This is a genomic window from Actinoallomurus iriomotensis (genome assembly GCF_030269445.1).
GTDB lineage: Bacteria > Actinomycetota > Actinomycetes > Streptosporangiales > Streptosporangiaceae > Actinoallomurus > Actinoallomurus iriomotensis.
The window spans coordinates 315,914-372,080 of record NZ_BSTJ01000001.1 but is presented as its reverse complement, the minus strand read 5'-3'; the positions used below and the strand labels follow the sequence as shown (position 1 = coordinate 372,080).

55 protein-coding genes, 1 pseudogene and 1 riboswitch (1 of these 57 only partly in view) are annotated in these 56,167 nt (G+C 72.5%); of the genes and pseudogenes, 36 read left to right on the top strand and 20 right to left on the bottom strand.

Annotated elements, in window-relative coordinates:
• Positions 1-677, top strand: the 3' portion of a protein-coding gene (locus QSK37_RS01760) for an MmyB family transcriptional regulator (protein WP_432705514.1). It extends 16 nt beyond the left edge of the window; 677 of the gene's 693 nt are visible here — the last part of the coding sequence; the start codon falls outside the window, past its left edge; its stop codon occupies positions 675-677.
• A 55-nt stretch (positions 678-732) separates the two neighbouring features.
• On the opposite strand, the gene QSK37_RS01755 is transcribed toward QSK37_RS01760, so the two are convergent.
• On the bottom strand, positions 733-2,511 hold the full coding sequence (locus QSK37_RS01755; RefSeq protein WP_285617034.1) for an AMP-dependent synthetase/ligase: 1,779 nt from the start codon (positions 2,509-2,511) through the stop codon (positions 733-735).
• A gap of 255 nt (positions 2,512-2,766) precedes the next feature.
• On the opposite strand from QSK37_RS01755, the gene QSK37_RS01750 reads away from it, so the two are divergent.
• The 6 genes from QSK37_RS01750 to QSK37_RS01725 all read left to right on the top strand — a co-directional run bounded on the left by QSK37_RS01750 (position 2,767) and on the right by QSK37_RS01725 (position 6,920).
• Positions 2,767-3,453: a copper homeostasis protein CutC gene (locus QSK37_RS01750; RefSeq protein WP_285617031.1), complete on the top strand. Its 687-nt coding sequence runs from the start codon at positions 2,767-2,769 to the stop codon at positions 3,451-3,453.
• A 65-nt stretch (positions 3,454-3,518) separates the two neighbouring features.
• Positions 3,519-4,286, top strand: coding sequence for a metallophosphoesterase family protein (locus QSK37_RS01745; RefSeq protein WP_285617030.1), 768 nt, complete (start codon positions 3,519-3,521; stop codon positions 4,284-4,286).
• Positions 4,287-4,337: 51 nt separating this feature from the next.
• On the top strand, positions 4,338-4,772 hold the full coding sequence (locus QSK37_RS01740; protein WP_285617029.1) for an SRPBCC family protein: 435 nt from the start codon (positions 4,338-4,340) through the stop codon (positions 4,770-4,772).
• A gap of 154 nt (positions 4,773-4,926) precedes the next feature.
• Entirely contained in the window at positions 4,927-5,232 is a 306-nt protein-coding gene (locus tag QSK37_RS01735; RefSeq protein WP_285617027.1) for a hypothetical protein, read from the top strand.
• Positions 5,233-5,244: 12 nt separating this feature from the next.
• Entirely contained in the window at positions 5,245-6,192 is a 948-nt protein-coding gene (locus QSK37_RS01730) for an ROK family glucokinase (RefSeq protein ID WP_285566811.1), read from the top strand.
• A gap of 20 nt (positions 6,193-6,212) precedes the next feature.
• Positions 6,213-6,920, top strand: a complete 708-nt coding sequence (locus QSK37_RS01725) for an endonuclease/exonuclease/phosphatase family protein (RefSeq protein ID WP_285617025.1) — start codon at positions 6,213-6,215, stop codon at positions 6,918-6,920.
• Here QSK37_RS01725 and QSK37_RS01720 read toward each other — a convergent pair whose 3' ends face one another.
• The gene (locus QSK37_RS01720; RefSeq protein ID WP_285617023.1) at positions 6,921-7,637 is read right to left on the bottom strand and encodes a hypothetical protein; all 717 of its coding nucleotides are present in this window, start codon (positions 7,635-7,637) and stop codon (positions 6,921-6,923) included. It abuts the gene before it with no gap.
• A 556-nt stretch (positions 7,638-8,193) separates the two neighbouring features.
• Here QSK37_RS01720 and QSK37_RS01715 point away from each other — a divergent pair.
• Positions 8,194-9,219 (top strand): 6-phosphofructokinase, encoded by a 1,026-nt coding sequence (locus QSK37_RS01715; protein WP_285617022.1) that lies wholly within the window; start codon positions 8,194-8,196, stop codon positions 9,217-9,219.
• A 66-nt stretch (positions 9,220-9,285) separates the two neighbouring features.
• Here QSK37_RS01715 and QSK37_RS01710 read toward each other — a convergent pair whose 3' ends face one another.
• Complete coding sequence (locus QSK37_RS01710) at positions 9,286-10,548, bottom strand: APC family permease (RefSeq protein ID WP_285617020.1); 1,263 nt, start codon at positions 10,546-10,548, stop codon at positions 9,286-9,288.
• Positions 10,549-10,709: 161 nt separating this feature from the next.
• Between QSK37_RS01710 and QSK37_RS01705 the strand changes: the two genes are divergently transcribed.
• Entirely contained in the window at positions 10,710-11,018 is a 309-nt protein-coding gene (locus QSK37_RS01705) for a hypothetical protein (protein WP_285617019.1), read from the top strand.
• A 16-nt stretch (positions 11,019-11,034) separates the two neighbouring features.
• On the opposite strand, the gene QSK37_RS01700 is transcribed toward QSK37_RS01705, so the two are convergent.
• The gene (locus QSK37_RS01700) at positions 11,035-12,003 is read right to left on the bottom strand and encodes an ArsR/SmtB family transcription factor (RefSeq protein ID WP_285617018.1); all 969 of its coding nucleotides are present in this window, start codon (positions 12,001-12,003) and stop codon (positions 11,035-11,037) included.
• Between the two features lie 62 nt (positions 12,004-12,065).
• Here QSK37_RS01700 and QSK37_RS01695 point away from each other — a divergent pair, with 62 nt between their 5' ends.
• From QSK37_RS01695 to thiI, 3 genes are all read left to right on the top strand, one after another.
• Positions 12,066-13,262, top strand: coding sequence for an MFS transporter (locus QSK37_RS01695; RefSeq protein ID WP_285617017.1), 1,197 nt, complete (start codon positions 12,066-12,068; stop codon positions 13,260-13,262).
• A gap of 45 nt (positions 13,263-13,307) precedes the next feature.
• Positions 13,308-14,003, top strand: a complete 696-nt coding sequence (locus tag QSK37_RS01690; protein ID WP_285617016.1) for a class I SAM-dependent methyltransferase — start codon at positions 13,308-13,310, stop codon at positions 14,001-14,003.
• Between the two features lie 96 nt (positions 14,004-14,099).
• The gene (gene thiI / locus QSK37_RS01685; protein WP_285617015.1) at positions 14,100-15,350 is read left to right on the top strand and encodes a tRNA uracil 4-sulfurtransferase ThiI; all 1,251 of its coding nucleotides are present in this window, start codon (positions 14,100-14,102) and stop codon (positions 15,348-15,350) included.
• Positions 15,351-15,955: 605 nt separating this feature from the next.
• On the opposite strand, the gene QSK37_RS01680 is transcribed toward thiI, so the two are convergent.
• Both QSK37_RS01680 and QSK37_RS01675 read right to left on the bottom strand, forming a co-directional pair.
• On the bottom strand, positions 15,956-16,867 hold the full coding sequence (locus tag QSK37_RS01680) for a DMT family transporter (protein WP_285617014.1): 912 nt from the start codon (positions 16,865-16,867) through the stop codon (positions 15,956-15,958).
• A 481-nt stretch (positions 16,868-17,348) separates the two neighbouring features.
• Positions 17,349-17,984 carry a TetR/AcrR family transcriptional regulator gene (locus QSK37_RS01675; protein WP_285617013.1) on the bottom strand — a complete coding sequence of 212 codons (636 nt, stop codon included), beginning with the start codon at positions 17,982-17,984 and terminating at the stop codon, positions 17,349-17,351.
• 100 nt (positions 17,985-18,084) lie between these two features.
• Between QSK37_RS01675 and QSK37_RS01670 the strand changes: the two genes are divergently transcribed.
• Complete coding sequence (locus QSK37_RS01670; protein ID WP_285617012.1) at positions 18,085-19,185, top strand: Gfo/Idh/MocA family protein; 1,101 nt, start codon at positions 18,085-18,087, stop codon at positions 19,183-19,185.
• 25 nt (positions 19,186-19,210) lie between these two features.
• On the opposite strand, the gene aroF is transcribed toward QSK37_RS01670, so the two are convergent.
• A complete protein-coding gene (aroF, locus tag QSK37_RS01665; RefSeq protein WP_285617010.1) occupies positions 19,211-20,233 on the bottom strand; it encodes a 3-deoxy-7-phosphoheptulonate synthase in 1,023 nt (340 codons plus the stop codon).
• Between the two features lie 258 nt (positions 20,234-20,491).
• Here aroF and QSK37_RS01660 point away from each other — a divergent pair, with 258 nt between their 5' ends.
• From QSK37_RS01660 to QSK37_RS01640, 5 genes are all read left to right on the top strand, one after another.
• Positions 20,492-21,085, top strand: a complete 594-nt coding sequence (locus QSK37_RS01660; protein WP_285617009.1) for a molybdopterin-dependent oxidoreductase — start codon at positions 20,492-20,494, stop codon at positions 21,083-21,085.
• A 79-nt stretch (positions 21,086-21,164) separates the two neighbouring features.
• Positions 21,165-22,364 carry a histidine kinase gene (locus QSK37_RS01655; RefSeq protein ID WP_285566786.1) on the top strand — a complete coding sequence of 400 codons (1,200 nt, stop codon included), beginning with the start codon at positions 21,165-21,167 and terminating at the stop codon, positions 22,362-22,364.
• A gap of 62 nt (positions 22,365-22,426) precedes the next feature.
• Complete coding sequence (locus QSK37_RS01650) at positions 22,427-23,185, top strand: LytR/AlgR family response regulator transcription factor (protein ID WP_285566784.1); 759 nt, start codon at positions 22,427-22,429, stop codon at positions 23,183-23,185.
• A complete protein-coding gene (locus tag QSK37_RS01645; RefSeq protein ID WP_285566782.1) occupies positions 23,182-23,532 on the top strand; it encodes a hypothetical protein in 351 nt (116 codons plus the stop codon). The genes QSK37_RS01650 and QSK37_RS01645 overlap by 4 nt, the downstream gene beginning before the upstream one ends.
• Positions 23,533-23,569: 37 nt before the next feature.
• A complete protein-coding gene (locus tag QSK37_RS01640) occupies positions 23,570-25,246 on the top strand; it encodes a sodium/solute symporter (protein WP_285617007.1) in 1,677 nt (558 codons plus the stop codon).
• Between the two features lie 850 nt (positions 25,247-26,096).
• On the opposite strand, the gene QSK37_RS01635 is transcribed toward QSK37_RS01640, so the two are convergent.
• From QSK37_RS01635 to thiO, 5 genes are all read right to left on the bottom strand, one after another.
• Positions 26,097-26,960 (bottom strand): deoxyribonuclease IV, encoded by an 864-nt coding sequence (locus QSK37_RS01635; protein ID WP_285617005.1) that lies wholly within the window; start codon positions 26,958-26,960, stop codon positions 26,097-26,099.
• A gap of 68 nt (positions 26,961-27,028) precedes the next feature.
• Positions 27,029-29,002, bottom strand: coding sequence for a Stk1 family PASTA domain-containing Ser/Thr kinase (gene pknB, locus QSK37_RS01630; RefSeq protein ID WP_285617004.1), 1,974 nt, complete (start codon positions 29,000-29,002; stop codon positions 27,029-27,031).
• Positions 29,003-29,082: 80 nt separating this feature from the next.
• On the bottom strand, positions 29,083-29,856 hold the full coding sequence (locus QSK37_RS01625) for a thiazole synthase (protein WP_285617003.1): 774 nt from the start codon (positions 29,854-29,856) through the stop codon (positions 29,083-29,085).
• A gap of 2 nt (positions 29,857-29,858) precedes the next feature.
• Positions 29,859-30,059 carry a sulfur carrier protein ThiS gene (gene thiS, locus QSK37_RS01620; protein ID WP_285566773.1) on the bottom strand — a complete coding sequence of 67 codons (201 nt, stop codon included), beginning with the start codon at positions 30,057-30,059 and terminating at the stop codon, positions 29,859-29,861.
• A gap of 192 nt (positions 30,060-30,251) precedes the next feature.
• Positions 30,252-31,370: a glycine oxidase ThiO gene (gene thiO / locus QSK37_RS01615; protein ID WP_285617002.1), complete on the bottom strand. Its 1,119-nt coding sequence runs from the start codon at positions 31,368-31,370 to the stop codon at positions 30,252-30,254.
• A riboswitch (TPP riboswitch) is annotated at positions 31,360-31,471 on the bottom strand. Its footprint overlaps the gene before it by 11 nt.
• 77 nt (positions 31,472-31,548) lie before the next feature.
• On the opposite strand from thiO, the gene QSK37_RS01610 reads away from it, so the two are divergent.
• From QSK37_RS01610 to QSK37_RS01595, 4 genes are all read left to right on the top strand, one after another.
• Entirely contained in the window at positions 31,549-32,718 is a 1,170-nt protein-coding gene (locus QSK37_RS01610) for an NAD(P)/FAD-dependent oxidoreductase (RefSeq protein WP_285617000.1), read from the top strand.
• A 70-nt stretch (positions 32,719-32,788) separates the two neighbouring features.
• Positions 32,789-33,166: an Rv2175c family DNA-binding protein gene (locus QSK37_RS01605; RefSeq protein WP_285566769.1), complete on the top strand. Its 378-nt coding sequence runs from the start codon at positions 32,789-32,791 to the stop codon at positions 33,164-33,166.
• Between the two features lie 75 nt (positions 33,167-33,241).
• Positions 33,242-33,877 (top strand): thiamine phosphate synthase, encoded by a 636-nt coding sequence (gene thiE / locus QSK37_RS01600; protein WP_285618856.1) that lies wholly within the window; start codon positions 33,242-33,244, stop codon positions 33,875-33,877.
• A gap of 54 nt (positions 33,878-33,931) precedes the next feature.
• Entirely contained in the window at positions 33,932-34,096 is a 165-nt protein-coding gene (locus QSK37_RS01595) for a hypothetical protein (RefSeq protein ID WP_285616998.1), read from the top strand.
• A 6-nt stretch (positions 34,097-34,102) separates the two neighbouring features.
• Here QSK37_RS01595 and QSK37_RS01590 read toward each other — a convergent pair whose 3' ends face one another.
• On the bottom strand, positions 34,103-34,300 hold the full coding sequence (locus tag QSK37_RS01590) for a hypothetical protein (protein ID WP_285616996.1): 198 nt from the start codon (positions 34,298-34,300) through the stop codon (positions 34,103-34,105).
• A gap of 112 nt (positions 34,301-34,412) precedes the next feature.
• On the bottom strand, positions 34,413-35,474 hold the full coding sequence (locus QSK37_RS01585; RefSeq protein ID WP_285616994.1) for a polyprenyl synthetase family protein: 1,062 nt from the start codon (positions 35,472-35,474) through the stop codon (positions 34,413-34,415).
• 49 nt (positions 35,475-35,523) lie between these two features.
• On the opposite strand from QSK37_RS01585, the gene metF reads away from it, so the two are divergent.
• Positions 35,524-36,435, top strand: coding sequence for a methylenetetrahydrofolate reductase [NAD(P)H] (gene metF, locus QSK37_RS01580; RefSeq protein WP_285616993.1), 912 nt, complete (start codon positions 35,524-35,526; stop codon positions 36,433-36,435).
• On the opposite strand, the gene QSK37_RS01575 is transcribed toward metF, so the two are convergent.
• The 4 genes from QSK37_RS01575 to QSK37_RS01560 all read right to left on the bottom strand — a co-directional run bounded on the left by QSK37_RS01575 (position 36,387) and on the right by QSK37_RS01560 (position 39,173).
• Complete coding sequence (locus tag QSK37_RS01575; protein WP_285616991.1) at positions 36,387-36,974, bottom strand: GNAT family N-acetyltransferase; 588 nt, start codon at positions 36,972-36,974, stop codon at positions 36,387-36,389. The genes metF and QSK37_RS01575 overlap by 49 nt on opposite strands.
• A 5-nt stretch (positions 36,975-36,979) precedes the next feature.
• Entirely contained in the window at positions 36,980-37,297 is a 318-nt protein-coding gene (locus QSK37_RS01570; RefSeq protein WP_285566759.1) for a hypothetical protein, read from the bottom strand.
• A 155-nt stretch (positions 37,298-37,452) separates the two neighbouring features.
• The gene (locus tag QSK37_RS01565; RefSeq protein ID WP_285616989.1) at positions 37,453-38,499 is read right to left on the bottom strand and encodes a hypothetical protein; all 1,047 of its coding nucleotides are present in this window, start codon (positions 38,497-38,499) and stop codon (positions 37,453-37,455) included.
• A 152-nt stretch (positions 38,500-38,651) separates the two neighbouring features.
• Entirely contained in the window at positions 38,652-39,173 is a 522-nt protein-coding gene (locus tag QSK37_RS01560; protein ID WP_285616987.1) for a CGNR zinc finger domain-containing protein, read from the bottom strand.
• Between the two features lie 86 nt (positions 39,174-39,259).
• Here QSK37_RS01560 and QSK37_RS01555 point away from each other — a divergent pair, with 86 nt between their 5' ends.
• Positions 39,260-40,429, top strand: a complete 1,170-nt coding sequence (locus QSK37_RS01555; RefSeq protein ID WP_285616985.1) for an epoxide hydrolase family protein — start codon at positions 39,260-39,262, stop codon at positions 40,427-40,429.
• On the opposite strand, the gene QSK37_RS01550 is transcribed toward QSK37_RS01555, so the two are convergent.
• Positions 40,378-40,842 carry a YbaK/EbsC family protein gene (locus tag QSK37_RS01550; RefSeq protein WP_285616983.1) on the bottom strand — a complete coding sequence of 155 codons (465 nt, stop codon included), beginning with the start codon at positions 40,840-40,842 and terminating at the stop codon, positions 40,378-40,380. The two genes, QSK37_RS01555 and QSK37_RS01550, sit on opposite strands and share 52 nt — an antisense overlap.
• 344 nt (positions 40,843-41,186) lie before the next feature.
• On the opposite strand from QSK37_RS01550, the gene QSK37_RS01545 reads away from it, so the two are divergent.
• Positions 41,187-41,636: an SAV_6107 family HEPN domain-containing protein gene (locus tag QSK37_RS01545; protein ID WP_285616981.1), complete on the top strand. Its 450-nt coding sequence runs from the start codon at positions 41,187-41,189 to the stop codon at positions 41,634-41,636.
• Between the two features lie 1,533 nt (positions 41,637-43,169).
• On the opposite strand, the gene bldD is transcribed toward QSK37_RS01545, so the two are convergent.
• Positions 43,170-43,664, bottom strand: a complete 495-nt coding sequence (gene bldD, locus QSK37_RS01540; RefSeq protein WP_141961424.1) for a transcriptional regulator BldD — start codon at positions 43,662-43,664, stop codon at positions 43,170-43,172.
• 484 nt (positions 43,665-44,148) lie between these two features.
• Between bldD and pyrR the strand changes: the two genes are divergently transcribed.
• The 11 genes and pseudogenes from pyrR (at position 44,149) to QSK37_RS01485 (ending at position 55,536) form a co-directional block, all read left to right on the top strand.
• On the top strand, positions 44,149-44,685 hold the full coding sequence (pyrR, locus tag QSK37_RS01535; protein WP_285566747.1) for a bifunctional pyr operon transcriptional regulator/uracil phosphoribosyltransferase PyrR: 537 nt from the start codon (positions 44,149-44,151) through the stop codon (positions 44,683-44,685).
• The gene (locus QSK37_RS01530) at positions 44,682-45,629 is read left to right on the top strand and encodes an aspartate carbamoyltransferase catalytic subunit (RefSeq protein ID WP_285566745.1); all 948 of its coding nucleotides are present in this window, start codon (positions 44,682-44,684) and stop codon (positions 45,627-45,629) included. Before pyrR ends, QSK37_RS01530 begins: the two co-directional genes overlap by 4 nt.
• Positions 45,626-46,909, top strand: a complete 1,284-nt coding sequence (locus QSK37_RS01525; protein WP_285566743.1) for a dihydroorotase — start codon at positions 45,626-45,628, stop codon at positions 46,907-46,909. The genes QSK37_RS01530 and QSK37_RS01525 overlap by 4 nt, the downstream gene beginning before the upstream one ends.
• Positions 46,906-48,006 carry a glutamine-hydrolyzing carbamoyl-phosphate synthase small subunit gene (gene carA, locus QSK37_RS01520; RefSeq protein ID WP_285616979.1) on the top strand — a complete coding sequence of 367 codons (1,101 nt, stop codon included), beginning with the start codon at positions 46,906-46,908 and terminating at the stop codon, positions 48,004-48,006. Before QSK37_RS01525 ends, carA begins: the two co-directional genes overlap by 4 nt.
• Positions 48,003-48,200, top strand: a complete 198-nt coding sequence (locus QSK37_RS01515) for a hypothetical protein (RefSeq protein WP_285566739.1) — start codon at positions 48,003-48,005, stop codon at positions 48,198-48,200. The genes carA and QSK37_RS01515 overlap by 4 nt, the downstream gene beginning before the upstream one ends.
• Positions 48,200-51,535 carry a carbamoyl-phosphate synthase large subunit gene (carB, locus tag QSK37_RS01510; protein WP_285566736.1) on the top strand — a complete coding sequence of 1,112 codons (3,336 nt, stop codon included), beginning with the start codon at positions 48,200-48,202 and terminating at the stop codon, positions 51,533-51,535. The genes QSK37_RS01515 and carB overlap by 1 nt, the downstream gene beginning before the upstream one ends.
• Positions 51,536-51,548: 13 nt before the next feature.
• Entirely contained in the window at positions 51,549-52,421 is an 873-nt protein-coding gene (locus QSK37_RS01505) for a dihydroorotate dehydrogenase electron transfer subunit (protein ID WP_285566734.1), read from the top strand.
• A gap of 133 nt (positions 52,422-52,554) precedes the next feature.
• A complete protein-coding gene (locus QSK37_RS01500; RefSeq protein ID WP_285616977.1) occupies positions 52,555-53,553 on the top strand; it encodes a dihydroorotate dehydrogenase in 999 nt (332 codons plus the stop codon).
• Positions 53,550-54,251, top strand: coding sequence for an orotidine-5'-phosphate decarboxylase (gene pyrF / locus QSK37_RS01495; RefSeq protein ID WP_285616975.1), 702 nt, complete (start codon positions 53,550-53,552; stop codon positions 54,249-54,251). The genes QSK37_RS01500 and pyrF overlap by 4 nt, the downstream gene beginning before the upstream one ends.
• A 43-nt stretch (positions 54,252-54,294) precedes the next feature.
• Positions 54,295-54,498 (top strand): annotated as a pseudogene (locus QSK37_RS01490) (orotidine-5'-phosphate decarboxylase); the annotation flags it as partial.
• A 738-nt stretch (positions 54,499-55,236) separates the two neighbouring features.
• Positions 55,237-55,536, top strand: a complete 300-nt coding sequence (locus tag QSK37_RS01485) for a hypothetical protein (protein WP_285616973.1) — start codon at positions 55,237-55,239, stop codon at positions 55,534-55,536.
• Positions 55,537-56,167: the final 631 nt, after the last annotated feature.

Here is a 56,167-nt window from a genome sequence, read left to right as displayed (position 1 = left end):
GGTTGGAGCAGGGGCAGAGCGTGAACGCCTCAGACGCCGTACTCGACGCGATCGGGCGGGCGCTGCGGCTGGACGACGAGGAGCAGGCCCACTTGCGCGGTCTGGCCGGGCCGCCGCGTAAGGGCGTGCGGCGGTACCGGCCCGAGCGCGTGCGGCCCGCCACGGTCGCCGTCCTGCGCTCGATGGACGTCAATCCGGCGCTCGTCCTCGGCAGGGCGGCCGACATCCTGGCCTGGAACCGCCCCGCTCATGCGCTGCCGGCTCCCCATCTCGCCCTGGACGCCCCGGACCGGCCAGGCGACCGTCCGAACATGGCTCGCCTGGTCTTCCTGGAGCCGCACACACGCGACCTGTACGCCGAGTGGCCGGCCAAGGCACGTGACACGGTGGCCTACCTCCGCAAGGCCGCCGGACAGTGGCCGGACGATCCGGCGCTGACGGAGCTGGTCGGGGAGCTGACGATGAACAGCGCGGAGTTCGCGGCCATGTGGGCGCGCCATCCCGTACGCGACTGCCACTCGGTCACGGTGACGTTCCGGCACCCGCTGGTGGGAGAGATGACCCTGGCGGAGGAGGTGTTCCGGCTGCAGGAGCAGCCCGGTCAGCGCCTTGCCGTCTTCGCCGCCGAGCCCGGCTCGGCGTCCGAGGCGGCCCTTCGCCTTCTCCTCGCCTCCTGACGGCGTCGCCTGGGCGCCGCGCAACAGGACGGCGGGCCTTCGCGACGGGCCCAAGCTAGGAGTAGAGCGCCTCGATCTCGTCCGCGAAGTCCTTGAGCACGACGTTGCGCTTGACCTTCAGGGTCGGCGTGAGGTGCCCGGTCTCCTCGGTGAAGTCGTTCGCCAGGATCCGGTACTTCTTGATCGCCTCGGCCCGCGACACCGACGCGTTGGTCTCGGCCACCGCGGCGTCGATCTCCCGTACGAGGTCGGGGTCCTCGGCCAGCTCGGCCGCCGACAGCGACGACTTGCCGTGCTCCTCCTTCCACGGCTCGATCGCCTCGGGGTCGAGCGTGATGAGGCAGCCGATGAACTTCCGGCCGTCGCCGACGACGAGGCACTGGCTGACGAGCGGGTGGGCGCGCAGCCGGTCCTCCAGCGGGCCGGGGGCGACGTTCTTGCCGCCGGCGGTGACGATGAGCTCCTTTTTCCGGCCGGTGATCTTCAGGTAGCCGTCGCCGTCGAGCTCGCCGATGTCGCCGGTGTGGAACCAGCCGTCCTCCAGGACCTGCTTGGTGGCCTCCTCGTTGTGCCAGTAGCCGGCGAAGATGTTCGGGCCCTTGGCCAGGACCTCGCCGTCGTCGGCGATGCGCACCGAGGTGCCGGGGATGGGCTTGCCGACCGTGCCGATGCGGTTGTCGCTCGGCAGGTTGACCGCGATCGGCGCGGTCGTCTCGGTCAGGCCGTACCCCTCGAGGATGGTGATGCCGACCCCGTTGAAGAAGTGGCCGAGGCGCTCGCCCAGGGCGGCGCCGCCGGACACGGCGTGGGTCACCCGGCCGCCGACCGCGGCCCGCAGCTTGGTGTACACGAGCCGGTCGAAGACCGCGTGCTTCAGCCGCAGGCCCAGGCCCGGGGAGGCGGCCCGGCTGTAGTCGATCGCGGTGTCGGCGGCGATGCGGAAGATCCTGCCCTTGCCGTCGGCGGCGGCCTTCTGCTCGGCCCCGTTGTAGACCTTCTCGAACACGCGAGGCACGGCGAGCAGGAAGGTCGGGCGGAACGACTCGAGGTCGCCGACGAGGTCGGTCAGGTCGGGGGTGTGGCCCAGGACCACGCCGGCCTCCACGCAGCCGACCTCGATGAGCCGGGCGAACACGTGGGCGAGCGGGAGGAACAGCAGCGTCGAGCCCTCGCTCAGGCCGAACACCTCCGTCAGGGCGCCCTCGATGGTGTTGCGCGCGGTCGCGAGGAGGTTCTCGTGGGTGATCTCACAGCCCTTCGGCCGGCCCGTCGTGCCCGAGGTGTAGATGACCGTGGCCAGGTCGCCGGAGGTACGGGAGGCACGCCGTTCGTCCAGGTCGGCGCCGACCGCCTCGTCGCCCTCGCCCGACGGCCGGGACGGCGGGGCATCGATCCGCCACACGTGGGCGAGCTCGGGCAGGTCGTCGCGTACGGACGCCACCGCCTTCTCGTGCTCGTCGCTCTCGACGAACATCGCCTTCGCGCCGGAGTCGCCGATGATCCACTGGATCTGCGAGGCGGAGGAGGTCTCATAGATCGGCACGGTCACCGCGCCGGCCGTCCAGATGGCGTAGTCGGCGACGGTCCACTCGTAGCGGGTGCGGGACATGAGGGCGACGCGGTCGCCGGGCTCGATGCCCGCCGCGACCAGGCCCTCGGCGACCCGGGCGACCTCGTCGCCGAACTCGCGGGCGCTGACGTCGCGCCATCCGGCACCGTCCTTGCGGCGGAAGACCGTACGGCCGGGCTCCTCGGCCGCCCGGGAGAAAAGCGTCTCGGTCAGATTCGCCGAGCCGGCGATCGTCACCTGCGCGGGAACGCTGAACTCACGCACGGATCTCTCCTTTGCGGGCATGGTGGCCAGGAACTGCACGGACGGTACCGCGTCTACTTACCGATCGGTAGCCTCCGGCGGGTGACGCGTCTCGCATTTCTTCTTATCACCGCTCGGCGCGCTTCCTCACCACCGTCGCATCGCGTCCGGTAGCGGGAATGGGAGCGGCCCGGCCGGACAAAGACCAGGTCAATCCGGCCCGCACGGCTCCCGGCCGTCGCGAGAATGCGCTCGCGGGGCGATCGGGGGAGAAAGATGTCGCTGCTCGAAGTGATCACACAGACCGAGGCCGACGCGGAGGCCGCCGAAGAGGGAGGCGCCGACCGGGTCGAGGTCGTGGCGGACCTGCGGGCCGGCGGACTGTCGCCCGACCCTCGCGTCGTCGCCGGAATGCGCCGCGCCACATCCCTGCCGATGCGCGTCATGCTGCGGGCCAAGACCGGGTTCCGCACGAACGGCCCGGAGCTGGACCGGCTGCGGTGGGTGGCGGCCGAGCACGCCGAGGCCGGGGCGGACGGATTCGTCTTCGGTTTCCTGGAGGCGTCCGGCGCCGTCGACGCGTCGGCCACCACGAAACTGGCCGAGGCCGTCGCGCCGCTGCCGTGGACCTTCCACCGGGCCGTCGACAGCGCCGTGTGCGCCGACGAGGCATGGCCGGCGATCGAGGAGCTGGCCGGTCTCGACGCCGTGCTCTGCGCCGGGTCCCCGCACGGCGTCGACGCCGGCATGGAGTCGCTGCTGCGGCGCGCCGCGGCGTACGCGCCGCTGATGCTGGTCGGCGGCGGGCTGCGGCGCAAGCACGTGGCCGTGCTCACCGCGGCGGGGGTGGACGCCTTCCACGTCGGCGCGGCCGTCCGGCGGCGCGACGCCTCGGGCGCCTCGGTGGTCGACGCCTCGCTCGTACGCGAATGGCGTGCGGTCGTCGACGCCTCCTGCACCTGATGCCGCGCTCGTGTCCATGGTCGCTGCTCGGCTGAGGACGGGGTTCGCGGAAGTAGGGTGCACCTATGCGGGTTCATGTGGTGAGCGACGTGCACGGGCGCGTGGACGCGCTCGCCGCGGCCGGCGACGGGGCCGACGCGCTCGTCTGTCTCGGGGATCTCATCCTCTTCATCGACTACGACGACCACGCCCAGGGCATCTTCGCCGACCTGTTCGGAGAACGACACGCCGACACGTTCATCTCCCTGCGCACGCAGAAGCGCTTCGACGAGGCGCGGGAGTTCTCCGGGCGGCTGTGGGCGTCGCTGGAGGGCGAGCCGAGGTCGCACATCGAGGCGGCGGTCCGCCGGCAGTACAAGGCGCTGTTCGGCGCCATGCCCACCCCGGCCTACCTCACGTACGGCAACGTCGACATCCCTCGCATGTGGTCGGAGAACCTCCGTGAGGGCCACCACGTGCTCGACGGGCAGACCGTCGACCTCGACGGCTGGCGGTTCGGCTTCGTCGGCGGGGGCCTGCGCACCCCGTACCGCACGCCGCACGAGATCGACGACGAGACCTACGCCGCGAAGGTCGCGGCCGTGGGCGAGGTCGACGTCCTGTGCTGCCACATCCCGCCGGCCGTGCCCGAACTGCTCTACGACACCGTGGCGCGCCGCTTCGAGCGGGGCAGCGAGGCCGTGCTGGACGCCATCCGCGACACGCAGCCGCGCTACGTGCTGTTCGGCCACGTCCACCAGCCGCTCGTACGCCGGACGCGGATCGGCCGCACCGAATGCGTCAACGTCGGGCACTTTCGCGCTCGCGGCGTTCCGTACGTTCTGGAGTGGTAACGGCTACGCTCCCGCAGGAAACGTTCGAGTGCCGAAGAAGGGACGCCCGCGATGGCGGATCGCACGAGTTCGAGCATTACGATCGGCGCCGCCGCACCAGAGATCATGGCGGTGATCGCCGACTTTCCGGCATACCCTGGATGGGCCGAGGGCATCACCGCCGCCGAGGTCCTCTCCACCGGAGATGACGGGCGCGCGGAGCAGGTACGGATCACGTTGGAGGCCGGGCCCATCAAGGACACCTATGTCCTCGCCTACGACTGGGACGGTGACGACGCGGTCCACTGGAAGCTCGCCGAGTCCGGCGCGATGCTGACCGGCATGACCGGGGCATATCGTCTCGCCCCGGTCGATGGGAGCACCGAGGTGACCTACGAGCTCGCGGTCGACGTACGGATCCCGATGATCGGAATGGTCCGGCGCAAAGCGGAGAAGCGGATAATCGAGACGGCGCTGAAAGGGTTGAAACAGCGCGTCGAAGCGTAGCTCACCTCCGGATGCCCGGCCTGTGTGCCACGCATCCCTCGCGGGACGGTACCGTTTCACGCCGAACGATTAGGTAGATGATGACCCCATGAGTGAACAGCCAGCATCGGCGCTGTTTGAGGCAATGCGTCTCGTCGACGTACTGCGGAGGCGCGTGAGCGGTGCCACGGGTGCCGGTTCCCGGTCCGATGACGTGTGGAGCGACGCCACCAGCGAAGCCTGGGGCGACCACATCGCGACCGGCGCGCCGGAGTGCCGCTACTGCCCGGTGTGCCGGGCGATCGCGGCGTCCCGTGAGTCCGGCCCCGACGTGGTGAGCCACGTGATGTCGGCGGGCGAGTCACTCTTCGCCGCTCTCCGCGAAGCGGTGGCGGGGTTCGAGCGTACGAAGCCGGCCGAGTCGTCGCGTCACGAGCCGGGTGGAGAACCGGCCGACGGCGGCCGGCCGCAGGGTGACTAGGGGGCCGCGTCGATGACGCTGACCATTGGTGTGGATGTCGGCGGCACGAAGGTCGCCGCCGGAGTGGTCGACGACCACGGCCGGATCATCGAGAAGCTCCGGCGCCCGACGCCCTCGACCAGCCCCCACGAGACGGCCGCGGTCATCGCCGAGGTCGTCGACATCCTCAAGGGCAAGTTCGACGAGGTGGAGGCGGTCGGCCTCGGGGCCGCGGGCTTCGTGGACGAGAGCCGCTCCATGGTGCTGTTCGCGCCGAACCTCGCCTGGCGTGACGAGCCGCTCAAGAAGAAGGTCGAGAGCCAGGTCGGCCTGCCGGTGATCGTGGAGAACGACGCCAACGCCACCGCGTGGGGCGAGGCGAAGTTCGGCGCGGGCCGCGGTGAGGACCACATCGTCCTGATCACGCTGGGCACCGGCATCGGCGGCGGGCTGATCATGGACGGCGAGCTGTACCGCGGCCGGTTCGGCATCGGCGGTGAGTTCGGGCACTTCCGCGTCGTTCCGGACGGGCGGCGCTGCGGCTGCGGCAACCGCGGTTGCTGGGAGCAGTACGCCTCCGGCAACGCGCTCGTCGCCGAGGCGCGCGAGCTGGCACGCGTCTCCCCGGCCCTGGCCGGCCGGCTGCTGGAGCTCGGCGACGGCTCGCCCGAGGGCATCAGCGGCCCGGAGATCACCGAGGCGGCGCGCGGCGGCGACACCGCCGCGCTGGAGTGCTTCCGCAGCGTGGCCGTGTGGGTCGGCCAGGGCATGGCGGACCTGGCCGCCATCCTCGACCCGGGCGCGTTCATCATCGGCGGCGGCCTGTCGGAGGCGGGCGACCTGCTGCTCGACCCGGCACGCGCCGCGTTCGAGAACGCCCTGACCGGCCGGGGCCATCGCGTCTTCGCCGATATCCGGATGGCCGAGCTGGGCCCCGACGCCGGCATCGTCGGCGCCGCGGACCTGGCGCGCCTGCGCTGAGCCGCTTTTGTAACGGTCCGTTGACGACGATTCGGCTGCTCAGCTACAACGTCCGGTCGATGCGCGACGACCGGGCCGCGCTGGCCCGCGTGATCCGCAGGCTCGAGCCGGACGTCGCGTGCGTGCAGGAGGCGCCGAGGTTCGCGTTCTGGCTCCGCAAGCGCCGTTGGCTGGCCCGGCGCACGTCGCTGGGCCTGGCCGTACGCTCACGGCCCGCCGGGCTGGAGCTGTACGCCGGGCCCCGCACGGCCCTCCTGCACCGGCGGCACCGCCTGCTGTCGCCCGTGCCGGGCCTGCACCGGCGCGGGCTGGTCTTCGGGCTGTTCGAGGTCGGCGGGGCGCGGTTCGTGGCGGCCAGCGTGCACCTGGACCTGGCCGACGGGCCGCGGCTGCGGCACGCCGAGGAGATCGTGACGGAGCTGGCGCGGATCCGCGAGCGGTTCGGCGCCCCGGTCGTGCTCGCCGGGGACGTCAACGAGGAGCCCGGGGGAGGGGCGTGGGAGCACCTGGCGTCGCGCTTCCAGGACGGATTCGCGACCGCGCCGTCGGGCCAGGGCGCGACGTACAGTTCCCGGACGCCGCGCACGCGTATCGACGGCGTCTTCGCCGATTCCGGGTTCGAGGTGCTGAGCTGCGGGGTGCCCGACGAGCCGGAGCTGCTGGCCGACTATCCGGCGGCGACCGATCACCGCCCGCTGCTGGCCGAGCTCCGCGTCCGCGAGAGCTGATCAGACGACCGCGCCGTCGTCGTCCTCCGGCGGGTCGTCGCCCATGCGCAGGACCAGCGCCACGAAGCCGCCGATGAAGGCGGCGACCGCGACGAAGGCGGCCCAGCTCGGCACGTCCCAGCTCAGGAACACCGACGCCACGAGGTAGACCGGCCCCCCGAGGAGGGCGATCCAGGCGAACCGGGTCAGCGCGTCCGGTTTCGGGAGCGGGGGAGGGGGCGGCGGGACGAAGTGATCGTCGTCCTCGTCGTCGGTGGCGGGCTTGACGACGCGAGCGGTCATCAGCTCGCCGTTCGTCTCGGCGGGCGGGTCGTCGCCCGGGTCGTCGGCGGTGTCGTCGAGGGGATCGTCGATGTTCTCCTGGGCCGGCCACGGCGTCTCGCCGGGGGCCGAGGGGCGGTCGAAGGCCGCGACGATCTCGGCGAAGATCTGGTCCTCGTCGCGGGAGGCGGCGTAGTCCTCCCGCAGCTCGGGAAGCCGTGCCTCGAGGATCTCCTCGGCGGCGGCCTTGGCGCTGGCGTCGGCGTAGAGCCGGTCGGTGGGCTCCTCCGGCAGGCGGACGTCCAGATAACCCCCGGTCTCGCCCGGCGCCGGCACCGCGTACGCGGCGATCCCGGCCTCGCGCAGGGCGGCCAGCATCGCGTCCGCGAGCTGCGGTGTCAGATCGGCGACAGGAACGTACGCGTCCGCGGTCAGCCCGTTGCCGCGCCGGCTCATCGGCCGGCCCCCCTGTGTGCGAGACCGGAGTCGCCGGGTGCCGGGCCCGTCGCCTCCGACCTGACGCCTGGCGTGAGCGCCATGGCGCCTCCCCTCGGAACTCCCGTCGACCGCCGCTTCACGAAAGAGCCTACGGCCGGGACAACTCTGATTGACCAAAAGGTTGCGGGTGCGGATCGTGGGCGCGCGGGCCCGGGGTTGGGAAGATGACCATCATCTCTCAGATCGCTCTCCGGGCGTACACCTACGGTCGGGCGGGAGGTTGTTTTACCGGTTGTCACGTCGTCCTCACCGCCATTGTCCACCCGGAGGGCCCGGCCGGTACGGGGTGACGGCCCGGTGACCGCAACACGACCGCCGGCCGAACGCTTCCCGGCTTTACCCCCCGGTCGCGAAAAGTCAGGATGTTCTCCCCGTACGGAGCTGATGGGCGGGGGCGCTATCCGCTATGGTCTAGACCAATCGCGGTGCATCGTGCCTCGCGCGTGATGCCGCATCCACCGTTCCCGGCCCACTAGTCTGGTCGGGTCAGTCCATGGTTCGAAGAGGAGAAGGCATGCGTGTCGGAGTGCTGACCGGCGGCGGTGACTGCCCCGGCCTGAACGCCGTCATCCGCGCAGTGGTCCGCAAGGGCGTCCAGGAGTACGGGTACGAGTTCGTCGGCTTCCGCGACGGCTGGCGCGGTCCCCTCGAGGGTGACACCATTCCGCTGGACGTCCAAGCCGTACGCGGCATTCTGCCCCGCGGTGGCACCATCCTCGGATCGTCCCGCACCAACCCGATCAAGATCGAGGGCGGCGTCGAGCGGATCAAGGACAACCTCGCCGGGCTGGGCGTCGACGCGCTCATCGCCATCGGCGGCGAGGACACCCTGGGTGTCGCGCGGCAGCTGCACGACCGCGGCGTCAAGGTCGTCGGCGTGCCCAAGACGATCGACAACGACCTCAACGCGACCGACTACACCTTCGGTTTCGACACCGCGGTCAACATCGCGATGGAGGCCATCGACCGGCTGCACACCACGGCCGAGTCCCACCACCGCGCGCTGATCTGCGAGGTCATGGGCCGCCACGCGGGCTGGATCGCGCTGCACGCCGGCATGGCGTCCGGCGCCAACGTCATCCTGATCCCCGAGCGGCCGTTCGACATCGAGAAGGTCTGCGGCTACGTCGAGAGCCGGTTCAAGACCAAGTACGCGCCGATCATCGTCGTCGCCGAGGGCGCGCACCCGGCCGACGGCCAGATGGACGTGCAGACCCAGGAGCTCGACGCCTTCGGTCACGTGCGTCTCGGCGGCATCGGCGAGCGCCTGGCCGCGGAGATCGAGAAGCGCACCGGCAAGGAGGCCCGTACGACGGTCCTCGGCCACATCCAGCGCGGCGGCACCCCGACCGCGTTCGACCGGGTCCTGGCGACCCGCTTCGGCCTGCACGCGATCGACGCGGTGCACGACGGCGACTGGGGCAAGATGGTCGGCCTGAGCGGCACGGACATCGTGCGCGTCGACCTGAGCGCGGCGACGGACCAGCTCAAGACCGTCCCGGTCGAGCGTTACAGCGAGGCCGAGGTCTTCTTCGGCTGATTCCGGCCGGACACCGGGCCCTCGCCGCACGCGGCGGGGGCCTTTCGTCGTCCAGGGCGGGTGCGGTCAGGTCGTCATCGCCCGGCGGACGGCGTACGCGGCGGCGCCGGCGGCCAGCACGGCCGCGCCCGCGACCACCGAGGTGACCGGCAGGGCGAACGCGAGGACCACACAGCCGGCCAGCCCGGCGACCGGCACGGCGCGCGGAGGCCGGCCCTCGTCCGCGGTGAGGGTCGCGGCGGAGGCGTTGGCGATCGCGTAGTACGCCAGCACTCCGAAGGAGGAGAACCCGATCGCCCCGCGCACGTCCGTGGTCGCCGCGAGAACCGCGACGACGGCGCCCACGACCAGTGTGGCGCGGTGGGGGATCCCGAACCGGCGGTGGACCGCGGACAGCGCGTGCGGCAGGTGCCGGTCGCGGGCCATGGCCAGCGTCGTGCGCGACACCCCGAGGATCAGCGCGAGCAGCGACCCCGCCGACGCGACGGCCGCGCCGGCCCGTACGACCGGGGCCAGGCCCGGCATCCCCGCGGCGCGCACGGCGTCGGCCAGGGGAGCGGTCGCCGCGCCCAGCCCGCGGGGGCCGAGAACGGTCAGCGCCGCGACCGCCACCGCCGCGTAGACCACCAGGGTGATGCCCAGCGCGACCGGGACGGCCCGGGGGATGGTCCGCCCGGGGTCGCGCACCTCCTCGCCCAGAGTGGCGATGCGCGCGTACCCGGCGAACGCGAAGAACAGCAGGCCCGCCGCCTGGAGCACCCCGCCGGCGGTGGCGTCCGTACCGACGTCGAGCCGTGCCGGATCCGCCGCGGCGGAGGTCAGGGCGGCGACCACGATGGTCGCCAGCACGGCCAGCACCACGGCGACGATGACGCGGGTGAGCCAGGCGGACTTGCGCACCCCGGCGTAGTCGACCGCGGTGAGCGCCACGACGGCGCCGGCGGCGACGGCGTGGGCCCGCGCCGGCCAGGCGTACGAGCCGAGGGTCAGCGCCATGGCCGCGCAGGAAGCGGTCTTACCGGCCACGAATCCCCACCCGGCGAGGTAACCCCAGAACTCCCCGAGCCGCTCCCGCCCGTAGACGTACGTGCCGCCGGACGCCGGGTAGCGGGCCGCCAGCCGTGCCGAGGACGTGGCGTTGCAGTACGCGACGACGGCGGCCACGGCCAGGCCGAGGAGCAGCCCGGACCCGGCCGCCCGCGCCGCCGGGGCGAGCGCGGCGAAGATCCCGGCCCCGATCATCGACCCGAGCCCGATCACGACGGCGTCGAAGAGCCCGAGCCGCCGCCGCAACGCGGGCGCGGCGGCGGTCGCAGATGGCTCGCTCATGGCCCTCCCGAGTCGGTCCTCCAAGACTTCGAAGCCGATGATGCCCCATCGGCCCGGTTTCCTCCTCGACGGCGTACGACCGGCTTGCCGCACGCACATTCGATTGTGTTGACTTTGCGTTACCGATCGATTACTAATAGTCTCCCTATCGTGCCGATGCCGTGGTGACGTTCGGCCACGACGGAGCGCGGCTCGCCGTGCTTCCCGAGACGGCCCGCGGAATCCTGGAGGAGATCATGAAGACGCGAGCCCGCGAGTACAAGAGCGACTTCGCCCGTAGGTATGTCGCCGAAGGCGAGGCCAAGGGCGAGGCACGCGCGATCTTGCTTCTGCTCGCCGCTCGGGGGATCGAGGTTCCGGAGTCGGTGCGGGTGCGGATCAGTGAGACGACGGATCTGTCGCTGCTGGACTCCTGGGTGCGGCGCGCCGGCAGCGTCGAGTCGGTTGAAGAGCTGCTCGATCCGCGGTAGCCCGGGTCTCCGGCGGCTATCGGCGGGACGCGGTGACCAGGGTGTCGCCCGCCGGCGTGCGGTAGTACAGGACCGAGCGGCCCGTACGGCGGCGGGTCACCAGGCCCGCCTCCAGAAGGATCTTCAGGTGGCGGCCCACCGAGCCCAGGCCCTGTCCCGTCAGGGCGACCAGCTGTGTCGTGCTCTTCGGCGACGCGAGCAGTGTCAGGACGCCGGCCCGCGCCGGGCCGAGCAGGCGCCCCAGTGCCTGCGGCGCGCCGGATCCGGTGCCGTCCGCCAGTACGCCCGCGCACGGGTACACCACGGCGTACCGGTGCGGTGCCTCCCACGACACCCAGCCCCGGCCCGGCGTGACCGGCACGAACAGCAGTTGCGCGCCCGAGATCACCCGTGGTGAGTGGTCGTACATGTTGATCCGCAGACGGCCGTCGCCGAGCCAGCGCATCCCCGGGCGCATGTCGTCCAGGGCCCTCGCCCAGCCGCCCTCGCCGAGCTGTCGCGTACGGGCGAGGATGTCGGCCTCCAGCAGCCGCCGGCGGCGTGGCCAGTACGGCCGGACCGCCTCCGTCCACACCCACTCCAGCAGGCCGGCGGCGCGTGAGGGCAGGTCAGGGCGGTCCAGCATGGGCGGCAACGGGCCCTTCAGCGACACCGTCAGGTCCACGCGAGCGGTGTCCGGCGGTGTCTCCCAGATCCGGGCCACCTCATCGGCGAACGACGGGCTGCCCTCGCCGGGCGGTGTGGGCGTGAGGAAGGCGGCGTTCCAGCTGCCCATGAGACCGGCTCGTACGAGCAGGGCGGCGACCGGGTCGTCGCGGAGCCGTGCCCGGTACGCCGGCAGGTGGGCGTCGAGCCAGGCGCGTTCGCCGGGGTGGGCGGCGGTCGCGCGCTGCAGGGCGACCAGCGAGGCGATCGTCTCGTTCAGCTCCGAGACCACGAATCGGCTCCCGGCCAGCGTGTCCGCGTTGACCTGCCACAACCCCACTGAGTTTCGCCTCCCGGCGAAACCATAACGGTTGCCGCGCCGGTGAAGTCATATTTCCCGCTATGCGTACATACGGGGAGCTTTTTCGGACCGAGGAGTTCACGCCGCTGTTCGCGGCGAGCTCCCTTCAGGTCGCCGCGTCCACGCTGAGCGGGCTCGCGCTCGGCACCCTCGTCTACACCGCCACCCGGTCGCCGCTGCTGTCGGCGCTCAGCATGTTCGGCGCCTCTTTCGCCCAGCTGGCCGGCGCGGTGGCGTTGCTGTCGGCGGCGGACCGCCTGCCGCCGCGCGCGGCGATGACCGCGATCGGGCTGGTGTTCGGGCTGAGCACGCTGGTGCTGGCCGTGCCCGGCCTGCCGCTCGGCGCGATCTTCGCGATCGTCCTCGGCCAGGGGCTGGTCGCGTCGGTTGGTGGGGGAGTCCGGTACGGGCTGCTCAGCGAGATCCTCCCGGCCGACGGCTACCTGCTGGGCCGGTCGGTGCTGAACATGTCGGCCGGAACGTCGCAGATCTTCGGGTTCGCGGCCGGAGGCGTGCTGGTCGCCACGCTGTCCCCGCGAGGCACCCTGCTGGCGGGCGCGGCCCTCTTCCTCGCCGCCGCGGCCGTCTCCCGTACGGGCCTGGGGGCGCGCCCGCCGCGCGCCGCCGGCCGCCCCTCGGTGGCCGAGACCTGGAGGAGCAACGCGGTCCTGTGGTCCGACCGGTCCCGCCGCTGCGTCTACCTCGCGCTCTGGGTGCCCAACGGGTTGATCGTCGGCTGCGAGTCGCTCTTCGTCCCGTACGCGCCCGGCCACGCGGGCCTGCTGTTCACCGTCGCGGCGTTCGGCATGCTGGTCGGGGACACGCTGGCCGGCCGGTTCGTGGCCGACCGGTGGCGGCGGCGTCTCGGCGCGCCGCTGCGCCTGCTGCTCGCCGTCCCGTACCTGATCTTCGCGGTGGACCCACCGGCGCCCGTCGCGGTCACCGCGGTCGTCCTCGCGTCGATCGGATACTCCGCGACGCTGTTGCTGCAGGAGCGGCTGATGGCCATCACGCCGGGTGAGATGCACGGGCACGCGCTGGGCCTGCACTCCTCCGGGATGCTCGCCATGCAGGGCGTCGGCGCGGTCCTCGCGGGGGCCGTCGCGCAGCACACCTCACCGGCGACGGCCATGGCCGTGATGGCGGCGGCGTCGGTGGCGGTCACGCTGGCCCTCGCGCCCGGCCTGCGGCCGGTGGAACGCTCGCCGGAGCCCGTCGGGGCCGGCTCGCCGCGGTGAGAAAACCGCGTGCGGCCGCCCCGCCTCCGATGTGAGGATCGCGAAATGGACACATCGTGGACCCTCGACGAACTCGCCCACGCCGGTGCCGAGCACCTCGATCCGGGGTTCGTCGCCCGGTACGAGACGAAGGCCGGATACGACCGAGACGTTCTGCCGGACGTCGAGGAGGACCTCGCCGAGCTCGCCGGGCTCGACGGCACCCTGGTCGACCTCGGCGCCGGCACCGGACGGCTGGCGTTCGCCGCCGCGCCGCGGTTCCGCCGCGTGGTCGCGGTCGACGTCTCGCCCGCCATGCAGGAGGTCCTGCGCGAACGGGCCGCCGGATTTCCCAACGTCGAGTGCGTACGCGCGGGCTTCCTGTCCTATGAGCACACCGGAGCGCCGGCGGACGCGGTCTGCAGCCGCAACGCGCTGCATCAGCTTCCGGACTTCTGGAAGGCACTCGCCCTGGAGCGCGTCGCGCGGATCCTGCGGCCCGGCGGCGTGCTGCGGCTGCGCGACCTGGTCTTCGACTTCCGCCCGGAGGAGGCCGACGAGGTCATCGCGCGCTGGTTCGACGGCGCGGCGGCCGATCCCACGCGGGGCTACACCCGCGAGGACTTCGCCGAACACCTCCGGACCGAGCACAGCACCTTCCGGTGGCTGCTGGAGCCGATGCTGGAGGCCGCCGGATTCGAGATCGTCCGGACCGGCTTCCGCGGCCGGATCTACGGCGCGTACACCTGCGTGAAACGGTGACGACACGGGAACACCGCGCCCGAGTCGCGATGTTGCACTTCTTGCGCGACACTAGGCGCGTCGCCCCTTCCCCGCTTCCCCTGCTGGAGGTCATCCATGCCCATGCTCGACGCGGCGGCCGAGAGCCCGAGCAGGCACACCCCTGTGAACGGTGAGCCCTGTGTGCTGCTCAAGCTGGGTGAGCTCGTTCTGAAGGGCAGAAACCGCGACCTGTTCGAGCGGCGGCTCCAGAACAACATCCGCGCTGCGGTCAAGGGCCTCGGGATCAAGATCCAAGTCTGGCAGCGCGAGGGCGTCATCGTCGTCCGCACCGAGAGCGGCGAGCTCGCCGACGTCGACGCGGTCGCGCGGCGCATGACCGACGTGATGGGCATCGTGTGGGTGCACCGTGCGTGGCGGGTGGACAAGGACCCCGACGCGGCCGTACGGGCGGCGCTCGACCTCGTCGGCCAGCACCCGGCGCTCGCGCACAAGGGCAAGTTCGCGATCCGGTCGCGGCGCCGTGACAAGCGCTTCCCGATGACCTCCTCGGAGCTGAACATCCTGCTCGGCTCGAAGGTCCAGGAGCGCTACGACCTGCCGGTCGACCTGAAGCAGCCCGACATCGCGGTGTTCGTCGAGGTCGACCAGCGCGAGGTGTTCGTCTTCACCGACGGCATGCCGGGCGCGGGCGGCCTGCCGGTCGGCATGAGCGGCCGGGCGCTCGTCCTCATGTCGGGCGGCATCGACTCGCCCGTGGCCGCGTACCGCATGATGCGCCGCGGCCTGCGAGTGGACTTCCTCCACTTCTCCGGCATGCCCTTCACCGGCCCCGAGTCGATCTACAAGGCGTACGCCCTGGTCCGCGAGCTGGACAAGTTCCAGGGCGGCTCACGGCTGTTCGTGGTGCCGTTCGGCAAGGCGCAGCAGCAGATCAAGACCTCCGGAGCCGACCGGCTGCAGATCGTCGCGCAGCGACGGCTGATGCTGAAGACCGGCGAGATCGTCGCGCACAACCTCGGCGGAGCGGCGCTCGTGACCGGCGACTCGCTCGGCCAGGTGAGCAGCCAGACGCTCCAGAACATCACCGCCCTCGACGACGCGGTGGAGCTGCCGATCCTGCGTCCGCTCATCGGCATGGACAAGGTCGAGATCATGGATGAGGCCCGCCGCCTCCACACGCTCGCGATCTCCGAACTGCCGGACGAGGACTGCTGCACCGTCCTGACCCCGCGTCGTGCCGAGACCCGCGCCAAGATCGACGATCTCCGTCAGATCGAGAAGCGCCTCGACGCCGGCGAGATGGCCGAGCAGCTCGCCACGTCCCTGCAGGAGCACCGCCCGTCGTACGGCGAGCCGACCGCCTGACCTGCCGACGGCGGGCGAGCCGGCCCGGGCCGTTCGCGCTGAGCCTGCTCAGCACGTGAAGCCGCTGATGCCGGGCCGGCCTGCACGCCAGCGTCCGCACCGGCTCCGGCCGGAGCCGCCACAGGAGGCGGCACTGCGACGGCGGGCTCCGGTGGGGTCGGCGACACACGGGTCGCGCAGTGGCTGTGGGCGGGTCCCACCATCGCCGGCCCTTCATGGCTGCTGCTTGGCGCCATCGCGGCGACCGCGGTGTTCGCATCCAAGGGGGTCGGCGGGGTGGCCTGTGCCGGGCGTTCCCGAGGCGGGCGGGTAGGACGGTCGGCGCGCGGGTGGCCGTGATGGCGAGTTCGGCCGGGGTGGGCTTTTCGCATCCAGGGTGGTCTGTGCTGCTCGTGAGGACCGGCCGAACGGGCCGCGGCCGCGTCGGGCGGCGGGCGCGTCTTCGCCGACGCGGACGTTGCGGCGGGCCGCGGGACGTTCGGTCCGTCCAGGCCGGTCGCGGCTCCCACCGTCCGTTCCCGCGCAGGGGCCACCCGGACGCATGATGCCGCCGGGCCGCCCCCACGCGGGTTACCGGCGGGGCCCGGACGGCCCCGCCGTGTCGATCACCGCCTCGGCCTGCCCTCCGGCAGGGTGAGGATCAGCAGGCTGATCACCAGCAGGGCGAGACCGGCCAGGGCGAGCCCGCCGAGATGCTCGCCCAGCACGAACAGGCCGAGTACGGCGGCGACCGCCGGTTCTGCCAGGGTGAGCGTCGTCGCCGTGGCGACCGGGGTGGTGCGCAACCCCCGGCCGTACAGGACGTAGCCGACGCCCGTGGTGATCAGGCCGAGGTAGAGCGCCGCCGGGCCGCCGCGTACGGTGAACATCCAGCCGGCACCCTCGAACACGAGTACGGGCAGCAGCAGGATCCCGGCGCCGCCGAAGATGACACCGGTCACCGCCCGGTCCTCCTCTCCGCGCGTGATCAGCACGGACGCCGCGGTGGCGTACGCGGCGTACCCGAAGCCCGCCAGCAGGGCGAGACCGATCCCGACCGGCTCGACTCCGGCGGACCGGCCGCCGACGGTCAGCGCCGTGCAGCCGGCCACCGCGCCGACGGTGGACAGCAGCCAGCGGCGGCTCGGCGCGCCCATTCGCAGGGCGAGGGTGAGCAGCCCGGCGAACACCGGCCCGCTGCCGATCGTGACGACCGTGCCGGTGGCCACACCCGTACGGGCGACGGAGCTGAAGAACGCCACCTGGTAGATCGAGGCGAGGGCGGCGCCGAGGAAGAGGATCAGCCGGGTACGGCGGCCGGCGGCGATCAGCGGCCGCAGGCCACCGGAACGTACGGCGAGAACGAAGAGGAAGGCCCCGCCGATGAGCAGCCGGGCGGCGCCCACGACGACCGGACCGGCGTGCGTGAAGGTGCGCACGGTGCCGGTGGTGCCCCAGAGAGCGGCGGCGAGGACGATGTCGGCCGCCCCGCCGAACCGGCGTACGGGCGTGGTGGAACTGAGGGACGTACTGGTCACGAGAGAGACTCCAGGCTCGAACCGGATGATGAACACCGGATCCGGGGACGCGCCTGAACACGCTCACGACCACGCCGGGCGGTCTGCCGGACGTGGGGGAGGGGCGGCCCCGGTCAGAGCCGGGGCGGTCCGAGCTGAGCGGTGTAGTACGTCATGGCGAGCAGCCTAACCCGCCCACGACGCGCCACGCGAAGCGGGGCCGCGCCCTACCGGCGGCGCCGGTAGGGGCCGGAGCGGGCCGCTCGTGCCGAACCCCGCCGAGCTGTGACGGCGGTCGGCGAGGCGGAAAATGACGGCCTCGTACCCGCACGGGAACACTCGTGCCGGAGGGCGGCGTGCGGCGTACGCGCGAAGCTCGGCGCGTTGTGGTGGCCGTCGGGAAGATCTGTGAGGTCGGAACGGGTGACTTCACGCCTGCGGCGGAGCGTCCGTGCCTGGCGCGCGGAGTGCCCGCTGCCCCGTGGTGGGGCGGGGGCGGGCCTTATGCCTGCGCCGGGGCGTTCGTGGTGGAGGGCAGGGCGGCGGGCCGGGGAGTGCTCAGTCCGTCCAGGACGACTCTCAGGTTGCGGTTCCACTGTCCGTCTCCGGCGTGCAGGCCGATCGTGCGTGGGCCGGTCGCGACGCCGGCGAGCAGGAAGGGGACGTCCGTCCAGGACACGTCCGGGCGCATGCGCCCGGACTCCTGGGCGCGTTCGACCAGGCGCCGGACGCGGTCGCGGACCTCGCCGAGGCACCGGTCGAGTGCGGGGCCGCAGGCGCCGCCCAGCGCCTCGCCCACGCCGCAGCTCTCCGCGCGAAGCCGGACGAACGCGGCGGCGAAGTCGCAGAAGCCGCGCCAGGGGTCGGGGTCGTCGAGCGCCCGGTCCGCCGTGGCCAGGATCTCGCCGAGCACCTCCTCCAGCACGGCGTACAGGAGGGCCTCGCGGGAGGAGACCCGGCGGTAGAAGGTGCCGATGCCGACGCCCGCCCGGCGGGCGATCTCGTGTGCGGTCACCTCGACGCCGTCCTCGGCGATCGCGGCGCGCGCGGCCGTCACCAGGCGTTCGAGGTTGCGGAGCGCGTCCGACCGCGGCCGGCGTCCCGCGTCACCGGCCAGCATCCGTTCCACGGCGCTCATGCCACGGAAGGCTAGCAAAGTGGACGCAGGCCGTCCGTTTATCCTAGGCTCCGGGCGTAAGCGGACGGCGTGCGTCCGCTTATGAGGGAAGGAGCCGGCCATGGCAGACCGCATCAGGGTGGGCATCATCGGGGCCACGCCCGGGCGCGGATGGGCCGCCCGCGCGCACGTCCCGGCCCTCCGCGCGCTGCCGGACCACGTGATCACGGCGGTCGGCACCACGCGGGAGGAGAGCGCGCGGGAGGCCGCACGGGCCTTCGGCGCCGAGCACGCCTTCACGGACGCGCGGCGGCTCGCCGAGCACGACGAGGTCGACCTGGTCGCCGTCACGGTCAAGGTGCCGGCGCACGCCGCGCTGGTCCGGGCGGCGATCGAGGCGGGCAAGCACGTGTACTGCGAGTGGCCGCTGGCGCTGACCACCGACGAGGCGGAGTCTCTGGCCGAGCTCGCCGACCGCGCCGGCGTGCGTCACGCGGTCGGCCTGCAGGCCCGCCACGCCCCGGAGATCCGTCAGGCGCGTGAACTGCTCACCGGCGGCCGGGTGGGACGGGTCACCTCGGCCACCGTGTACGCGGCCCGCGGCAAGGGCGCCGGCGGGCGGGTCCCGGCATGGGCCGCGTACACGCTCGATCGTCGCAACGGGGCCGGCATGCTGGAGGTGGCCGCAGGGCACACGCTGGACGCGCTGGAGTACCTGCTCGGCGACCTCACCGAGCTCTCGGCCCGTCTGTCGGTCCAGCGGCCCCGTCACGTCGTCGAGGAGACCGGCGAGGAGATCGAGGCGACCGGCCCCGACCACCTTCTCCTCAACGGCACCCTGGCGAGCGGCGCGGTCGTCTCGGCCCACGTCCACGATGGCAAGGAGACCGACGGCCGTACCCGGATCGAGATCGCCGGGACCGACGGCGACCTCGCCGTCGTGTCGGGCGCGCACGGCCCGGGCGGGGTGCAGCTGAGCGAGCTGCGCCTCCTCACCTCGCGGGACGGCCGGTGGGAGGAGACGCCGGCGCCCGATCCCGCCCCGGTCCTCGGGATCGAGGCCCGCAACGTGGCCCGGCTGTACGCCGCGCTCGCCGCCGACATCCGCACGGGCACGCGCACCGCCCCGGACTTCCACGCCGGGGTGCGGGTGCACCGCCTGCTCGACGCCGTCCGGCGCTCCGACGAGACCGGGAGGCGGCTGACCGTCCAGCGTGCGTGACCGCGAGCCGCCTCTCCGGCCCGGTTCACACGGTGGTGAGGGTGCGGCCCACCAGCGGGGGCAGGTCGCGGACGGTCTTGGCCAGTTCGCGTAGATCGCCGTTGACGAGCGCCTGCGGACCGTCGCACAGCGCCTCTTCCGGATGCGGGTGCACGTCGATGATCACCCCGTCGGCCCCCACCGCGATCGCCGCGCGCGTGAGCGGCAGCACCAGCTCCCGGCGCCCGCCCGAGTGCGACGGGTCGATGATGACGGGCAGGTGCGACAGCCGCTGGGCGACCGGCACCGCGGAGATGTCCAGCGTGTTCCGCGTGGCCTTCTCGAACGTCCGGATGCCGCGCTCGCACAGGACGATGTCCAGGTTGCCCCGCTGCGCGATGTACTCGGCGGCCATCAGCCACTCCTCGATCGTCGCGTTGAAGCCGCGCTTGAGCATCACCGGCCTGCCCGCCCCGCCGACCGCCTGCAGCAGCGCGAAGTTCTGCATGTTGCGCGTGCCGACCTGCAACATGTCCGCGTAGGAGGAGACCAGCTCCACGTCGTGGGCGTCCACCACCTCCGTCACGATCGGCATGCCCGTCTCGGCCCGCACCTCGGCCAGGATCCGCAGGCCCTTCTCGCCCAGGCCCTGGAACGCGTACGGCGACGTCCGCGGCTTGAAGGCCCCGCCCCGCAGCAACGTCGCACCGGCGGCCTGCGCCATCTGTGCCGCCTGGAGGGTCTGCTCCGGCGTCTCCACCGCGCACGGCCCGGCGATCAGCGTCATCGTCCCCGGCCCGATCGGCACGCCGCCGACCCGTACGACCGAGCGGTCGGGGTGGTTCTCCCGGCTGACCAGCTTGTACGGCACCGAGATGCGCACGACGTCGGCGACGCCGCGCATCCCGCGCAGGTTCAGCGTGCCGAGCCGTTCCACGTCGCCGACCAGCCCGACGATCGTGCGGTTCACACCCCGGCTGACGAACGCCTCGGCGCCCGCCGACTCGACGCGTTCGACGACGGCCTGGACATCGGCTTCCCCGGCCTCGGCGGCCATGACGACGACCATGCTGTTCTCTCTTCCCAGAAACGACGAATGCCCCGGGCCAGTCGGCCCGGGGCATTCGTCAGCGGTTGCCTTTAGTGCAGCGTCTTCCTGGCAGCCGCCCGTGACCCGGGCCCGCCATAGCTAAAGGAGAAGACGTTGCTCACGCCGCACACAGTAGCCCATGCCGGGGGATGCGCGTGCGGTAGGGGCCCGCGTTGCCCGTCTCGGGGCGAATGGCAGGATGGCGGGCGATGAGGGACTGCGGGCGGAAGATACGTGATGGCGGCTGAAGAGCCGCTCCCGCCGGGACAGCACGTTCCGCGTAACTGGCCGGTACTCCACTACGGTCCGGTGCCGAAGTTCCGTCCCGAGCGCTGGGACCTGCGGGTGCAGGGCGCGACCGCCTCCGGGCAGGAGACCCGCTGGACCTGGCCCGAGGTCGCGGCGATGGCACGGGAGCGGGTCACGGCCGACTTCCACTGCGTCACGAAGTTCTCCATCCGGGACGTCGTGTGGGAGGGCGTCCGCGCGACGGCGCTGGCCGCGCTCGCCCCGCCCGCGGACGACGCCACCCACGTGATGGTCTGGGCCGAGTACGGCTACAGCGCGAACGTGCGGATGTCGGACTTCCTCGCCGACACGTCCCTGCTGGCCACCCACCGCGACGGCGAGCCCCTCAGCCTTGAGCACGGCGGGCCGCTCCGCATGGTCGTCCCGCACCTGTACGCCTGGAAGAGCGTCAAATGGGTCCGCGCGATCGAGTACCTCGTCGCCGACCGGCGCGGCTTCTGGGAGGAACGCGGCTACCACAACATCGCCGACCCCTGGCTGGAGCAGCGCTACTCCTACCAGGAGGAGACCCCGCCGGCCTGACACGTCCGGGCACGGGAACCAGACCGCTTACGGGCAAAGACCCACGCGTATCGTGACTGCGGTATTACCTTCTGCTGTCATGCTCGTGACTTCCGCCGACGCGCTGATCGCCGTGGCGTCCGCCCTCACCGTGGGCGCCGCCGGCTGGTCGCTGTGCGCCATGCGGCAGCGCACCGGCAGGGGCGCTCTGGCCGACGAGGCGACCTTCGCCGCGCTGCACACCGTCTCGGTCGCCTCCACCTCGCTACGGGCGGGGCTGACCGAGGACTCCGCCCGCAAGGCCGTACGGCACTTACGCGACCTGCTCGGCGTCCCGGTCGTCGCGGTCACCGACACCGAGCGGCTCCTCGTCTGGGAGGGCGGCATCGCCCACTCCGACTCCACGCTCCGCCTCGCCGAGCCGGTCCTGACCTCCGCCCGGTCCCGGGTGATCGTCCGGGAGCTCGACCCCTGCGGCGACCCGCACTGCCAGGTCCGGGTCGCCATGATCGCGCCGCTGACCATCGACGGCCGGGTCGCGGGCGCCCTCGCGGCGTACGCCGAGCGCGCGCGGTTCCACCGGCTGCGGATCCTGGGCGAGGTGGCCCGCTGGATGTCCGGGCAGCTCGAACTCGCCGAGCTCGACTCCTCCAAGGCGCGGCTCATGGAGGCCGAGATGCGCGCGCTGCGTGCCCAGATCTCCCCGCACTTCGTCTACAACTCGCTGACCACGATCGCGTCGTTCGTGCGCACCGACCCCGAGCGCGCCCGCGAGCTGGTGCTCGACTTCGCCGACTTCGCCCGCTATTCGTTCCGCAACCCGCGCGACTTCACCACCCTGGCCGAGGAGCTCCGCTCGATCGACCGTTACCTGCTGCTCGAACGCGCGCGGTTCGGCGAGGACCGCCTGCGGTTCAGCGTCGAGATCGCGCCCGAGGTGCTGCCCGTCGCCGTGCCGTTCCTGTCGCTGCAGCCGCTGGTCGAGAACGCCATCCGCCACGGCATGGAGTGCGGCATGCCGCGGTTCCACGTGCGCATCGTGGCCCGCGACGCCGGTGCCGAGGCGGCGATCAGCATCGAGGACGACGGTGTCGGCATGGACCCCGACAAGCTGCGGGCCCTGCTCGAATCGGGCGACGACAGCGGTACGACGCGCGGCATCGGCCTGCTCAACGTGGACGACCGGCTGCGCCAGGTCTACGGCGAGGAGTACGGCCTGGTCATCGAGACCGCGGTCGGCGCGGGCATGAAAGTGAGCCTCCGAGTGCCCAAGTGCCACACCGATCTGTCCGCCGGGTAAGAGTCACGTCTTACTCCATGAAAGCTATTGCACACGGAGAGTAAAGGGGGCAGTCTCCTGCCATGTTGCGCGTGCTCGCCGCAGACGACGAGGCCCCGGCCCTCGAGGAGCTCACCTACCTCCTCCGCCGGCACCCGCGTGTGCAGGCCGTCCAGCCCGCGGCCGACGCCGCGGAGGCGCTGCGCGACCTCGGCCGCATGGTGACCGAAGGCGACCGGCTCGACGCCGTCTTCCTCGACATCCGCATGCCGGGCCTCGACGGGCTCGACTTCACCCGGCTGGTCACCGGCTTCGCCGATCCGCCCGCCGTCGTCTTCGTCACCGCCCACGAGGAGTTCGCGGTGACCGCGTTCGAGCTCGGCGCGGTCGACTACCTCCTCAAGCCGGTCGACCCTGGCCGCCTCAGCGAGGCCGTTCGCCGCGTCGAGCAGACCGTTCGCCGCGACGCCGCAGCCGAGGAGCCCGAGGCCGACGAGATGATCCCGGTCGAACTCGGCGGCCGCACGCGGATGATCCCGCTCGCCGCCGTCACCCACGCCGAGGCGCACGGCGACTACGTACGACTCCACACCTTCGACGGCAGCTACCTCATCCGCGTGCCGCTCGCCGCACTGGCCGAGCGGTGGCGGCCGGTCGGATTCATCCGCATCCACCGCAAGACGCTGGTCTCCACGGCGCACATCAGCGAGCTGCGGTTCGACGACGGCCGCGCGGTCCTGCAGGTCGGCGAGCGCCCGCTGCTCGTGAGCCGGCGACACACCCGCGAGGTCCGCGACCTGCTCGTCCGCAGATTCCGGCAGGAGGCCCGCGGCCCGAGATGACCGAACGCGTCACCGTCACCGTTCGCGGGGCCCGCAGGCGTGGCCCCCGCCGAAGACCTCCCGACGAACATCTGGAGCCGGGCGCGGCACGGGTCAGATCCCTGATCCGCACGCAGGCCCGGCTGGCCCTCGCAACCCTCACGATCGTCTTTCTTCTCCTCGCCGGCCTGCCGATGTTGTTCGCCTGCGCCCCGGGCCTGTCCCACGTGCGGCTGCTGGGCGTCCGGTTGCCCTGGCTCATCCTCTGCGGTGGCGTCCAGCCCGTCTGGGTGGTCGCCGCGCATCGCCACGTACGTCTCGCCGAGCGCGCCGAGCGCGCCTTCACCGAACCGGCACGGCCCGAGTGACCACCACCTCGGTGCCGGAAGCGGGTGAGGAGCATTCATGATCACGGTGGTGGCGCTCGCGCTGCTCATCGCCTCTCTCCTGGGCGTCTCCGCGCGTACGCGGCCCGCGCACGCCTGCGACCTGTACGCCGCGTCACGCGAGGTCTCGCCGTGGTGGAACGCCTCGGCGATCAGCGGGGAGTACATCTCCGCCGCGGCCTTCCTGGGCATGGCCGGCCTCGTGCTCGCGTACGGCGCGGACATGCTGTGGCTGCCGATCGGCGCCGCCGCCGGCCATGTGGTGCTGCTGACACTCGTCACGGCTCCCCTCCGCCGCTCCGGCGCGTACACCTTGTCCGACTTCGCGGCCTGGCGGCTCGGATCGCGTACGGTCCGGCACGCCGTCAGCGCCTGCGTCGTCGTCATCGGCTGGTTCTACCTCCTTCCGCAGTTTCAGGGGGCGGGCGTAACACTGTCGGTAATAAGCGGGCTGCCCGTGTGGACCGGCTGGGTGGCCGTCGTCGTCGCGGTGGGCGTGATGATCCTGCCGGGCGGCATGCGCAGCATCACCGGTATGCAGGCCGTCCAGTTCTGGCTCAAGCTCATCGCGGTGGTCGTGCCGGGACTGATCTTCCTGGCCGTCTGGCGGCTGCAGAACGACGCCGACGCGGCGCGCGCTCCGTACTTCCACCGGCCGACGACGGTCACGGCCGGCACGAGCGCGGGGATGCGGCTCACCGCGCCCGCCGTCCTCACCGTCCGTGGCGTCGTCGACGGGCGGCACCACAACGGTGAGCCCGTGCGGCTGGACGCCGGGACGCATCGCGTACGTGCCGGGGCGCGGCTGCGCTTCCCGGCCGGCGCCGCGGTGCCGCACACCGACCAGCTGACGCTCCTGCGCGGTGACCGGTGGGCGACGCCGTTCTCGGGCGGGCGCGACCATCCGCTCGCCGCGACGTACTCCGTGCTGCTCAGCGTCCTGCTCGGCACCATGGGCCTACCGCACCTCGTCGTCCGCTTCTACTCCAACGCCGGCGGGCGCGCCGCACGCCGTACCGCGAAGATCGTGGTGCTGATGCTGGCCGCCTTCTACCTGTTCCCGGCGCTGTTCGGCACGCTCGGCCGGCTCTACACGCCCGAGCTCCTGATGACCGGCGAGACCGACGCGACGCTCCTGATGCTGCCCCACCGGATCCTGCCGGGCCTCGCGGGCGACCTGCTGACCATCCTCGTCGCCACCGGGGCGTTCGCGGCGTTCGCCTCCACCTCCTGCGGGGTGGTCGTCGCGGTCTCCGGCAGCATCTCCGGCAACTTCGGCGGCGGCGCGAGCGGCTTCCGGCTGTCCGCGGTGATCACCATGGCGGTCCCGCTCCTCCTCGCGGTGCTGACGTGCGTACCGCAGTCGATGGCCCTGATCACCCTCGCCTTCGCGGTCGCTGCGTCGTCGCTGTGCCCGCTGCTGGTCCTGGGCGTCTGGTGGTCGCGCCTCACCCCGGCGGGCGCGGTCGCGGGCGTGCTCGCGGGCGGCGGACCGGCCACCGCCGCCGGCCTCGCGCGGATCCTCGGCGGCCAGCGCCCCGGCTGGCTCGGCATGCTGATCGAACAGCCGGCGCTCGTCACGGTGCCGCTGGGGTTCGCCGCGATGATCGGAGTGTCGTTGCTGACGCGTGCGACCGTCCCCGCGCACACGCACCGGGCGATGGCTCGCATGCACCTCCCGGAGGACCGCCCGTGAACCCCGCCGTTCGTCGCACCGGAGCGACCGCTCAGACCGAGGTTGCCGAACGCATACCGCCGACTACTAACCGTTTACCGAGGCAAGGGCTTTATGGGTTTCGCCGCGGCACGTGCGGACCCTAGTGTTTCGGCACAGCAACGTTCTCGGGACGGCCGCCAGGCTCCGACTCGGGGGGGTGGAGGCCAGGCGGCGGCGCCTGGGTGCTGCTGAACGGTCGGGGGGTTGTTCAGCGGCACCCAGGCCTTTTTTCGTTCCGGCCCGGGGACGCCGGGAAGGCGCCGCCCGGCGTCTCGCACCAGGACGCGGCCGGCGGCGCAGAGGCGGTACGAGCTCACCCGTCCGGGGGTGCGGGTCGCCGCCCGGGCGCTTGCCCGGTTGTGCGCCTTCGGCGGTACGCGACGGCGCTGTGGAAGATGCCGGGCTGGATGCGCCCTCGATGACCGGCAGGACGTCCGGCTCCTGGGCCTCTCCATCGGCGGCGCCGTGGTGATCGTCTCCCCGCCGCGCCTGGGGCCGTACCCACCGGCTGTCGCACCGCGCGTCCGGCTCTGGCAAGGCCCTGGAGAGCCCGCCGCCGCCGACGTCGAGGGCTTGCCTCGGCGGCGTCTCCGCGTTCGCTCACGTCGCCCACGATTCGCCCCAGCAGCACGTCCTGGAGGCGTTCGTCCGCCGTCGCGTCGCCCGAGCCCGCACCTGCCGCCCGCGCTCGGGGTCGAATCGACCTCAGTGGCGCGCGTCTCACCGGGCCTTCGCTCCGCGTCCCTGGAAGACGCGCGTCTCCGGCGGCCGTGCGCCCGGGCGGCGCCGACCTGTTCGCGGTCCGTCTCACCGGTGGGGGCGCGCCAGGTCAGCGGTCGCGGAGGGCCTTCAGGGTCTCCACGTCCGCGCGGTGTGGTTCGGCGCTGCGGCCCGGGGTCTCGATCACCAGGGGCACGCCTTGGCTCACCGGGTGGCGGAACAGTTCGGCGAACGGCTCCGCCCCGATTCGGCCCTCGCCGATGTTCTCGTGCCGGTCCTTGGCCGAGCCGCAGCCGTCCTTGGAGTCGTTCGCGTGGATCAGCTTCAGCCGGTCGGCGCCGGCCGTCAGGGCGAGCGCGTCCAGCATCGCGGCCACGCCGCCCGGCGCGGCCAGGTCGTGGCCGGCCGCGAACGCGTGGCAGGTGTCCAGGCACACCCCGGCGCGCGGGTGGCGGTCCACGGTGTCCAGGTACGGGCCGAGGTCCTGGACGGTCGCGCACAGCATCGCGCCCTGCCCGGCCATCGGTTCGAACAGCAGGTCGGGGCCGTCCGCCGGGATCTCGTCGAGGAGGGGGAGCAGGTGCTCGCGCAGCTGGCGTACGGCGGCCTCACGCGCCTGGGACACCGCCGAGCCGGTGTGCACGACGACGCCGCGGGCGCCGATCGCGGCGCCGCGCACGAGCGAGTGCCGGATCGAGGCCACCGAACTGGCGACCGTCCGCGGGTTGGGCGACCCGACGTTGATGAGGTACGGGGAGTGCACGAACACCGGCATGCCGGTGCGTTCGGCGTGCTCCCGCAGCTTGTGGTCCTCGGCCTCCTTGCCGGCCGCCAGCGCCCATCCGCGCGGGTTGCTGACGAAGACCTGGATGGCCTCGGCGCCGATCTGCGCCGCGTAACGCAGCCCGCCGGTGGCCAGGCCGCCGGCCACCGGCACGTGTGCCCCGATGGGGTTGGTCAGCTGGGCAGTCATCGCCGCGCCAGCCTAGTGGGTGCGAGGAGCCCGCTCGCCGCGCACCGCGCCGCGGGCGCCGAAACCGCTCAGTGCCAGATGGTGATCGTGGCGCCGTGCGGCTGCGGGGTGCCGGGCGGAGGGTTCTGACCGGTGACGATGTCACGGCCGCCGCCCTTGGTGACCTTCACCTGGAAGCCGTTCTGGCGCAGGAGCTGCCGCGCCAGCGCGATCGGCTGGCCCGTCACCTGGGGCACCGCCCCCTGGCCGCCGTCGTTGTCCTTGCAGAACGGGTTCCACCACTGGCACTGGCCCTTGGTCACCGTCACCTGCACCGAGTCACCGCGGTTGACCTGCTGGCCCGGCGGCGGGTTCTGGCCGACCACGATGTTCTCCGGCTGGTTCGGAGCCGGGTCCTGCTCCTGCCACTGGACGTTCAGGCCCAGTTTGGTCAGGGCCGCGTTGGCCTGGTCACGGCGCATGTTGACGAGGTTGGGCATCTTCATGCCGTTGCTGACCACCAGCGTGACCGGGTCGTCCGGGTTCTGCGACGTGCCGGCGGCCGGCTTGGTCCGGATGACGTAGCCGCGCGGGATCGTCGTGCTGTCCTGCGACACCTGGTCGCCGGCCTGCAGGCCGGCGCTCTGCAGCCGCTGCTTGGCCTGGTCGAGCGGGAGGTTGTGCACGTCCGGGACGTCCACGGGCTTCTTGCCCTTGGAGAACACCAGCGTGAGCACGGTGCCCTTCTTGACCTCCGTGCCGACCGCCGGCTGGACCTCGGCGACCCGGTCCTTGGGGATCTTCTGGTCGTAGCGGGAGTCACCGTGCTTGACCTTCAGGCCGATCTTGGCGGCCTCGACGCGCGCCTGCTCCTCGGAGAGGCCGACGAGCTTGGGCACCCGTTCGGTGTTGCCGACCGTCACGCTCCACACGACGCCACCGAGGAGCAGCACCACCACGACGGCGGCGGCGATGACCCCGTACAGGCCGGGCGGGCGCAGGAGCCGGTCCTTCAGGCCCGCGGGCGGCGGTCCGGGGTCCGGCTGCGTGTGCTCGTCGCGCGGGATCGCCATCGTGTGCGGCCGCATCATCTGCGTGCCGGAGCCGGCCGGAGCCGAGAGCGCCTGTGTCGCGCCCTCCGGAGAGGAGGGGGCCGACGGGCCGGGCATCGGCGCGGTGACCGGGCTGACGCCCGCGAGGGACTCGTCGATGTCGTGCGGCAGCGTGCGGTAGACCTCGCCGGCCGCGGAGTGGAAGTGGACCGCGTCGGAGGGCCGCCGCGCCGGATCGCGGTTGGTCGCGCTGGCGACGAGGGCGTCGATCTGCGGCGGCAGGCCCGGGACCACGCTCGACGGCAGCGGCACGGCCTCGTTGACGTGCTTGTACGCCACGGACAGCGGCGTGCCGCCCTGGTGCGGCTGGCGGCCGGTCAGCAGCTCGAACAGCATGATGCCGGCCGCGTAGACGTCGGTGCGGGTGTCGGCGTCGCCGGAGATGACCTGCTCGGGGGCGAGATAGCCGACGGTGCCGATGAGCATGCCGGTCTTGGTCTGCTTGCTCGCCGACTCCGCGCGGGCGAGGCCGAAGTCGGCCACCTTGATGCGGCCGTCGGCGTTGAGCAGGACGTTCTCCGGCTTGACGTCGCGGTGGATGACGCCGGCGCGGTGCGCGGCGCCCAGCGCCGCGAGCACCGGCTGCATGATCTCCAGCGCCTCGCGCGGTCCGAGCCGGCCGCGCTCGGTCAGCAGCGCGCGGAGCGTGCGCCCGGGGACGTACTCCATCGCCAGGAACACGTGGCCCTTGCTGGTGCCCTGGTCGTAGACGGCCACCACGCTCGGGTGCGACAGCGCCGCGGCGTGCTTGGCCTCGGAGATGAAGCGCCGCACGAACTCCTCGTCGCCGACGAGGTTCGCGTGCATGACCTTTAGGGCCACCGTGCGATCGAGCTTCGTGTCATGGCCGACGTACACCGTGGCCATGCCGCCTTGGGCGACCCGCGACTGGACGCGATAGCGCCCATCGAGCACCTGCCCGACGAGCGGGTCCGCAACCGACGTATCCATCAGGAGGGAGTGTATTCGTGTTTAAACGTGATACTCGCCGCCGCTCCAAAGGAAAGCATCGATCCTTGACCGGATCGAGATCAACCGCCCGAGCTGAGTCCCTGCCACGGAGACGACGCCTGCGCGTACCGCCGCTTGGGGATGCGGCCGGCGAGCCGGGCCATCCGGCCGGCCGTCACGGCGTGCCGCATCGCCGACGCCATCAGGGCCGGCGACTGCGCACGGGTGACCGCGGTCGCGAGCAGAACCGCGTCACAGCCCAGCTCCATGGCGAGTGCCGCGTCGCTGGCCGTGCCGAGCCCCGCGTCCAGGACGACTGGCACCTGCGCCCGCTCGACGATCAGCTCGATGTTGTGCGGGTTGCGGATGCCCAGGCCCGAGCCGATGGGGGAGCCGAGCGGCATCACCGCCGCGCAGCCGGCCTGCTCGAGCCGGTGGGCGAGCACCGGGTCGTCGTTGGTGTACGGCAGCACGACGAACCCGTCGTCGACGAGCTGCTCGGCCGCGTCCAGCAACTCGATCGGGTCCGGCAGCAGCGTCCGCTCGTCGGCGATGACCTCCAGCTTCACCCAGTTGGTCTCCAGCGCGTCGCGGGCGAGTTTGGCGGTGAGCACCGCCTCGCCCGCGGTGAAGCAGCCGGCGGTGTTCGGCAGCACCCGGATGCCGCAGCGGCCGAGCACGTCGAGCACCGAGCCGCGGGAGCCGGGGTCGACGCGCCGCATCGCGACGGTGGTCAGCTCGGTGCCGGACGCGGTCAGCGCCTCCTCCAGCACGTTCATGCTCGGGGCGCCGCCGGTCCCCATGATGAGCCGGGACTCGAACGTCTCTCCCGCGATGACGAGCGGGTCCTCCATCGTCAACCTCCCTGCACGGCGGTCAGCACCTCGATGCGGTCCGCCTCCCGAACGATCGTGGTCGGCCAGTCGCCGCGCGGGACGACCTGGTCGTTGAGGGCGACGGCCACGCCGGCCGGCGCCCGTGTCACGGAGGCGACCACGCCCGCGACGGTCGCGCCGTCCTCCGCCTCGCGTTCCGCGCCGTTCACAGTGATCTTCATCGGACCTTCATGAACTCCTCGTGCTCATTGGTCGTTCGCCCTTCTCGCTCGCTCCACCGGCGACCTCGTACCTCGGCCGCCGCCTCCGCTCGCTCCTGCGGGCTCACTCGTGCTCATTGGTCGTTCGCCCTTCTCGCTCGCTCCACCGGCGACCTCGTACCTCGGCCGCCGCCTCCGCTCGCTCCTGCGGGCTCACTCCTGGAACCGGCCGGGTGAGAACGGCCGGGCGACCTCGGGCATCGAACCGGTCGCCAGCAGCTCGGCCATGACCTCGCCGGTGACCGGCGCGAGCAGCACGCCGCCGCGGAAGTGGCCGGTGGCCAGCAGCAGGCCCGGCAGCGCGCTCGCGCCGAGCACCGGGGCGTTGTCCGGCGAGCCGGGCCGCAGACCGGCGCGCACCTCGGTGAACTCCAGCTCGGTCACGCCGGGCAGCAGTTCGCGGGCGTCGCGCAGCAGCTCCCAGACGCCGCCCGCGGTGACCGTCGTGTCGAAGCCCATCTCCTCCTGGGTGGCGCCGACGACGATCTCCCCGTCGGCCCGCGGCACGAGATAGACCGACGAGCCGCGCACGAGTCCGCGTACGCACCGTCCCAGGAACGGCGTCGTGCTCCGCAGCCGCACCACCTGGCCCTTGACCGGGCGTACCGGCGGCAGCGCGCCGTCCGGCACGCCCTTGACGTCCTGGCTCCACGGCCCGGCGGCGAGCACCACCTGATGCGCGCGGACCACGTCGCCGCCGTCGAGGCGGACGCCCACGGCCCGCCCGTCCTCGGTCAGCACCTCCGCGACCCGCTCGCGTACGAGCGTGCCGCCGAGCCGCTCGACGGCGGCCAGCAGCGCGGCCGTGAGGCGTCGCGGGTCGACGGAGCCGTCGGCGGGCGCGAGCAGGCCGCCGCGCACGGACGGCGCGAGCATGGGCTCCAGCCGCCGGCACTCGCGGCCGGTGAGCGTCTCGGCCGGGATCCCGAGCGACTCCTGGAAGCGCCGCAGCTCGCCGAGGAGGGCGAGGTCGTCGGAGTCGAGGGCGACCTGCAGCGTCCCGTCGTCGCGGAAGCCCGTGTCGCGCCCGGACACCTCCTCCAGCTCCGCCACGAACGCCGGATAACGGTCGCGTGAGGCGAGGCCGAGGTGCAGGAGCGCCTCCTCGCCGTAGGTGAGCTCGCTGACGGGGGTGAGCATCCCGGCGGCGACATAGGAGGCCTTGGCGGCCGGTTCGGGGTCGGCGACCGTGACCCGCAGCCCGCGTCCGAGCGAACGCCACGCCGTCGCCAGCCCGATGACACCGCCGCCGATGATGACCACGTCGTCCACTCTGGCGCTCCCTTCGCCGGCATGACCCGGATCAGGTTCAGCGGTCGGCGGCCTCATGCCGCCCTCTCAGCCCGGTTCGCCGGGCTCCCGCGCTGGGATCTTTCTCGGGGGCGTTCACCGGCCCGCTGCCGGCTCGGCGGCGGTCAGGGCCCGTGAAGCACCCCCTAGCCTACGTCGTATGGAGCGCGTGATCATTGTGGGTGGCGGACTGGCCGGGCTGCGGACGGCCGAGACCCTGCGGGCCCAGGGGTACGCGGGCGGTCTCACGCTGGTGGGGGCCGAGCCGCACGCACCGTACGACCGTCCGCCGCTGTCGAAGGCCGTGCTCCGGGGCGAGACCGACGACACGACCGTCGCCGCCGACTTCGACGCGCTCGGCTGCGCGACGCTCCTGGGGCGCCGCGCGACGGGCCTGGGCGAGGAACTGGAGACGACCGAGGGGCCACTCGCCTTCGACGGGCTGGTCATCGCGACCGGCGCGACACCGATCCGGCTGCCCGGCGACGGCCCGCAGCACGTGCTGCGCACCATCGACGACGCCCGCGCGCTCCGCGCCGCGCTGCGTCCCGGCGCGCGGCTGGTCATCGTCGGCGCGGGCTGGATCGGCGCCGAGGTCGCGACGGCCGCGGCCGCGGCGGGCTGCCGGGTGACGGTCGCCGAGGCGGCGGACGCGCCCCTCGCGGGCGCCGTCGGCGCCGAGGCCGGGACGCGGACCGCGCGCTGGTACGCCGAGGCCGGCGTCGAGCTGCGCCACGGCGTCAAGGCCGCCTCGGTGGAGGCGGGCGGCCTGGCGCTGGCCGGAGGCGGCTCGATCGAGGCCGACCTGGTCCTCACGGGCGTCGGCGTACGGCCCGAGACGGGCTGGCTGGAGGGCTCCGGGCTGGCGCTGGAGAACGGCGTCGTCGTCGACGAGGGGCTGCGCACGAGCCGGCCGGGCGTGTTCGCGGTGGGCGACTGCGCCGCGTGGTGGTCGGGCCGGTTCGGCCGCCGGCTGCGCGTCGAGCACTGGGACGTGGCACTGAACGCCCCCGACGTCGTGGCGGCGAACCTCCTCGGCGGCGAGCGGGCGTACGACGCCGTCCCGTACTTCTGGTCCGAGCAGTTCGGCCGGATGGTGCAGTACGCCGGCCATCACCCCGCCGCCGACACGACGGTCTGGCGCGAGGACCCCGAGGCGGACCGCTGGTCGCTGTGCTGGCTGGCGGGGGAGCGGCTCGTCGCGATCCTGACCGTCGACCGGCCGCGTGACCTGGTGCAGGGGCGGCGGCTGATAGCGTCGGGCGCCGCCGTCGACGCCGGGCGGCTCGCCGATCCCCAGATCCCGGTCAAGGCCACCGTGCGCGGCTGATACCTCACCCTGTGATTTCGCGACCGGAATAGAGGTTTCAGATGGTGCCGAAGATGGTAAGCAGGCAGGCGTGACGCACACCGTTGCCGAAATCGAGATCGATCGACAGACCGACACCCTGGTGGGCGAATGGCTCACCCTCCCTGAGACGGCCGAGCGCCTCGGCCTCGATCTCAAGCGGGTCAAGCAACTCCTCCGCGACCACAAGCTGCTGGGGGTGCAGCGTGAGGGCGGGTTGAGCGTGCCCGCCGCGTTCATCCAGGACGGCCAGCCGCTCAAGGGCCTGCACGGCACGCTCACCGTGCTCGCGGACGCCGGGTTCGATCGGGTCGAGGCACTGCGATGGCTGTTCACCGCAGACGACTCGCTGCCGGGCACGCCGGTTCAGGCGCTCACCGAGCACCGGGTCAAAGAGATCAACCGGCGCGCGCAGGCGCTCGCGCTTTGAGCCACGGCGACACCGCCCGGCGAGACGGAGGGCCGCGGTTTGCCCGCACGTCTTCCCACTGACCGGGCGGTGAGCCTGCGCTCCCGCCTCGGCCGCGCGCGCCTCTACCTGTGCACCGACGCGCGCGAGGCCCAGGGCGACCTGCCCGGGTTCCTCGACGCGGCGCTGGCCGGCGGGGTCGACATCGTCCAGCTCCGCCAGAAGGGGCTGGAGGCGCGCCGGGAGCTGGAGCACCTGGAGGTGTTCCGCGCGGCCTGTGACCGGCACGGCGCCCTGCTCGCGGTCAACGACCGGGCCGACATCGCGCACGCCGTCCGCGCCGACGTGCTGCACCTCGGCCAGGACGACCTGCCCGTACGCCGGGCACGCGCGATCGTCGGTGAGGACATGCTCATCGGCAGGTCCACGCACTCGGAGGAGCAGGCGGCCGCGGCGGCGACCGAGCCCGGCGTCGACTACTTCTGTACGGGCCCGACCTGGCCGACGCCGACCAAGCCGGGCCGGCCGGCCCCGGGCCTCGGGCTGCTGTCCTCCACCGCGGAACGCCGGTTCGCCCGTCCGTGGTTCGCGATCGGCGGCATCGACGCCGGCAACCTCGACCAGGTGCTGGCGGCCGGGGCGACCCGCGTCGTCGTCGTGCGGGCGATCACCGAGGCCGACGACCCGCGGGCCGCGGCGGAGGCCCTGTCCCGGCGCCTGCGCCATGAGTGAATTTCACCCGTGGTTCACCCAGCCCACACCTCGCCGTGCGCGAGAATGGGAGCCATGATCGGCATTCCTGACGACGAACGCCCCGTCGAGCTCTCCGACGACGACGAACTTGACGTGCTGCCCGATCAGACGAGTGACGACACCGACACCGGATGGGGCGAGTGGCGCGCATCGGATGAGGACGCCCGGCTGCGGGAGGAGCGCCCTCCGCACTGGTAGCGGCCGTTACGGGTGGATCGGCAGGCCCAGGCCCAGAAGGAACCCGGCGAGGATGACGAGGGCCAGCCCGACGATGAGCTGACGGCTCCGGCGACGGCGGGCAGGCCGTGACGCCGGACGGGGACGCACCCGTGCGGGCCCGCGGGCCGTGACACGCCGGTGCTCTCCGGTGTCGAGTTTCATGGTGCTGACATCCGTGCTCATTCGGACGCTCGGTGGGTCATGCCCCATTCTTAACCGGGCAAGATCCTTCTGTCCGGCGAACGCTCGATTCACGGGCGTACGGAACGTTTCCGGCGGAGCGGCCGATGGCCGGTCAGACGGTACGTGCGGTCGCGGCCACGGTGAGTTCCGACAGGGCCGCACGCGCGTCGGCGGTCAGCGGGGCGGCGGCCAGCGCCGCCGAGGCCTCCGAGGCGTACCGGTCGATCATCTCCTCGCAGGCGTCCAGCGCGCCGGTCGTCACGATGATCTCGCGGAGCGTCTCCACGCCCGCGGCGTCCAGCTCCGGATCGCCCAGGAGGCGTTCGACGGTCGTGGCCTCCGCGGCCGAGGCGCGCTCCAGGGTCAGCGCGACGAGCACCGTGCGCTTGCCCTCGCGCAGGTCGTCACCGGCCGGCTTGCCGGTCTCCGCCGGGTCGCCGTACACCCCGAGGACGTCGTCGCGCAGCTGGAAGGCGATGCCCACCGGCATGCCGTACGCCGAGAGGGCCGCCACCGACGGCGAACCGGCCAGCGCCGCACCGAGCTGGAGCGGGCGCTCGACCGTGTACTTGGCGCTCTTGAACCGGACGACCCGCAACGCCGTCTCGACCATCTCGTGGGCGTCCGGCTGCCGGCCGCGGGCCTGGCCGAGCAGGTCGAGGTACTGCCCGCACATCACCTCGGTACGCATCTGGTTGAACAGCGGCCGCCCGCGCGTCAGCGCGTCGTCGGGCAGGCCACTGCCCTGGTACATCTCGTCGCACCAGGTCAGGCACACGTTGCCGAGCAGGATCGCCGCACCGGCGCCGAACCCCTCCGCCGAACCACGCCAGCCCGACTCGGCGTGCAGCGCCTCGAACCGCCGGTGCACGGCGGGCATCCCGCGCCGGGTGTCGCTGCCGTCCATCACGTCGTCGTGGATCAGCGCGCCGGCCTGGAGCAGTTCGAGTGAGGCCGCCGCGGTGAAGAACTCGGGGAGGTCGGCGCCGCCCGAGCCCCGCCAGCCCCAGTAGCAGAACGCCGGGCGCAACCGCTTGCCGCCCGACAGCAGCGCGTCCAGGGCGGTGAGAAGAGGCGTCAGATCGGCCGAGACGGCGCCAAGGAGGGGACGCCGGTCGTCCACGAACGCGTACAGCGCCTCGTCGACCCGTTTGCGAATTTCATGAGCGGCCACGTGATCGAGACTAGTGGCCCTCAAGCACGGGCCCGTTACCCTGTGGGACATGACGACCGCCCGCCGCCGCACCATCCGGGAAGTCCTCGCCGCCGGGGAGACGACCTTCTCGTTCGAGTTCTTTCCGCCCAAGACCGAGCAGGGGGCGCGAAACCTCTGGCAGGCGATCCGCCGACTCGAGGTGCTCCAGCCGACCTTCGTCTCCGTGACCTACGGCGCCGGGGGTGGCACCCGCGACCGTACGGTGGAGATCGTCGAGCGGATCGCCACCGACACGACGCTCACCCCGGTCGCGCACTTCACCGCCGTCAACCACTCCGTCGCGGAGTTGCGGCAGCTCATCGGCAGGTTCGCGGCGGTGGGCGTGACCGACCTGCTGGCCCTGCGCGGCGACCCGCCCGGCGACCCGATGGGGGAGTGGGTGCGCCATCCCGACGGCGTGGAGTACGCCGAGGACGTCGTCCGGTTGATCAAGTCCGCGGGCGACTTCAGCGTCGGCGTGGCCGCCTTCCCGTACAAGCATCCGCGGTCGCCCGACATCGAAAGTGATACTCATCACTTCATTCGTAAGTGCCAGGCCGGGGCGGACTACGCGATCACGCAGATGTTCTTCCGGGCCGACGACTACCTGCGGCTGCGTGACCGTGTGGCGGCGGCCGGCTGCGACGTGCCGATCATCCCGGGCATCATGCCGGTCACCCGGCTCAGCACGATCGAGCGGTCCGAGCAGCTGTCCGGGGCGCCGTTCCCGCCGGAGCTGGCCGCCCAGTTCGCCGCGGTCGGCGACGACCCGGAGGCGGTACGGCGGCTCGGCATCGACCAGGCGGCCGAGCTGTGCCGGCGGCTGCTCGCCGAAGGGGTGCCCGGCATCCACTTCATCACGTTCAACAGTTCGACCGCGACGCGCGAGGTCTACTCCCGCCTGGAGCTCAGCGGGAACTCCGCGCCCATCACCGCGTAGGCCGGGCCGCCCCCGGGAAACCGGAAGTCGGTCAGCAGGTCGACCAGGCCGAGCGAACGGTACAGGTTGCGGGCCGGCGTCTGCGCGTCAAGCGTGGACAGCACCACGGTGCGCTCGGGCCGGCCCGCGCACAGCGAGGTGATCAGCCCGCGGCCCAGGCCCAGCCCCTGCGCGGCCGGATGCACGTGCAACTCGGCCACCTCCCACGTGTCGTCCAGCCAGTGCCGGGCGTGCTCCTCGCCGCCGATCTTGACGAGTTCGGCGCGTACGACGTCGTGCCACCACTGCCCGGACTCGCCATGGAAGCCGTAGCTGAACCCGACCACGCTCCGTGAACGCTCGGCGACGAAGGCGCGGAACGCCGGATAGCCGGTGTGCCGCTCCATGATCATGTGCCGGCCGGGCATCTGCCCCGGCGGAGGCAGCATCGCCGCCTCGTAGGTGGCGAGCAGCGCGTCGAGGCGCCGCAGGAAGTCACGGCGGCCGATCTCACGGATCTGGGGTGACGCCTCGCGGCGGGCCCTGAATGCTGGTCTCACGTGCCTCACTTGGGGATGTACGGCGGAACCTTCGACAGTGCGCCGTAAATGTCCCACAGAATCTGCGCCGCCGCCTTCTTCAACTGCCCGCGCCGGGCCTCCAGCTCACTCTGCCACGAGCGGGCGGCGGGCCCGACCCACGCGTCGCCGGCGGTGCGTACGGGCGGGTCGAGGGCGGTCTCCAGCGTCGAAGCGCTGTCGAACGCCCGCTGGTAGGCGTTGTAGAGCTCAGCGTACGCGGGGTTGGGCTGCTGAGTGCCGTCCGGCGGAGGCGGGTCGGAGGGCGAGCGCAACGTGGCCGGGGAGGGCGGATAAGTGGTCACGAGCCCTCCTGCGTCGGAAAAGCGACCAGAGGTCCGTGTTGTTTGGTTCGCTCGCTCCGCTCGTTCACGGGCCCTCCTGCGTCGGGAAAGCGACCAGGGGTCCGTGTTGTTTGGTTCGCTCGCTCCGCTCGTTCACGAGCCCTCCGATGGGAGCGTCATGCGGAGGTCTCCGGGGAGCGTGTCGCCTGGAAGGCGGCCAGGCGTGCGGCGTTGGCGCGTACGGCGGCGGGGTCGGCGTCGTGGGCGGTGGTCGCCTGGATGACCAGCCGGGCCAGCGCCTCCGACCGTGGCCCGTCCGCCAGCGCGCGGTGCAGGGTCTCCGGATGACGGGAGTACAGCTCGACCGCGGCGTGCGGATCGTCGGCCGCGGGCGTCAGCATCGCCTCGTGCGACGGAACCGGGGGCCCGTTCTCCGCGCCGGCGGCCTCCGACCCTCCGGTCTCCACGATCTCGGTCAGGCCCAGGTGGCCGAGCGCGACGCGGGTGCGGTGGGCGAGACCGGCCTGGGACAGCAGCGCGACGGCGTCGTCGCGTACGCCCCGGTGGAGCGCCTCGTCGAGCATCGCGCGCAGCCACTTCTCGTCCATCGTCAGGTGGTGGCTGGCCACGCCGAGCGAGGTGCGGACGTCCTTCAGGTGGTCCTTGCCCGCCGCTTCGATCAGCCGGGCGGTGCCGGCCGGGCCGAGCCGGCCGTACAGGCCGTGGGTGTAGTCGGGGTCGTCGGCGCTCGCGCGCAGGCGTTTCCAGACCTCGTCCGGCACCGGGCGGTGCGCCTCCCGCGCCTTGAGGAAGGCCGCCGCGTCGGCCGTCCCGGCCCTGGTCGCGGCGCGTACGTCGGGGAAGGCGCCGAGGTCGTGCCCGGCCCCGGCGGACGTCGTACGGCGGCGCGCGCCGGCGCCGAGCCGGCCCGCGCTGACCTTGGGCATCGTGGGCCCGCCCTGATTCAGGTGGGTGAGGGCGTAGTTGCGGCGTCGCGTGAGCATGCCCTGCTGGCCGCCGGTCCAGGCGTGCACGGCCTGCGCCTCGCGCAGCCCGGTGCGAGGGACGCCGGGCGGCAGGGTGGCGTTGGTGCGCAACCAGGTGGAGATGGCCTGCGAGGCGCCGTTCATCTGCTGGATGAGCCGTGCCATCGCGTCGACGTCCACGCCGACGAAGTCCCTGTCACGCGCGGCGGCGGCGCGCAGATCCTCGTGTCCAGCCATAGGGGCCGCTCCGGAGAGTGCGCTCTAGCCTCAGGAGACCGTTGTACCACCGTCGGTCCCGCCTGTCTGTAGGCCGCGAGGGGCGGCCGTTTACGGCCCTTCCGCATGTCAGAAGGGGTCTGCCGCTAATGGCCGCCGGGGGGTGGCGGCGGTCAGGCGCGGCGCCGGCGGTAGGCGCGCATGCGGGCGTTGGCGCCGCAGCCCGCGACGTCGCACCAGCGGCCCGAGCGGTTGCGGGTGTGGTCGTAGAACGCGTAGTGACAGTCGTCGGCGGCGCACGCCTTCATCCGGGGCCACGTGCCGTCGGTCATCGCCCTGAGGACACCCGCCAGGACGGCGCCGAGCACCAGGTCGCCCGGGTCCGCCTCGCGCTCGCCGGCCGGCCACCGTACGCCGTCGGCGGTGATCAGCGGCCGCACGCCGCAACGTACGATCTCCGCGTTGACCAGGTCGAACGCGTCGGGATCGGCGGGGCCGGCGTTGTTGGCGAGCAGCAGCGAGCGGAGCGCCTCCCGCAACCGCACGGCGCGCGGGTACGTCTCCGCCGCCACCTCGCCCGGCAGCCCGTACTCCGCGCGCCAGCGGTCGAGTCCGGCGGCGTCGGCCTCGTGCCGCGTCCGCAGGAACGCCTCCACCGATGCGAGCGGCCCGGGAGCCGACGGTCGCGATGACATGCGCCGATGTTACATCCGTACGACTTTGACACGTAACGAGTTACGTGCGTACCGTCTTTGCTCGTAACTCAGACCGGGAGGTTCCTGTGATCGAGCCGTTCCACATCGCCGTCGCGGACGAGGTCCTGGAGGATCTGGCCGCCCGTCTCGAACGGACGCGCCCGCCGTCGCCGCAGGTCCTCGACGGAGGAGAGAGCCCCGAGACCGTCGAGCGCATCGAGGACCTCGTCGCGTACTGGCGCTCGGGGTACGACTGGCGGGCGCAGGAGGCCCGGCTGAACGCGGTGCCGCACTTCCGCGCCGCCGTCGGCGACGCGCGCATCCACTTCGTGCACGTGCCCGGCTCGGGACCGGACCCGCTGCCGTTGCTGCTCACCAACGGCTGGCCCAGCTCGTTCGTGGAGTACCTCGGGGTGCTCGACCGGCTGACCGACCCCGCGGCGTACGGCGGCGATCCCGCCGACGCGTTCTCGGTCGTGGTGCCCGCGCTGCCGGGGTACGGGTTCTCGGATCCCTATCCGGGGCGGCTCGACCGGGCCGTGATCGCCGGGCTGTTCGACCGGCTCATGGTCGACGGCCTGGGGTACGCGAGCTACGTCGCGCACGGCGACGACATCGGCGGCGGCGTGGTGAACCGCCTGGGCATGTACCACGCCGCGACCGTACGGGCCATCCAGACCACCAACTGGATCCGGCCGGCGGACCCGACTCCGCGCACGCCGGAGGAGGAGGCGTACGTGGAGGCCGGGCGCCGCTGGGAGCGGACCCGGGGCGCGTACGCGCACGTCCAGGCGACCCGGCCGCAGATCCTGGCGTACGGGCTGAACGACTCGCCCTCGGGCCTGGCGGCCTGGGTGCTGGAGAAGTGGTTGACGTGGAGCGACCCGGCGACGCGCGGCCGCCTCGCCGACGACGACCTGCTCACCAACGTGATGACGTACTGGGTGACGGGTTCGATCGGATCCTCGTCACGCCTGTACGCGGTCGACGCCGTTCCGCCGCCCGAGGCGGTCTCGGTGCCCTCGTCCGTGCTGCTGACGCGCGAGCCGGAGCTCCCGATCCCGCCGGAGCCCTGGCTGCGGCGCGCGTACCCGCGGCTGGCCCGCCTGGCCACGGCGGACGAGGGCGGCCACTTCCTGGCTCTGGAGTCACCGGAGCAGTTCGTACGGCACGTCCGCGAGGCGTTCCGGCCGTACCGCTCGGCCTACTCCACCTCGACGGGCGTGCCGCCGGTGATCCGTACGAGCTCGTCGTAGGAGGTCGGGAAGATCGTGTGCGGGTGGCCGGCCGCCGCCCAGACGACCTCGTGCTCGGCCAGCCACTTGTCGACGAGCGTGCGGACCGGGCGAGGGTGACCGACCGGCGCGACCCCGCCGATCGGATGGCCGGTGGCCGCGCGTACGAACTCGGGGTCGGCGCGCTTGACCTTCGCGACGCCGATCAGGGCGGCGACCTTGGCCGTGTCGACGCGGTGGGCGCCGCTGGTGAGGACGAGCAGGGGTTCGCCGTCGGCGGCGAAGATCAGGCTGTTCGCGATCGCGCCGACCTCGCAGCCGAGCTGCGCGGCGGCGGCCACGGCGGTCGGCGCGGCGTCCGGGAGCTCGCGCACCTCGCCGGTGGCGCCGAGTTCCCGCAGGCGAGCGGCGACGTTCGCGGTGTTGGGATGCATGGTCAGCACTTTAGAGCCTGGTTTTGTCGGTCCGCGTTCGTATCGTCGTCAGTGTCGTCGACGGACGGGTGCCGGGCGCACTGACAGCAGTCATGTTCGACCGCCCTGACCTGCGGCGACACGGCGTCATTCGAACATGTTGACGAATGGCGGCGACGCGGGTTTACTGGAGTCATCTCGAACCTGTGTTCGAGTATTCGGTGCGGATTCTCGCGGGTCCGCGCCGGAGGGGTTCGGCTCGCCGGGCAGCGCATGCCAGAGCGAGACGCGGCGGCCGGGCGGGACGAGGGGAAGCGTTTCGCCCGCGCCGTCCGCGAACCCCGACGAGCGGAAGGAGGCACGCCATGTCCGCAAGGTCCACGGCCGTCCCTCTGCGCCCCGTCCCAAGGCGCAGGCCGGCACCGCCGGCGATCACACTGTTGCAGACGGCCAGGCACGGCCTGGTCGAGGCGGCCGAGTCCGCCGTACCCGCCTCACGTTACGTCGCGGCCCACCTGGCCGCGCTGCGCGCCGCGGCCGCGGTGCTCGCGGCCCGGGGCGACCCGACGGACAAGCGCCGCGGCCGCCCCCGGAGCGTGTGGGTCCTGCTCCCGGAGGTCGAACCGGCCCTGCGGGAGTGGGCCGCCTTCTTCGCCGCGGGCGCGGGCAAACGAGCCGCGGCCGAGGCGGGCCTCCCCAGCGCCGTGACCGTACACGAGGCCAACGACCTGCTCCACGACGCGGAGATCTTCGTCGCGCTGGTCGAGACGACGCTGGGCATCGACAGCCAGCCGATGCTCCCGGTGGCCGGCTGACCCCGCCGGCCACCCCGGCCACGGCAGGCCGGGCCGCGAGGCCCGGCCGAGCCGATTGCGCGTGAGCGGTGGTGACGGCCGACCCTCGCGGTCGGTCGGGCCGCGGTTCGCGCTCAGGCCCGGCCTGGGCGGTCGGCTGGGTGCGGGGCGTGTTCGGGTGCGAGTGCCGCCGAGCCGCTTGCGCGTCAGCGGTGGTGACGGCCGACCCTCGCGGTCGGTCGGACCGCGGTTCGCGCTCAGGCCGGCCTGGGCGGTCGGCTGGAGTGTGGCGCGCGCCCGAGCTGGCCTGGCTGCTCGGCCCCACCCTTTCGTCCAGGTTCGACGGGAGGCTTTCTCCTGCTCGGTCGTGGCTTCATCGACGGTTCGTCGTTCGGCCGCGGCCGGGACCGGACCTTCCCCTTCGATTCCTACCTACCTCCGGTCCGTACCTACCACCGGGCCGTCCTTCGAGCCATGTGGGGCGCGCGCGGGGCTCTGGTCCGTGACCGGTCTTTCCTTCTGTTCGCTTTGAGTAGTCCATGAAGCGTCGTCATCCCCGCCGGGCGCGCCGGTCGGGATGGCGGTGGCCCCCGGGGCGCACGTGGTGACATTGCGGGATGTCCGGTGCGTCCCGGGCGGGCCGGCCTTCACCGGAGCGGCCGGTCTGGCCGCGGGTCCCGCCGAGATCTCTCCCCCCAATCGGCGGGACCCGCAGGCCGTTACGACCGGAGCTACGAGCACCCGTTACACCGCCGAGCCGTACGGCGACGTCGCGGCTGTGTGGGGAGAGGCGGGCTCCTGAGCCTCACCGATCGGCTCCGTGCGGGTGCCCCAGCGTGACCACCGGTCAGGGCGGCGGAGGCGGGGCGGCGCAAGAGACGGGCCGCATTCCCAGGGAACGACCGTGAGACGTCGCCGCACGAGGTGATGTCGCGATGGGGGCGTTAGGGGACCGACGTCGCAGTAGGGGCACGACGGGGCGATGGCGCTGAGGGCGACATGTCGCTAAGGGATATGCGGCAATGCGAGGCGACGCAGTCATACAGGGCTGTGTGGCGTTGCGGGGCGCTACAGGGGATGTGCCGCCAGCGGGCGTGCCGCCAGGGGGCGACGTGGCGTTGCGAGGCGACGTGGTCTGCCGTGCGGGCCGACATGGTCTGCCGTGCGGGGCGAGGTGGCGCTGCGAGGCGATTTGGTCTGCCGTGCGGGCGCGACGTGGCGTTGCGAGGCGACGTGGTCTGCCGCCACGTGGGGCGAGGTGGCGTTGCGAAGGGACGTGGTCTTCCGCGCGATGCGATGTGGTCTTCCGCGCGGGCCGACGTGGTCCGCCGTGCGGGGCGACGTGGCGTAGAAGGCGATTGCCGTGCCCGGGAGATGTGGCGGTTGCGGGAGGTCGCCCTCCGGCGCGATGCGGTCTTCCGGGGCGATGCGGCCGTGCGAGTTCGGGCGGCCTGGCCGCGCGGGGGCTGGGCAGGGGGCTGGGCAGCGTCGTATGGCCCTCCGACGCGGTGCGGTGATCGGGTGGGATCACCGCACCACTTCGGGGGGTACGGCTCAGAACGCTTCTACGGCGCGGCGTGCCTCAGGGTCGAGGACACCCCAGCCGATGAGTTCCTCAGTCAGTTCGGTCGGTGACTTGTCATAGATCACCGCCAGGGATCGCAGATCCTCCTGCCGGATGGACAGGACCTTTCCGTTGTAGTCGCCCCGCTGGCTTTGGATCGTCGCGGCGTAACGGGCGAGTGGACCGGCCTTGTCCTTCGGAAGCTGCTGGAGTCGCTCCAGGTCGATCACAAGTTTCGGGGTCGGGCCGAGCGGGCTCGGCGCGGCTCCGCCGGGGAGCAACTCAGAGACGGGCACGCCATAGAACTCGGCGAGCTCGGACAGCTTCTGAACGGTGACGGCGCGGTCGCCCCGCTCGTACGAACCTACGACGACGGCCTTCCAGCGGCCACGTGATTTCTCCTCCACACCGTGCAGGGACAGGCCCTGCTGGGTGCGGATGGCGCGAAGCCTCGCGCCGAGAGCCTTTGCGTATTCAGACGGCATCGTTGCGGCCCCCAGGCTCACTTTCTCGTCGTCGACGTGACCCGGGAGGGGACCAAGGGGCGTACTGCCCCTGCCTCCACGAGAACGCGTGCGTCACAGGGGGCGCACTGTCAACCGGCCGGGGCCGGCTGCCCGAGGGGTCCATCTCCTGGGATGGTTACGGACAGTGACGGTAAAACGGGTACGCCTCCAGGTCAAGCCGATTGGAAAAAAGCGGTCGAATCCGTCATCACGCGTCTCGCGCGAACGTCGGCCGACGAAGCGGCGAAAACCCTTACGGCTCAAGGCTTTCCGTGACTGTCGAGGCCGACACCGTACCGTCTCTGCCTGGGCAAACGCCACGCCACCGGGTGACGTCGCCTCGGCAACGGGCTGCTACCGTGAAAACGCCGATCCTTTAAGGCCCGTCCAGTGAGGCGGGAAAGGAGGTTAGACGGTGAGTGCTGCCTCTGTGCCCCCGCACAGGTCCTCTCCCAATGGTGACATGAGTCACAAATCTGTACTCGAAGCGCCGGACATTCGTCGCGCTCTCACGCGTATCGCCCACGAGATCCTCGAACGCACCAAAGGCGGCGAGGACATCGTTCTCCTCGGAATCCCGACACGAGGGGTGACCCTGGCCGAGCGCCTCGCCCGGCGCATCGAGGAGGTCGAAGGGCGCCCGGTTCCGCAGGGCTCCCTCGACGTGACGATGTACCGCGACGATCTCCGCCTGCGGCCGGCGCGCGCCCTCGGGCGTACCGAACTGCCGCCCGAAGGCGTCGACGACCGCGTCGTGGTGCTCATCGACGACGTCCTGTACTCCGGCCGCACCGTGCGTGCGGCCCTCGACGCCCTGAACGACCTCGGCCGCCCGCGAGCGGTCCAGCTCGCCACGCTGGTCGACCGCGGCCACCGCGAGCTCCCCATCCGCGCCGACTACGTCGGGAAGAACCTCCCGACGAGCGCGAAGGAGACCGTGCGGGTGCTGGTCGAGGAGGTGGACGGCCGCGACGCCGTCCTGCTGGAGGCCGGCAAGTGAAACAGCATCTGATCTCCGCCGCCGACCTGACGAAGGACGACGCCCTGCTGATCCTCGACACCGCCGAGGAACTCGCGAGCGTCGCCGATCGGCCCATCAAGAAACTGCCCACGCTCCGCGGCCGTACGGTCGTCAACCTCTTCTTCGAGGACTCGACGAGGACCCGGATCTCCTTCGAGGCGGCCGCCAAGCGCCTGTCCGCGGATGTGATCAACTTCTCCGCCAAGGGGTCGAGCGTGTCCAAGGGCGAGAGCCTGAAGGACACCGCGCTGACGCTCGAGGCGATGGGCGCGGACGGCGTCGTGATCCGGCACAGCGCCTCGGGAGCGCCGCACCGCCTCGCCACGTGGGTCCGCGGCAGCGTGGTCAACGCCGGCGACGGCACGCACGAGCACCCGACCCAGGCCCTGCTCGACGCGTACACGATGAGGCGCCGGCTCGGCGACCTCGAGGGCCGCCGGATCACGATCGTCGGCGACATCCTCCATAGCCGCGTCGCGCGCTCCAACGTCCTGCTGCTGAACACGCTCGGCGCCGAGGTCACCCTGGTCGCGCCGCCCACGCTGTTCCCGGTCGCGGTCGGCACATGGCCGTGCGAGATCGCCTACGACTTCGACGCGGTCCTGCCCAAGAGCGACGTCGTCATGATGCTGCGGGTCCAGCAGGAGCGGATGAACGCCGCCTACTTCCCGACCGTGCGGGAGTACAGCAGGAGGTACGGGCTGGACGCCCGGCGCATGGACGCCCTGCCGGACCACGCCCTGGTCATGCACCCCGGCCCGATGAACCGCGGCGTCGAGATCGCCGCCGAGGTGGCCGACTCCACGCGCTCGACCATCGTCGAGCAGGTCGCCAACGGCGTGACCGTGCGCATGGCCGTCCTCTACCTCCTCCTGGGCGGCTCCGAGCCCGCGATCGGCAACTCCAGAACGGAAGGCGAATGACGTACCTGATCAAGGGCGCCCGCATTCTCGGCGGCGAGGCGCGGGACATCCGCATGGAAGACGGCGTCATCACCGAGATCGGCACGGGCCTGGCCCCCAAGGACGCCGAGACGATCGACGCGGACGGCCTCATCGCCCTGCCCGGCCTCGTCGACCTGCACACCCATCTGCGTGAGCCCGGCCGCGAGGACGCCGAGACGGTCGAGTCCGGCACGCGGGCCGCGGCGGCGGGCGGGTTCACCGCCGTGCACGCCATGGCCAACACCGAGCCCGTCGCCGACACGGCCGGCGTGGTCGAGCAGGTCTGGCGCCTCGGCCGCGAGGCCGGCCACTGCGACGTCCACCCGGTCGGCGCGGTCACCCGCGGCATCGAGGGCCGCCAGCTCGCCGAGCTCGGCGCCATGGCCGACTCCGCGGCGCACGTACGGGTCTTCTCCGACGACGGCCACTGCGTCGACGACGCGGTCCTGATGCGCCGCGCGCTGGAGTACGTCAAGGCCTTCGACGGCGTCGTCGCCCAGCACGCGCAGGAGCCGCGCCTGACCGAGCACGCGCAGATGAACGAGGGGGAGGTCTCCGGGCGTCTCGGCCTGGCCGGCTGGCCGGCCGTGGCCGAGGAGGCGATCATCTCCCGCGACTGCCTGCTCGCCGCCCACGTCGGCTCCCGCCTGCACGTCTGCCACGTCTCCACGGCCGGCTCGGTGGAGATCATCCGGTGGGCGAAGAGCAAGGGCTGGCAGGTCACCGCCGAGGTGACGCCGCACCACCTGTTCCTCACCGACGAGCTCGCCGAGACCTACGACCCGATCTACAAGGTCAACCCGCCGCTCCGTACGAAGGCCGACGTCGAGGCGCTGCGCGAGGCGCTGGCCGACGGCACGATCGACTGCGTCGCGACCGACCACGCGCCGCACCCGGTCGAGGCCAAGGAGACCGAGTGGTCGCCCGCCGCGATGGGCATGATCGGGCTCGAGACGGCCCTGTCCGTCGCGCAGGCGGCCATGGTCGACACGGGGCTGCTCGACTGGGCTGGCCTGGCCGACCGCATGTCCGTACGCCCGGCGCGCATCGGCCGCCTCGCCGGGCAGGGGCACCTGCCCGTCCCGGGAGCGCCGGCCAACCTCACCCTGTACGACCCCGGCGTGCGCAGGGTGGTAGACCCGGCGGCCTCGGTGTCCAAGAGCCGCAACACTCCGTTCGCCGGGCTCGAACTGCCCGGCCGCGTCCACGCGACGTTCCTGCGCGGGCGTCCTACCGTTCTGGAGGGGAAGACCGTATGAAGCAGGCGCTGCTCGTTCTGGAGGACGGGCGCACCTTTCGCGGCACCGCGTACGGGGCCGAGGGCGAGGCGTTCGGCGAGGTGGTCTTCAACACCGGCATGACCGGCTACCAGGAGACCCTCACCGACCCCTCCTACGCCCAGCAGATCGTCGCCATGACGGCCCCGCACATCGGCAACACCGGCGTCAACGACGAGGACCCCGAGTCGGGTCGCGTCCAGGTCGCCGGGTACGTCGTCCGCGAGCCCTCGCGCATCACGTCGAGCTGGCGGGCGCGGCGGTCCCTGGAGGACGAGCTGCGCGCGTACGGCGTGGTCGGCATCGCCGTGCAGGGCACCCGGGCGCTCACGCGTCACCTGCGCGACCGCGGCGCCATGCGGGCCGGCATCAGCACCGAGGAGACCGATCCGGACGCGCTGCTGAAGCGGGTCCTGGCCAGCCCCGACATGATCGGCGCGGACCTGGCCCGCGTCGTCTCCACCCCCGAGCCCTACGTCGTACGGCCCGACGGCGAGGTGCGCCACCGGGTCGCCGCCGTGGACCTGGGGATCAAGACGATGACCCCGCGCCGCATGGCCGAACGCGGCTGCGAGGTGCACGTGCTGCCCGCGACGGCGACCGCCGAGGAGATCCTCGCGCTGGAGCCGGACGGGATCTTCTACAGCAACGGGCCCGGCGACCCGGCCGCGTGCGGCTACGCCGTCGACTCGATGCGGGGCGTGCTGGAGGAGGGCCGGCCGGTCTTCGGCATCTGCCTGGGCAACCAGATGCTCGGCCGCGCCCTCGGCCTGGACACCTACAAGCTGAGGTTCGGTCACCGCGGGGTCAACCAGCCGGTGCAGGACCGCGCCACCGGCCGGGTCCACATCACCAGCCACAACCACGGGTTCGCCGTCGAGGCGCCCCTCGACGGGCCGTTCGACACCGAGTTCGGCCGCGCCGAGGTCACCCACGTCGACCTGAACGACGGCGTGGTCGAGGGCCTGCGGCTGCTCGACCGTCCCGCGTTCAGCGTCCAGTACCACCCCGAGGCCGCCCCCGGCCCGCACGACGCCACCGGCCTTTTCGAGACCTTCTGCGAGCTGATGAGCAAATGAGCGACGTTTCCAGCCACGAGGCCGACCACGCGTCCGACGCGGGGTCGCACGGCCACGTCCCGGTCGATCCCAACGACGCGGTGCTGCGCGCGAAGGCGCCCAGCCCGCGTGCGCTCCTCGCCGCCGCCGTCGCGGCACTGCTGACCGTGGCCGTTCTGGCCGCCGCCGCGATCGCGTCCGCACAGGGGGTCTGATGCCGCGCCGCACCGACATCAAGTCCGTCCTCGTCATCGGCTCCGGCCCGATCGTGATCGGCCAGGCCGCCGAGTTCGACTACTCCGGCACCCAGGCGTGCCGGGTCCTCAAGGCCGAGGGCCTTCGCGTCGCCCTGGTCAACAGCAACCCCGCGACGATCATGACCGACCCGGAGATCGCCGACGCGACGTACGTCGAGCCGATCACGCCCGCGACGGTCGAGCAGGTCATCGCCAAGGAGCGCCCCGACGCGCTGCTGCCCACGCTGGGCGGCCAGACCGCGCTCAACACCGCGATCGCGCTGCACGAGTCCGGCGCCCTGGACAAGTACGGCGTCGAGCTGATCGGCGCGAACGTCGACGCCATCCAGGCGGGGGAGAACCGCGAGCGGTTCAAGCAGATCGTCGCCGACATCGGCGCCGAGTCCGCGCGCAGCGTGATCTGCCACAGCATGGACGACTGCCTCGCCGCCGCCGAGACGCTCGGCTACCCGATGGTGGTGCGGCCCTCGTTCACGATGGGCGGCGCCGGATCCGGCATGGCCTACGACGAGGCGGACCTGCACCGCATCGCCGGCGCGGGCCTGGCCGCCAGCCCGACCACCGAGGTGCTCCTGGAGGAGTCCATCCTCGGCTGGAAGGAGTACGAGCTGGAGCTGATGCGCGACAAGCACGACAACGTCGTGGTCGTGTGCTCCATCGAGAACGTCGACCCGATGGGCGTGCACACCGGCGACTCGATCACCGTCGCGCCGGCCATGACGCTCACCGACCGCGAATACCAGCACATGCGCGACGTCGGCATCGCGGTGATCCGCGCCGTCGGCGTCGACACCGGCGGCTGCAACATCCAGTTCGCCATCGACCCGCGCACCGGCCGCATGATCGTCATCGAGATGAACCCGCGCGTCTCGCGGTCCAGCGCGCTCGCCTCCAAGGCCACGGGCTTCCCGATCGCCAAGATCGCCGCCCGGCTCGCGGTGGGGTACACCCTCGACGAGATCCGCAACGACATCACCCGCGAGACCCCGGCGAGCTTCGAGCCCAGCCTGGACTACGTCGTGGTGAAGGCTCCGCGGTTCGCGTTCGAGAAGTTCCCCGGCGCCGACGAGACCCTGACGACCCACATGAAGTCCGTGGGGGAGGCCATGGCGATCGGCCGGTCCTTCTCCGAGGCACTGCAGAAGGCCCTGCGGTCCCTCGAACGGTCCGGGGCGTCGTTCTCCTGGGCCCCGGGACCGGAGGCGCTGCCCGCGGACGAGCGCGCCGCGTTGAAGGACGACCTGCTCAAGCGCGCCTCCCGGCCCCACGACGGCCGGCTGCGCGCGGCCCAGCAGGCGATGCGGGCCGGCGCGACGATCGAGGAGGTGCACGAGGCGACCGCGATCGACCCGTGGTTCCTCGACCAGATCGCCGCGCTGGACGAGATCGCCGCGACGCTCACCGGCGAGCAGCTCGACCCCGAGGCGCTGCGGGAGGCGAAGCGGCACGGGTTCTCCGACGCGCAGATCGCCGAGATCCGCGGCGTGTCCGCCGAGCTGATCCGCGGGCTGCGGCACGCCCTCGGCGTCCGGCCGGTCTACCTGACCGTCGACACCTGCGCCGCGGAGTTCGCCGCCGAGACGCCGTACCTGTACTCCACCTACGACGAGGAGACCGAGGTCCCGCCGGGCGAGAAGCCCAAGGTGATCATCCTCGGCAGCGGGCCGAACCGCATCGGCCAGGGCATCGAGTTCGACTACAGCTGCGTGCACGCGTCCTTTACGCTCGCCGAGGCGGGCTACGAGACCGTCATGGTCAACTGCAACCCCGAGACCGTCTCGACCGACTACGACACCTCCGACCGGCTCTACTTCGAGCCGCTAACCCTGGAGGACGTCCTGGAGGTCGTGCACGCCGAGCAGGAGACCGGCGAGGTCGCCGGGGTGATCGTGCAGCTCGGCGGGCAGACGCCCCTCGGCCTCGCGCAGAGCCTCAAGGACGCCGGTGTGCCCGTGGTCGGCACCTCGCCCGAGAGCATCCACCTCGCCGAGGAGCGCGGCGCGTTCGGCCGCGTCCTCGAACGCGCCGGGCTGCCCGCGCCCAAGCACGGCACCGCCACGACGTACGAGGAGGCCGTGGAGATCGCCGGCGAGATCGGCTACCCGGTCCTCGTCCGGCCCTCCTACGTCCTCGGCGGGCGCGGCATGGAGATCGTCTACGACGCCGACACCCTGAAGTCCTACATCGAGCGGGCCTCGGGCGGCGGCGGCCAGTGGAGCCCCGAGCACCCCGTGCTGGTGGACCGGTTCCTCGACGACGCGATCGAGATCGACGTCGACGCGCTCTACGACGGCACCGAGCTGTACCTCGGCGGCGTCATGGAGCACATCGAGGAGGCCGGCATCCACTCCGGCGACTCCGCCTGCGCGCTGCCGCCGATCACGCTCGGGCACGAGGACATCTCCCGCATCCGGTCCTCCACCGAGGCCCTCGCCCGGGAGATCGGCGTCCGCGGCCTGATCAACGTGCAGTACGCCCTCGCCGCCGGCGTCCTGTACGTCCTGGAGGCCAACCCCCGCGCCTCCCGTACGGTGCCGTTCGTCTCCAAGGCGACCGCGGTGCCGCTCGCCAAGGCCGCCGCGCGCGTCATGCTGGGCACGCCGATCGCCCGGCTGCGCGCCGAGGGGCTGCTGCCCGCGACCGGCGACGGAGGCGACCTGCCCCTCGACGCCCCCATCGCGGTCAAGGAGGCGGTGCTGCCCTTCGACCGGTTCCGCACCCCCGAGGGGCGCGGCGTCGATACGATCCTCGGCCCGGAGATGCGTTCGACGGGAGAGGTCATGGGCATCGACGCCGACTTCGGCACGGCGTACGCCAAGTCGCAGGCGGCGGCGTACGGCTCGCTGCCGACCAAGGGACGCGCCTTCGTCTCCGTGGCCAACCGGGACAAACGAGCCATGATCTTCCCGGTCAAACGCCTCGCTGACCTAGGTTTTGAGATTCTCGCAACCGAGGGCACCGCCGAAGTCCTGCGGCGCAACGGCGTCCATGCCAAGATCGTTCGCAAGCACAGTGCCGGAACCGGGCCCGACGGCGAGCCGACGATCGTGCGGCGCATTCTCGACGGAGAGGTCGACCTCATCGTCAACACCCCGTTCGGCAGTCCGGGGCAGTCCGGCCCGCGGCTCGACGGATACGAGATCCGCACCGCGGCGGTGCTTCGCGGCGTTCCGTGCCTCACCACGGTGCAGGCGCTCAGCGCCGCGGTCCAGGGCATCGAGGCGATCACCGCCGGCAACGTCGGCGTGCGGTCGCTGCAAGAACACGCGGAGCATCTCAGGGGGAGCCGTTGAGCGGAGGAGGCGAGTGACGGACTCGTCGCCGGTGCAGGTGCCGGGAACCGTGCTCACCATGCGGCGGATCGGGGCGTACCAGACGATGACCCTCGTCGCCCCCGGTGTCGCGGAGCGTTTCCGGCCCGGCCAGTTCGTCGCCCTCGCGGTCGGCGGTGAACAGTCCAGCATGCTGCTGCGACGCTGTTTCGCCGTCCGCGAGGTCAAACCGGACTACGGCGGCACCGTCGAGATCGTCTTCTCGGTACGCGGCAAGGGCACGCAGTGGCTCGCCGGGCTGCGCCCGCGCGACATCGTGGATGTCGCCGGGCCGCTCGGCCGGCCCTTCCCGCTGCCGCGCTACCCGGTGACCTGCGTGCTGCTGGGCGTCGCGCACGCCAGCGCGGCGCTGTTCCCGCTCGCCGCCGTGCTGCGCCAGCGCGACTGCCCGCTGCACTTCCTCCTCGGCGGGGCCGGCACCGAGGAGGTGCACGGCGCGCGCGGCGCCCGCCGCGCCGGCGACTCGGTCGCGGTGGCCACGGAGGACGGTTCGCTGGGTTCGGCGGGCCGGGTCGAGGACCTCCTCGCCAGCGCCATCGAGGGCGCCCAGGCGGAGGTCGTGTACGCCTGCGCGCCGCTGGAGACGCTGCGGTCGGTCAGCCGCACCTGCGCGGGATACGGCATCCCGGCCCAGGTCGCGGTGGAGGAGCCGATGGCGTGCGGCACCGGGGTGTGCATGGCCTGCGTGCTCCCGGTGATCGGCGACGACGGCGCCACCCACATGGTCCGTACCTGCGTCGAGGGCCCGGTGTTCCGCGGCGAACGCGTGCGCTGGGACGACGTCGGCACCATCCCGTTCGACGCGCTGGGCGCCCCGCGCGCCCTGCGCCTGGGAGAACGCCCATGAGTGAGCGGAGCGAGCGAGTCGAACAACACGCGCGCATGGTCTCTCCTCCGACGGAGGAGGGTTCCATGAGTGAGCGGAGCGAGCGAGTCAAAGAACACGCGCGCATGGTCTCTCCTCCGACGAAGGAGGGTTCATGAGCGTTGATCTGCGGACCCGGCTCGGTCCGGTCTCGCTGCCGAACCCGATCATGACCGCGTCCGGCTGTGGCGGCACCGGGCGCGAACTGGGCCGCTTCTTCCACGTCGCCAAGCTCGGCGCGATCGTCACGCCGTCGATCACTCCCGAACCGCGCGCCGGGCGCCCCGCGCCCCGGCTCGCCGAGACGCCGAGCGGCGTGCTCAACTCCACCGGCCTGCAGGGACCGGGGATCGACGTCTTCCTGGACCGCGACCTGCCGTGGCTCGACGAGCAGGGCGCCCGCACGATCGTCTCGATCGCCGGAAACAGCGTCGAGGAGTACGCCGAGGTAGCCAAGCGCCTCAACAGCGCGCCCGGCGTCACCGCGGTCGAGATCAACACCTCCTGCCCGAACGTCGAAGACCGCGGCCTGATGTTCGCCGCCCACCCGACGGCCGCCGCCGAGGTCGTCCGCGCCGTACGCACCAACACACGCCGGGGCGTGCCCGTCTTCGCCAAGCTGTCGGCGGACGTGACCGACGTGGTCGGCGTCGCGATGGCCTGCGCGGACGCCGGCGCCGACGGCCTGTCGATGATCAACACGCTGCACGGCATGGCCGTGGACACCTGGAGCTTCCGGCCACGTCTGGCCGGTGTCACCGGAGGGCTGTCCGGCCCGGCGATCCGGCCCGTCGCGGTCCGCTGCGTCTACCAGGTGCACGCGGCGCTGCCCGAGGTCCCGATCATCGGCATGGGCGGCGTGCGCACGGGAACCGACGCGCTGGAACTCATCCTGGCGGGCGCGTCGGCGGTCGCGGTCGGCACGGCGAACCTCCACGATCCGTCCGCGTGCACACGGATCCTCCGCGAACTGGACACCGCGCTGCGGGAGCGCGGCATCACCGGACTGGCCGACGCGGTCGGACTGGCCCACAAACCGGCGGGCACACTGATCCGGCGCATCGACCCCAACGTCGGTGTCGGTGAGCCGACGGAACAGGAGAGTCTGCAGTGAACCTCGCCCCCATCGCCGTCGCCCTGGACGCGCCGGACCTCGAGACGGCCGCCCGCTGGGCGACACTGGTGACACCTCACGTCAGCACGGTCAAGGTCGGGCTGGAGCTGTACCTCCGGTACGGGCCGGACGTGGTGGCCAGCGTCCGCGGCGCCACCGGTGTCCAGGTCTTCCTCGACCTGAAGCTGCACGACATCCCCGCCACGGTGGCCGGGGCGGCGCGTGCGGTGTCCCGCCTCAAGCCGGCGTACCTCACCGTCCACGCGGTCGGCGGCGCCTCGATGATCCGCGCCGCCGCCGAGGCCGCGCCGAACACCAAGATCGCCGCTGTGACGGTTCTCACGTCCCTGGCGGAGGACGACCTGACGAGCATCGGCCTGTCGGGCCCGGCGCTGGACGCCGTACGCCGGCTGTCCGCCCTCGCGGTCGGGGCGGGCGCCCAGGCGCTCGTGTGCTCCCCGATGGAGGCCGCCGCGGTACGCGCGGAGGTGGGCCCGGACGTGACTTTGATCACCCCGGGCGTCCGCCCACGCGGCGCCGCGACCCAGGACCAGGCCCGCGTGGCGACACCGGAGGAGGCCCTGGCGTCGGGTGCGGACCTGTTGGTGATCGGCCGCCCCATCACCGCCGCCCCGGACCCGGGCGCCGCGGCCGCGGACATCGCCGCCGCCCTGCGCCGCACGAGCGGCAGCGTCTGAACCTTTCCCCAGCCATGGGATGGCCGCCGCACTCTGGCGGGTGGCGTTCGGACTGGTGGTGTCGTCGCGGTGCTGGGCCGTCGGCCCTGCGAAGGCGCGCCCGGAGGTGACGGGGTTCCGCGGCGCCGCGACCCAGGACCAGGCCCGCGTGGCGATACCCGAGGAGGCCCTGGCGTCGGGTGCGGACCTGCTGGTGATCGGCCGCCCCATCACCGTAGCCCTACGCCGTACGAGCGGCGGTGTCTGACCTTCTCCCGCCGCTGTGGGATGGCCGCCGCGCTCTGGGGCGGTGCGGGTGGTGGCGTTCGGGCTTCCGTCGTGGTGCTGGGCCGACGGCCCGGCGGAGGTGACTGGGCGCCGCGCCCCAGGAGCAGGCCCGCGTGGCGACACCGGGGGCGATCGGTCGCCTCAGCACCGCTGCCTTTGATCCGGACGCCGTGACCCCGTGTGGCCTCGCCGGAGGAGGCTCGCGGACCGGCTCGTGAGTGGTCGCTCTGGACCGGGGGCCGGGGCTCGCGCATCGCTCTGCGCCGTACGGGCGGTGGCTTCTGAGCTTTTTGATCGCCGTGTGTCTCTCGTGGGATGCCGTTTCTGGCGCGTGCGGGTGGCGGCGTCCGGGGTTCGTCGCGGGGTGGGTGTGCTGGTCGTGGGTTGCCGGCCCTGCAGAGGCGGGCCCCAGATCACTTTGATCGCCCGGGCGTCGCCGCGAGCGAGGACGCCGTTAGAGGGCAGCGTCTGAGCCTCCGTCTCGTCGCCGCGGCGGTGTGGGGTCGTGGCGGGGCGGTTGCCGCCAGGGCGTGCGGGTGGTGGCGTTCGAGGATTCGTCGCGGTGGTGGTCGTGGGACGGTCGCCGACCCCTGCGGAGGTGGGCCCGAGGTGACTTTGATCACCCGGGAGCCCGCGCGACGCCGCGACTCGGACCAGGCCACGGTGACGCCGGAGGATCCTGGCTTCAGGCCCGGACCTGCTGGTGATCCGCCGCCCCATGCTGGAAGCCCTGGCTTCAGGCGTGGACCTGCTGGTGATCGGCCGTCCCGCGCCGGAGGCCCCGGCTTCAGGCGTAAACCTGCTGGTGATCGGCCGCCCCATGCTGGAGGCCCTGGCCGCGGGTGTGGGCCTGCTGGTGATCGGCCGCCTCATCGCCGCCGCCTCGGACTCGGGCGCCGCGGCCTCGTGTGGCCTCGCCGGAGGCGGCTCGCGCGTCGGACGCGGACCTGCCGGTGATCGGTCGCTCCGCACCGGGCGCCGGGGGCTCGCGCATCGCCGTGCGAGCGGTGACGTCTGAGCCCCTCCTCGCCGCGCATCGGTGTGGTCACGCCTCTGGGGCGCGGGCGGGGTGGCCGGGTGACCTCCGTCACTGGAGATGACCGGTGCCGTCCGAAACGTCGCCTCGAATGACGCCGCCTGGGTGTCGGGCGTCACACCTCACCTCCCGCTGCGATGCCCCGCCGGGCCCTCACCAAGCGTCGGCCGTGCGGGTCGAGACCCTCCATCGCCCGCCCGGCGGGCGAAGGCCCCACGGGTTCCGAGCCGCCGACGGCCGCGGCGCCTCGCTGACAGGTCGTCTGACCGCCGTGGACGGTGGCACCTGATGAACTCCGTGGGGTAGCGGGGGTTCGCGAGGCTGGGACGCTCTCAGGCACGAAAACGCGGCCCTCGTCGGCCGCGAGGGACCAGCGGAAACGGCGATCGGCCTGCTGGAACGTGCCAATTCCGCCTTAAACCCTCAGAAGGGTCGAGTGTCTCCGTACGGCGGCAGCGAGCGACGGCCGTGCGGCCGGGTTCTCCGCCGCGGACGGCGCGGCCACCGAGAGTTGCCGGCGGGTGACACAAACCGTCAACCCGTTATGACAGGGACCGCGCCGGGCGTGTCGTGAGCGCGGCGTCGCCGGGCCGGTCGCCGGCCGCCGCGCCGC

Coding starts and splice junctions, on each gene's coding strand:
- QSK37_RS01675 (WP_285617013.1), bottom strand. CDS start 17,984: ATGAGCGCCGTGGAACGGATGCTGGCCGGTGACGCGGGACGCCGGCCG.
- QSK37_RS01500 (WP_285616977.1), top strand. CDS start 52,555: ATGAGCGTTGATCTGCGGACCCGGCTCGGTCCGGTCTCGCTGCCGAAC.
- QSK37_RS01715 (WP_285617022.1), top strand. CDS start 8,194: ATGCGTGTCGGAGTGCTGACCGGCGGCGGTGACTGCCCCGGCCTGAAC.
- QSK37_RS01640 (WP_285617007.1), top strand. CDS start 23,570: ATGATCACGGTGGTGGCGCTCGCGCTGCTCATCGCCTCTCTCCTGGGC.
- QSK37_RS01645 (WP_285566782.1), top strand. CDS start 23,182: ATGACCGAACGCGTCACCGTCACCGTTCGCGGGGCCCGCAGGCGTGGC.
- QSK37_RS01730 (WP_285566811.1), top strand. CDS start 5,245: ATGACGCTGACCATTGGTGTGGATGTCGGCGGCACGAAGGTCGCCGCC.
- QSK37_RS01595 (WP_285616998.1), top strand. CDS start 33,932: ATGATCGGCATTCCTGACGACGAACGCCCCGTCGAGCTCTCCGACGAC.
- QSK37_RS01610 (WP_285617000.1), top strand. CDS start 31,549: ATGGAGCGCGTGATCATTGTGGGTGGCGGACTGGCCGGGCTGCGGACG.
- QSK37_RS01515 (WP_285566739.1), top strand. CDS start 48,003: ATGAGCGACGTTTCCAGCCACGAGGCCGACCACGCGTCCGACGCGGGG.
- QSK37_RS01745 (WP_285617030.1), top strand. CDS start 3,519: ATGCGGGTTCATGTGGTGAGCGACGTGCACGGGCGCGTGGACGCGCTC.
- QSK37_RS01710 (WP_285617020.1), bottom strand. CDS start 10,548: ATGAGCGAGCCATCTGCGACCGCCGCCGCGCCCGCGTTGCGGCGGCGG.
- QSK37_RS01625 (WP_285617003.1), bottom strand. CDS start 29,856: ATGGAGGACCCGCTCGTCATCGCGGGAGAGACGTTCGAGTCCCGGCTC.
- carB (WP_285566736.1), top strand. CDS start 48,200: ATGCCGCGCCGCACCGACATCAAGTCCGTCCTCGTCATCGGCTCCGGC.
- QSK37_RS01740 (WP_285617029.1), top strand. CDS start 4,338: ATGGCGGATCGCACGAGTTCGAGCATTACGATCGGCGCCGCCGCACCA.
- aroF (WP_285617010.1), bottom strand. CDS start 20,233: ATGGTCGTCGTCATGGCCGCCGAGGCCGGGGAAGCCGATGTCCAGGCC.
- thiI (WP_285617015.1), top strand. CDS start 14,100: ATGCCCATGCTCGACGCGGCGGCCGAGAGCCCGAGCAGGCACACCCCT.
- carA (WP_285616979.1), top strand. CDS start 46,906: ATGAAGCAGGCGCTGCTCGTTCTGGAGGACGGGCGCACCTTTCGCGGC.
- QSK37_RS01660 (WP_285617009.1), top strand. CDS start 20,492: ATGGCGGCTGAAGAGCCGCTCCCGCCGGGACAGCACGTTCCGCGTAAC.
- QSK37_RS01635 (WP_285617005.1), bottom strand. CDS start 26,960: ATGACTGCCCAGCTGACCAACCCCATCGGGGCACACGTGCCGGTGGCC.
- QSK37_RS01655 (WP_285566786.1), top strand. CDS start 21,165: ATGCTCGTGACTTCCGCCGACGCGCTGATCGCCGTGGCGTCCGCCCTC.
- QSK37_RS01670 (WP_285617012.1), top strand. CDS start 18,085: ATGGCAGACCGCATCAGGGTGGGCATCATCGGGGCCACGCCCGGGCGC.
- pknB (WP_285617004.1), bottom strand. CDS start 29,002: ATGGATACGTCGGTTGCGGACCCGCTCGTCGGGCAGGTGCTCGATGGG.
- QSK37_RS01650 (WP_285566784.1), top strand. CDS start 22,427: ATGTTGCGCGTGCTCGCCGCAGACGACGAGGCCCCGGCCCTCGAGGAG.
- thiS (WP_285566773.1), bottom strand. CDS start 30,059: ATGAAGATCACTGTGAACGGCGCGGAACGCGAGGCGGAGGACGGCGCG.
- QSK37_RS01550 (WP_285616983.1), bottom strand. CDS start 40,842: ATGCATCCCAACACCGCGAACGTCGCCGCTCGCCTGCGGGAACTCGGC.
- QSK37_RS01720 (WP_285617023.1), bottom strand. CDS start 7,637: ATGAGCCGGCGCGGCAACGGGCTGACCGCGGACGCGTACGTTCCTGTC.
- metF (WP_285616993.1), top strand. CDS start 35,524: ATGACGACCGCCCGCCGCCGCACCATCCGGGAAGTCCTCGCCGCCGGG.
- QSK37_RS01690 (WP_285617016.1), top strand. CDS start 13,308: ATGGACACATCGTGGACCCTCGACGAACTCGCCCACGCCGGTGCCGAG.
- QSK37_RS01695 (WP_285617017.1), top strand. CDS start 12,066: ATGCGTACATACGGGGAGCTTTTTCGGACCGAGGAGTTCACGCCGCTG.
- QSK37_RS01750 (WP_285617031.1), top strand. CDS start 2,767: ATGTCGCTGCTCGAAGTGATCACACAGACCGAGGCCGACGCGGAGGCC.
- QSK37_RS01545 (WP_285616981.1), top strand. CDS start 41,187: ATGTCCGCAAGGTCCACGGCCGTCCCTCTGCGCCCCGTCCCAAGGCGC.
- QSK37_RS01560 (WP_285616987.1), bottom strand. CDS start 39,173: ATGTCATCGCGACCGTCGGCTCCCGGGCCGCTCGCATCGGTGGAGGCG.
- QSK37_RS01590 (WP_285616996.1), bottom strand. CDS start 34,300: ATGAGCACGGATGTCAGCACCATGAAACTCGACACCGGAGAGCACCGG.
- pyrR (WP_285566747.1), top strand. CDS start 44,149: ATGAGTCACAAATCTGTACTCGAAGCGCCGGACATTCGTCGCGCTCTC.
- QSK37_RS01485 (WP_285616973.1), top strand. CDS start 55,237: ATGCTGGAAGCCCTGGCTTCAGGCGTGGACCTGCTGGTGATCGGCCGT.
- QSK37_RS01525 (WP_285566743.1), top strand. CDS start 45,626: ATGACGTACCTGATCAAGGGCGCCCGCATTCTCGGCGGCGAGGCGCGG.
- bldD (WP_141961424.1), bottom strand. CDS start 43,664: ATGCCGTCTGAATACGCAAAGGCTCTCGGCGCGAGGCTTCGCGCCATC.
- QSK37_RS01565 (WP_285616989.1), bottom strand. CDS start 38,499: ATGGCTGGACACGAGGATCTGCGCGCCGCCGCCGCGCGTGACAGGGAC.